The organism is Polynucleobacter sp. MWH-Svant-W18 (genome assembly GCF_018687495.1).
Classification (GTDB): domain Bacteria; phylum Pseudomonadota; class Gammaproteobacteria; order Burkholderiales; family Burkholderiaceae; genus Polynucleobacter.
Map to the genome: position 1 here is coordinate 1,720,167 of NZ_CP061293.1, position 50,290 is coordinate 1,770,456.

A 50,290-nucleotide genomic window follows, 5' to 3' on the forward strand; every position below is an offset into this window, starting at 1 on the left:
AAGCCATAACTACTCTAGATGAGTGAAGCCCGACCTCTCTACCCATGCCACTAATACATTCAAACTTACAAGAACCACAAATAAATTTATATCTAGCCATAAATCTATCGCACTAATTCTTCTTAGGTTGAAGTGCCAGTTTCTTCATATGGGCATCTTGAGTGAGTAGTTGCCTTTCTTGATTGGCAACGCCAATAGTGATCTTTTTGGCGATAAGATCGGCATAGACGCCATCAATTTTTTTAAAGAAATCCTCATAGACCGCTTTCTTTTCGGGGCTTAAACCCTCTAAAGCAATTGGCCGACACGAATTAGCTTCAGCCAAATAATTCTTCAATGCCACAGCTTGCTGATCCGTCAATTTATCTGGCGAACTAAAGAGGGCTTTAGCATGAGGATTATTTCTTGTAACAGCGATAATTTGACTGTCTACCAACAATGCATCAGCATTTTGATTGCTACGGATGATGCAATCATTAAGTCGTTTAGCTACAGATCCCGAGTGATCAGGAGCCGGAGCTGTCATTGGCGACGGAACTTTAGCAACTTGCACTGGGTTATTGGGTGCAACGTTTGTCGCGCATCCACTTAGGAAAGCAATCCCCATCAAACTGAGTTTGAATATGTTTTTCATTGAGTAGCCTTGGATGTTTAGCGATATACAAAATCAGCGCGGCGGTTTTCTTTAAATGCCGCTTCTGTCTGAGCTGGGTCAGCTGGCTTTTCTTTTCCAAAGCTCACCGCCTCCAACTGAGATTCGCTAACACCTTGTGCAACTAGAGCTTTCTTAACAGCTTCGGATCGCTTTTGACCTAAGGCTAGGTTGTACTCTGCAGTTCCACGATCGTCGGTATTGCCTTGAATGATCACGGAGGCTTTTTGCTTTTGAAACGATTTTAAGTAAGAGGCATGAGCAGAGATAGTTGAAACATATTTTGGATCTACGGTGTAGCTATCAAACTCAAAATAGATTGAACGCTTTCCATACACACTAGACTTGGGATCGCTAATGGGATCGTAAGTCATTGAGCCGCCAGCATTAACTTCAGCCACACCATTGGCGTCATCTAACTTAACGCTACTACACGCGGATACAAATAAAACTAATAATGCCAATGGCAATATTTTTACAAATTTAAACATGATGATATTTCCCAAATATAGCTACACATCGGTAGCCAAAAAACAAAGGGGCATGCCTTTAGAGCACGTCCCGCCCAAGAAGATTAGGCTGTAACTTTGGGTGGCTTAAAGGCTGAGTCGGGGAAGTTTTGCGAAAACAAAACTTCATTTGCAATAGAAAACGTATCAACTGAAATCGGTGGAGAAAAAACAGTAATCCCAATTTCGGCAATGTTTGCAGTTACATGACTCATGAGGTACATGGTGTGAACCGGCTCTTTGTCATCTGCTGATTCTGCAATGTTCTGTACTTGCATCACTATTGAACCGTTGGCGTAACTATAAGCAAGCTCTGCCCGCTCAATTGCGGCTTGAATAAAAATACTTCCAGCGGCCGCCTTGAATGCAATCATGAAAAAGCATATGAATAAAACCAGCGTTTTTTTGCGGAGCAACATGGTTCAGATTCTATACCCGATTACCAAATTTGTCGTTTTAAACGACACGCTACCCAACCTATGCAAATAAAAAACCACCCTAAGGTGGTTAGTGTCTCCTCCAACCGATAACGATCTTGAATTGGCTTTTGCTATGACAATTCAATTTAGCTCTAAGTAGGGCGGAATATAGCTAGGACTAACCCTTGGGCGTAATTAGAAATGTCGTTTTAAACGACATCGACTGGCGCAGGGATGTCTACTTGATTTGTCCTTTTAAAGGACATTATTGAGACTTAATCGAAAAAAACCACCCCGGAGGGTGGTTTTGATTACCAAAATTAAGTAGATTACTTAGTATCAACCTGTGACCAGACACTCTTACGAATGAAGTTGGTAGTAGCATCGGGCATTGGCACATAGTCCAAATCTGAAGCCATTTTCTTGCCATCTTTAAAGCCAAAATCAAAAAACTTGATGGTTTCTGATGCGGTAGCTTTGTTTTCAGGTTTTTTGTAAATCACCACAAACGTAGCGCCAGTAATTGGCCAAGCGTTGGCGCCAGGCGCATTAGTAATGAAAGTATTCATGCCTGGAAACTTAGACCAGTCAGTTCCTGCAGAAGCCGCCGCGAAAGAGGCCGCTGTTGGCTCTACAAACTTCTCTTCAGCATTCTTCATTTGTGTGTAACTCATATTGTTCTTCTTAGCGTATGCATACTCTACATAGCCGATTGAATTCTTAATACGAGCTATGTTTGCCGATACCCCTTCGTTGCCCTTACCGCTGACAGTTGACGGAGCTGGCCACTTCACAGAAGCACCAAAACCAACTGCATCTTTCCAGCCTTTGTTTACCTTAGAAAGATAATTAGTAAAGATCGCTGTTGTACCAGAACCATCAGCACGAGTAACAACTGTAATCTCACCGGCAGGAATTTGAAGGCCAGGGTTAAGCAACTTAATACGCTTGTCGTTCCAGTTTGCGATTGTTCCTTGGAAAATATCAGACAGCACATCACTTGATAGCTTCAGTTGACCTGGCTTTATGCCTTCAATATTAACAACAGGTACTACGCCACCAATAATTGCTGGGAACTGAACCATCCCACTCGCCTCTAATTCTTCAAAACTCATAGGAGCGTCAGTAGCACCAAAATCAACTGTCTTAGCTTTAATTTGTTTGATACCACCACCGGATCCAATTGACTGGTAGTTCAAGTTATTACCTGTTTTCGCTTTAAAAGCTTCAGACCATTTAGAGAGTACTGGATAGATAAAAGAGGAGCCTGCGCCAGTGATATCTGTTGCCTGAGCAACCTGTACAAACACAGATGAGCAAGCAATGAACATGCCCGCAGTGATAACTTTCTTAAACTGTTGTTTCATAAAAAATCCTTATTAAATTAAAAAATACATAACATTGCGCCCCAAAGTGGAATCCCTTGGGGTTTAAAAATTGAAAACGTGATTTAGGCTATGGACCGAGGTGGTCTAAAGATTCGACTAGAAATTATCTTCAAGTGGGGATTTGAGTACTCGGCAATATTTGTGATGATAGCTTTAGTATTTCTCAATTCTGGCTTAGGATCAGATTCAAGATATCCCAGCACATGAGATGAAAACTGAAAATAGTTGGCGTTTTTAATATCTTGATTAGATGATTTTGAAAGGCAAAAGTTCTTTGATGCTACGCCGTTAATCTTGTGAACTTGCCCTAATCCATTTTGAACAAAAGCCGCCGCAGAAGTGCATTTAAAGGCAACAATAAAAATACAGATTAGAGTTACCAGCAGTTTTGATGAGCTACGCATTTGCTGACACTCTAGTTTGGATAAATGACAGTTATATGACAATAGATGCCAATTTAGCTACACCTCTAACCATCCAAAGCAAAATATCGGGATTTTTTAATTCATACATCAGAACCGTCCTTTAAAAGGACGGTTCTTAAATACCCATTCCTACCAGCCTCCTAATCGATGCTGAGCCCCTATGTGGTTTCCGGTTGCTCGCATATGATTTTTGCAATAAGGACAAGTGATACCGTCCCATGGCTCCAAATAATCCCCTGAACCACAAGCTCTACATAAGGGCTTAAAGGGAAGCTCAGCACTAATGCTCTCTGAATTGGGAACGGTATAGGTATCGATCAAGGCGCATGAGCTACAAGTCATGGCTACCTCAGAGGAGCGAGGACCAAGCTCGGTACCAATACCACTAATGCATTCATATTTACAAGATTTACATAAAAATTTGTACTTGGTCGCCATAGATTAACTCCCTTGATAGTCTTTCATGACCTCAGTCCACTTGTCGTTGGTGTAATGCAACCGCATTTGTCGCTCTTGATTGGCAACGCCAATGGTAATTTTTTTATTGACTAGGTCGCTATAAACATCGTCTACTTTAGAGTAGTAATACTCAAAAACTGCGACCATTTCTGGCTTTGGAAATTCCTTAGCAATGCCACGACATTGCATTGTTTCTTCCTTAAATTGTTTGAGTTCCATAGCCTGCTGATCAGTAATGAATTCTGTTGAACTCAATAACTTTTTTGCATTGGGATTATTGGGCAAAATAATGATGATGTTGGCATTCACATCTTTCGCATCATCCTTAGCATTTACTTGGGCAATACAACTAATCATTTTTTTTCGAACCGTCTCTACTTGTTTTTGTATTGCGTCTTTACTCTCAATGGTTGCCATAGTATTACTAGATTTATTGCTGGCACAACCGGCTAACATCAGGGTCAAAAGACAAATTCCTCTAAATAACTTTTTCATAATCATTTCCTAATAATGGGTCGTCTGAAGGTTTAGTGATAAACAATGTCAGCACGATAGTTTTCTTTAAATACCGCTTCTGTCTAAGATAGGTTGGCTGGCTTTTCTTTTCCATAGCTCACGGCTTTAAGCTGAGCATGGTGGGGTTTCCCAAACATAGCTAAACGTTAGTAGCTATATGGCAAATGAAAACGCCACTATGACAAACCGAACCTAAAAATATTAGGCTGTAGCTTTGGGTGGTTTAAACGCTGAGTCAGGAAAGTTTTGCGAAAACAAAACTTTATTTGCTATAGCAAATTGAATTGGGGTCTTGGGTAGGGAAAAAACGGTTATTCCAGCCTCGCTAATGTTTGCAGTCACATGACTCATTAGATGCATGGTGTGAACCTGATGCTTATCGGTGAATGACCCAGCACTCTCATACGACTGCTGTGAGATTGGTACATTGGCATAAGAGCTATCAATCTGCGCTCGCTCTATTGCGGCTTGAATAAAAATACTTCCAGCGGCCACCTTAAATGCGATCATGAAGAGGCAAATGAATAAAACGAGTGTTTTACTACGAGGCAACATGGTTCAAATTCTATACCTGATTACCAAATTTGTCCTTTTAAAGGACGTTTCAGTGAGCGCCTATTTAATCGACGCTTAGGTTAAGGGATGGCGAGAGCCAACTTCAGAGCTCTCGCATACCTTCAAAGTCCTTTTTTCTCAAACCAGCGAAACATACCAAGAGTAATCAACGCGAATACTACGGCAACAACCCATTGATTAACGCCAAGAGTCTCGGGTAATCCAATCTTTCCTAAGTCGGCCCAAGCAAGCACCGTTGATTTAAAGAATGGATACATTTGGGCATAAATTCCTGCGCCAACTACCATGCCAATAACTCCAAAGATTGCAGTCCAGCGACCTTCACCAACTGCGCCTACTGAGGTGCCAGGACAATAGCCCAAGACTGCCCAACCCACACCAAACAATGCGCCGCCCACCAAAATGCCACCGACATTCATTGCTTTAAGGCTCAATGTAATAAGCCCCATCTCATGCAAAGCTAAAACACCAAACATACCCACAACAATGGCTGAGAGCATGAACTTAAATATTGTCATGTCTTTTAATAGCAATGCGGCAACTTGCTTGTCATAGCGTAGAACACGCCCTTTTTGTAATAAGAAACCAAAGATAACGCCAGTTGCTAATCCTAATAGTTGATCTATAGACATGATTAGCTTGCCTTTCTGTACATGAAGCTTGCGACGATGACGCCAAAACCAAAGAACATGGCTAATGCGACAAAAGAACTTACTGATAACTGCATCATGCCGCTCAGTCCATGTCCACTAGGACAGCCATCGGCTAAGCGAGCGCCAATCATTGCCACGATGCCGCCAACAAAAGCAAATACAGCACGCTTTGGAACTGAAGAGCCAAAACGTTTTTCCCATAATGGTGGCAAGCTTTCTAACTTAAAACTGCCATCCATTTTTGAGGAAAGCAATGCGCCAAAGAAGATGCCAATCACCATGAGAAATTGCCAATCAATGACAACCTTTTCTTTTGCGTAATAAACATTTTGTGCAACATAGCTAGGGTCTACCACTTGAACTGCTAGACCTGCCGCGCGAACAAAAGTAGTTGATGCTCCTAAGTAGGTGGACTTGCCCATATAAACGGTAGTCAGATAGACAGAAACAATAGCCAGTACTCCAACTAAGGCTCCTGCCAAATAGGGGCTCCACCCTTTAGAGCTAGATGCTCTAGTTTGTTCTGGATTGATCATCGTAAATCCTTATCATTGATTTGCTTGTTAGCTGTTGGCAAAAGATTACTTAGAACAACTGCCATTGCCACGGCCAGCGCCACAAGAATTGATTCCCAAGATTGGATACATTGGGCAGAACTTAAATAAGCCAGTTGCCAAAGGAATAATGCCAATCCAGCCCCATACGCCAACCACATTGCTTGCGGCTAAACCAACTAAGACCAGTCCAACAGAGATGCGTAGTACGCGATCGATACGGCCAACATTACATTTCATATAACCCCCATTAATTATTATTTTTGCTTTGTTAAGACTATGCTCATAAGCACCAAGCCATTTGATCTATATCAATAACTTGTCTGCATTGAGCGGTGTTACCACCCGAAGGTGGCTTCTACCCACGCTCAACTGATTTATCCGCAGTTTCTGCCTGACATCATTTGCGGACCATGTCCTGCAGGCAAAGTAATGCCTTTTTCTTTGGCGCGCTTTTCCATCTCTGTATGCGTAGCTGTCATGATTGCTTGACGCTCTTCTACTGTTTTGGCATCCATCATCTTGTCCATCATGGCAAGTCTTTCGGCTGGCGTCATTAACTCGCGCATGATTTTCATGTTGGCGTTTTGCTCCATCATCTGACCTTGCATCATTTGGCCGCGCATCATGCCTGGGCCTATGCCATTACCCATTGGACCTGGCTGAGCATAGGCTACAGCCAATCCAAGACCCATGACAGTGGCAACGCTAATTGCAATTTTGTTTACAGTTTTCATTTTGAATTTCCTATTCATTTAGTTAGTTACAGCAACAACTTGTGCCACTCTTACAAGAACCACTCTTAGCCTTTGCTTGAGGCGATGCATCAGAACTGATCTTTGCGGGATAACCATCCTCTTCTAATGCCGCAATAATCTCTTTTACCTGTTGCGAGATATTGCCTTCAACCTTGACTGCGCCAGAGGCAAGATCTACCTCAACCTTTTGCACCCCAGCAATTGAATTAATGGCTTTTTCAACATGCTTTACGCAAGCACCACAAGTCATTCCACTTACCGTTAAATTGATTGTTTCCATACCAACCTCCTTTGTATGAATTGATTATTCGCTCAATCATCCAAAGAGCGTATGATTTAAATCATATGGACATCTATATTCCTGAACTGCTAAAGGAGCTCCTGCCCAAAGGACTATTGGGGCAATGTCATGCCCATCACTTTGAAAAAGGTGATTACCTTTTCCATCAGGGCAAAAAACCTGAATACATGTTCTTTATTGTTTCGGGCGAAGCTGTTCTTACGAGAATCAGTAGCCATGGAGAGCCCACTACATTACAAAGATGTAAGGGTGGCTTTGTCAGTGAAGCCAGTTTGTTAGTAGATGCTTATCACTGTGATGCTATTGCGACTCACAATGGACAAGCGATCACGCTACCCATTAAATCTTTAAGAGAAGCACTCGCCGATAGCAAGTTCTCAATGAAATGGGTGCAGTTGCTAAGCAAAGAGATCATGCGCCTTCGAACACAATCTGAACGATTGGGACTCAAAGACATTCGCAGTAAATTAATTCATCTGATTGAGACCGAAGGCAAACAAGGCGTATTGACACTTCAGTCTGATTTCAAGTCCATGGCTTCAGAGATTGGGGTGACGCATGAGGCCTTATATAGGGCTATCGCCACATTAGAAAAAGAAGGTCTACTAGAAAAACATCCTGATTCCTTGGAATTGCTGAAGAAAAAATGATCCGTACTTTTAAAGGACATTTCTGGATCATGCCCTCCAATAGAAGGGCTAAATTCCCTTTTCAGAGAAGTTACGTAATGTGTCGATATTGGGAATTTGTACGGAAAGACGGGTAATGTTGCTAATTAAGCCTTGATCAGCCATAGATGCCAAAGCCCTGCTAATCGTCTCAAATTTGACATCCATCATCAAACCCATGTCTTCGCGCTTAAACAGCGGCGCAATGGCAAAGGATCCCGATTGTTTGGCTAACTTTAAAAGGAAGCGGGCAAGACGCACCTCGATTCTTCCGGTATTAATCTCCGAGAACCATGATTCTGATTGGGATAATGCTTCACCCCATTTCTTAACAATTTGACGATGAAGTCTTGGAGACTCCTCGCCTAAAGAAGAAATAATTGATTTAGGGATTTTGCATAAATGAATATTTGTAAGGGCAACTGCAGAATGCTCATAACGCTCACCCAATAAAGCCTCCATGCCAAATAGATTTCCTGGCATTACTACCCTAATAATTCTGCTAGAGCCATCTGGGTTGACATGCAGTAATTTGATATAACCCTCTCGAAGGGTATATAGATCTTGTGCGGTATCTCCTTGGGCATAAATGCTCGAATAAGCCTCAAAGCTCAAATCATCTATTGGACTATGGATCTTTGAAAAGTCTTCTTCATTGAGTTCAGCAAATAATGCAGAACTCCTAATAGAGCATGCCTCACAATTACTCTTGCCCTTCCATGCACTTTTGATTTCTATGGTCTTCATTGGCTTTATTAAGTGGGCATTTAGACTCGAATGTTAAGAGCCTATTTTACAGTTTTGTCGTTTTAAACGACATTGACTGACACAGGGATGTTTAATTGACATGTCCTTTTAAGGGACGGTTCTAGATGGGGATATCCAAGACTAATGGTGGCTAACCCTGCCAAGCCATAAAAGAAAATAGCCCAACAAGTGGGCTATTGTGATTCTTGGTGGCCCGGGGCGGAATCGAACCACCGACACAAGGATTTTCAACTCTGTCCCCCAGACTAAACTCCCGCTAGATCTCAAAAGGTTCACCCCACCATAGGCTAACTTTGTGCACAAAACTTTCTTGGGTGTTTGTATGGGGTTGATTTGGTTGAGTTATTTTGACCCACGCAAGGAGTGAGAGAAAGTTTGGTGGCGTAGTGGGGATTTGACTGACGCAAGGATGTGATGTCCTTGTCGTGATCGGTGTACCCCGTGCATGAACCGTCCTTTTAAAGGACAGGTTATTTAATTAGCGCCTCTACAAGACGCTCAAACATGTCATCTTCATTCATACCCGCATAATCGCCAATTAGATGTTTAGTGATTGAACTTTCTATTTCATCCTTATCAGGCGTATTAAATAACGCTTCAACTTCATCCTCGTCATCAGCTACAACATAGTGCCCAAGATTAAAGTCATAGATCTCCCCTTCGAATTCAACTTTTGAAGTAATGATCATTTCATCCCTTCCTTCGCGCAGGCCTGCTTTATTCCAGTAGAGAATTAAATTCTCATAAAAGTCATCTACTGAATTAACTTCAAATGAACCAAAGTAGCTGTCATTATTAAAATTTCTTGAGGCATGCAAATCAAATTTTTTCATAGCAATTTTCTCCAAATATTTTTCTTATTCTATCTCCGCTAGATATCAATACTAGCTATACCTCTCATCCCGATAGTCACAAAAATCAATTTAGTTCAAAAGATTACTAAAAATTCCCTGAATTCATACCAAATCGCCTGATTTTCAAAATAAGAATTATTACGAATACGAGGTGGGGTTAGATTAGATCACCAGGGGCCGAGATCTCCACTGGCGTTGAAAATTGCGCGGTAAATTTTTAGGGCTTGCTACTGATCGGCTTAATAGCCTGTTGGTGATGCTGGCGATCTTTCTCGAGCTTTAATTGTTGTTTTGCTGAATCTACATTACGCCTAAGAGAGGTAACTCTTGCCTGCTTGAGATTCATTGTCTTAATAGGCTTAATCATTTTGATAGCTTCATCTACAGTAAGCGCATCTTCATCCTCAGACAAGCTGGGGGCAGATGCCAAACTATTCATACCAAATTGATATTGCAGAATCAGCCGCGCATGGATCTGACTATCGGCAAATACTGCTGTTTTAACTTGATGACCATTGATACGGACAAGGGCTTGATATTTGTTCATACAAATATTTATAGTCTCGGCGCCCCTCGGGTCTTTTAAATCATGTCGCATTCGGCTCTTTGCCAGCTGGCTCGCCTCTGCGATGGGGGCTTCAGCCCACCCATCTTTTCCAAAACGTGCACCACGTGGTGCTGGAAAATGATGGTCTTCTCTGTCCTAAGCGCACCAGCTGGTGCAGGACATTCGTCTTAGGCTTCGCTGGATCGGTGGCGACAGCTATCGCCACCTATGGGGCTACCTTGCGGTGCGCCCCATATATAAATGTCCTTTAAAAGGACAAACATCAACGGCCAAAGCCCGCACGTACAGCGCCGCTTGCGGCTTCAATTTGAGTATCAAGCTCACCCGCTTCTACGGCGACCTTAATAATCTCTAGGGCTTTAATAAGCTCCTCTGCTGAGTTGACTTCTACAGCAGTCTTACCTTTAGCAAACTCAATGATCTTGGCACCATAGCGGATGTTTAAGCAAACCTTGCCATCCATAGCAACGAACCACCATTGACGAATACGCTTTTCATGTTCAATGGTTTTACGTGCGCCAGTAATGTCTTTAACTGTTTTGAATTTCTTAACAGTAAATGTACCCCCTTCTTTACTGGCTTTAGCTAACTGGATCTGCTCCCAGACTTTGTTGGCTAATTTATTACGACGATGCAGTACTGGTGGAATAGCTGTTGGCTTTTTTGAATTAACCATTTTCAAACTGTTTAATGTGCTCATCTTTTTCTCCTATAAGTTAATGGGCACACTTAATTTATGGTCAGAGTTTTTGGATGGACAACCTCTTTTTGCCAAAAGCCACAAAGATCTAATGATTTGACCCAGATCTGCTCTCCTTTTATTAGGTTTCACTAAATAACTTTGACGACAAGGCGGAAGAACGCTTTGTATGCCATCACTTATTACTACTGAAACAAGGGCAGTGACACCCAGTCGTTATGTCACCCTAAAGCTGGACTTAGAGTCACAGTCATGGAAATTCTGGGCAGTAGCAGAGACTTGCAGTCACTAACCAATTGGATGCCGTTGGATGTTGCTACCCAACTGACTCAAGAATGTAATTCAGCACAAAGATCGTAGAACGTAGCTCTATGGATCACGAGAAAGCCCTGCTTACACAGCAACTTTCAAACAAGACAAAGGTAGCCACTTATTGCTTTTGTCATTGTTGCGTTTTAAGCCGCACGTAAAAGGAGATAGCGAAACCGCCCTTACCAATTTGGTTGTGCTTATAGTGGTGTAGTAAAGAACTCAGCGAAAGTCCTTTTCTATTACTGAGCCTGTTGCCTAAGGCTCAGTGTAGATTGAATCTAGCGAAAATCAATCAAAAGAAAGAAATTGTGATGAGCGACAAGCGAAATCACTGGCGAATGTAGTTCGCCATAATATTCATCGAACTTCTTCTACAAACCCTCTCCAGCAAAAGGAATACCAATCCTTATGTTCATTTTCTTTCTTTGTTATTGCTTTTGCTTCGGATAACAGCGGGTATTCAGAAGACCAATACTTACCATTCCATGAGGCATATCCGCAGAATAATGGGGCCTCATAGCTTTCTGATGAGACCTCATATATGCCAACTCTAGCAGGTGGTACATCCTCCGGAAACCAAACAGTTCGTTTCACATTTGCATACTTTTGTTGAGCTTCAAGATCGATATCTACTCTTATTTCTTCCCTATAGCGGTCAATATTTCTCATGCTGACAATTTGCTCAACAGTACTTTCTTCATCAGCAACTAGATAAGCTTCATTAAAGAAGCAGGCATACATAACATTTTTAAAGTCTTCGATAAACTGTTCTTTATCTACATCATCAACATAAGGCCACAGCTCAATTACATCAGGGGCCGCCAATGCCCAGTCATCTTCACTTGAAATTTCATTTGCATCTTCGTATGCATTGGTTTCATCTGGATATAACGAAGACATTAGAGTGTTAATGGGCTGATAAAAATCTTGATTAAGAATTCCAAAGCGCTCCATTTCAAAAAGAATTTTGTATAAGTCGTTTAAATTCTTTTGTGGACTATTTGAGTAATATGCCATTTTCTTGCTCACAAGTAATATCTTCAAATTATTCTATCAGTCAAAGAAGTCTTATAAGCACTGATCTCATAATGTCGCTGGCTTGGGTAGCCGAACCGAAATTTAAAACGCTTGTAGGTCGTTTTAAACGGCCATCAAATATCGTGGCGAAAATGCCACGATAAATATAAGAGAACAGTACTACTCTTATATTTTTGCCTAACTCATTGATAAAAAAGCGTTTCTTTTTCAGCCATTTTCGGTTGCCCAAACCGAATCTAAGAAAACATACTGTAACTCTGTATTTAATACATTTCAGGGAGATACATATGTCACAAGCTAGAGTTTTAAACCCACAAGAACTACGCAGAGTTTTAGATCATGTTGCTACACGCAGGCATTCAGCACGTAATCGCGCTATGTTGCTACTTACGCACTACGCGGGCATGCGAGTAGCTGAAGTAGCCGCGCTACGCATAAACGACGTTTTAAGCGGCGACAGCACTATTAAGGGCGAAGTACGCTTGATGCCCGATCAAACCAAGGGCAAACACGCTCGTACTGTTTACTTAAATGAACGGATGCAAAAGGAATTGGCTCAGTACATCAAGGCTATCAAAATCAAAGATGTCACTAAGCCCTTGTTTTACACGCAGAAGCAAGCAGGGTTCTCGGCCAACTCTCTTACCCAGTACTTCTTTTATCTATACCGCTCTGTTGGTTTAGAAGGTGCCAGTAGCCATAGTGGTAGACGCACATTCTTAACTGGACTTGCCAATAAAGGCACAGCGATTCATATATTGAAGAGCTTAGCTGGGCACCGCAACATCAGCACCACCGCCACCTATCTCTACAGCAGTCCCGATCAACTTAAGGCCGCTGTTGAGTTAATCTAACTTCTTGGAGAAGTCACTAAACACTTCTCCAGTGTAGTTGTCATTAACCCTTGCTGTCTTTAAGTTGACAGTAAAAGCCAATCCTCTTGTGGCAAGTCGATGACCAAACCACTTACACAGAACCTCAACTCTAGTTGCATTGTTCTTTCCATCAAGAATAAGTACTTGATCACCAAGCAAGAAAGTGCCACTAAATGTTGAACGCCTATATTTCGCATCGGTAACATCAATTACACGAGCATTCTTAACCTTTATAGGCTTTATAGGTTTAGCTAACTTTGTCGTATGAGGAATATCACTTTCCTCTTCCCACACTGGTGCTTTGTAGTAAAAATCCATATAACCCTCATATTTGCTTACAAGTTGTTATTAGGATATCAAATTTGTCCTTTTAAAGGACATTTACTGTGCGGGGAATTTACCTAGAACCACATTCTCAATTATTAGCTCGGCACTACTTAGATACCTTTTTACGCTTGAGCCCATGGTATTCCTCCTTGCGGCATTCATAGCTGGAAAGAGCTTTGGAGAAGTCATTGCTTTGGGGATTAAGGTTAAGCTCTCACCTATCTTCCAATTGGGCACTTTTGGCTTCTTTCCTTTGTGCTTAATGTATTCGTCATATACATCTAAGGTTTTCTCTAAATTTTGTACTGTGTAATTTCTAGCCAATTGATACTTGGCATTACTTTTAGTTGATCCCTTAGTTGGTCTACCACGTCCTGCCGTATGGCGCTCTTTTAATAGTTGTGCAAAACGACTTTGTAAATACCTTTTACTAGACGTTAGTGGTACAGCAAGAATCATCACCTCATCTTTGCTCCAACCATCTTGCCACTGTGACTTATCTTCCAGCTCTGTTAATTTCATTGCCCCATAGTTTTCGGCGAATAAATTCGGTCCTCGCTCGTCCTTAGTCCACCACTTGTGAAAGTCATCATCTCTCACATCTCCAAAGTCTTTATATAGCTCGGCATGTTTTCCTTTGCCGCCACGCTCACAACACTCTAAATATTCTTGATTACGGCGTAAGAACTGCCACCACCAGTAATAAGGACTGCGCTTTTGATAACCAAGTGGCAGTCTTTTGTTTTTTGTACCAAATATAGGGTACGGAGCGAGGAATCTTCTTGGCATTTTCTTGGCATGTAAATTGCAGGAATTTCTAATAGTATCAGAAATATACCCGTTCTGCATTCTAATTTAATTATGGCTAAGCGGTTAAATTTCTTAACAAGCAGTCATATTTCTTAATACAGAAAGAGAGTTAAAAATGAATGCATTATTAAACGCAGTAGATACAACCCCTGTTACAACAAACGTCCTTTTAAAGGACACAACGAAAGTAGCTAACGTTGCTGTTGGTACTACCGTTGCCCTTACTAATATGGAAGCAAATCGTATTAGCTGGGAACAAGGTGCCTATAGAACAAGTAATCAAGCCTTATATGCAGTATTGGGCGATTGCTTGGCTTTTTGTGGTGACCTGACACTTCCAGAAGCTAAACAACGTAGCGAATCTTTAGAGTCTTTCTATAAAGATCGTGGCTACACATATAAAAAGGATCTCCCATTAGCGACACGTGTAGTGCGTGCTGTTTTTGGATCTAGAGATCGCCGCCGTATCAGCACCTACTCTTTGGTTATTCGTCAGGCAATGAAAGAGAAAGTTTTGATAACTGACTTTTCAGCATGGGTGGAAGAGCGTGGCGGCGTTCAAGAGATCAGTCTTGGTAAGAGCGCCACTTACATCAAGCCTGCGGCCAAAGCTGAGATTGCAAAAAACAATCTAAAAGGCAAAACACCGATTGGCTATGCCAAGTCCGAATTGCTCTCACATGTTGCTGATGCTCAGTACCTAGGTGATATGTGCGTACTTTTAGCGGAGCAACAGGCTGACGGCAGTTTTGGTGTCTATGCAGTTTTGCGTCAAGACGGACTGGTTAAGTCTGCCTTTACCTCTTTGTATGCAGTTGGCAAAGAGCTTGAAGATAAAGCTAGGGCAGAGGTCAAAGCGGCAAATGATGCAGATGGCGCGGTTGCTAAATCTGCTTAATTAATCAAGGGGAATGTTATGAGCGTTCCCCATTCTTATTTGAAAGGAATACAAATGTTTACGAAAGGAAATAATCATGAGCCTAAAACAATTGATGACATCATCTTTGGAAATAATGAATCTAAATTGCGGATTGAAGATATTGTCTCGGGTGCCGAAGAATTACCTTACAGCGGCAAATCAGCGATTCTTTTATACGGAGTCTTTGGGACAGGCAAAACCACACTGGCCAAAATGCTACCTAACCACATTGAATATGGCAAAACTAAAGAAGAGTTAGTTTGGGATCCAGTGTTTATAGGCTGTCAGCAGGGCTTTAATGGGCCACAGCTAATGACTAAGATTGATGCAATCATGACAACAATGTCGCTAAACGTCAGCGGCCTTCATTACTTCATCCTTGATGAGGTGGATAACTTAACCAAGCTGGCGCAACAAAGTTTGAAAACGGCCTTGAATACGACATTAGGTGTATTTGTGCTCACAACAAACAATGTGTCGCAACTAGACAAAGGCATGTTAGATCGTTGCATCTTAGTTGAGATGAATGCGGCAAATCCGAATGCTTATTTGGATATTGCCAAATCCATTGCCAATGAAGCAGGCATTTCGTTATCTAGTGATGAGCTGTTGCCTACTATTCAAGGGGCTAATGGGTCATTCAGAAACCTGTTTCATAACGTTGACAGGCTGGCGCGCCGCAAAAAAACTTCATCAATTTGCACTCCTTAATTTGTGGAAATGGCCCGCGAACCCATAGCGGGCCATTCATTCTTATATGAAAAAAATATTTGAGCCAAAAAGTCAACTATTCCTATTTTCAAATACTCTTGATTCAAGAATTGAAGATTGGTTTGAAGGAAGCATCATATTTGAGAATTCTATTTTGAATAAAAATAATCATTGTGCTGAACTCTCAAAGCTTGAGTGCTTAATTAAAACTTTAAATATTGGACAGTTTAATTACGTAACAAATGTAATTAATTTCAAGCCTAATAATCTTCTCTTCGTAAAAATTTCTGGCACGTATCCTTTGATTTGTTCATTCACTTGTAAGTCTGATTATTTGTTACTTAATAACTTAGCAAATGCCGCAAGGAGCTGGTCAGCTCGAAATAGGATCATGAAATCCTTTGTAAACATTGAACATGACTTATTGCGTCACTTAAAAAATGGGTGTTTATTAGACAGTGAGTTCTACAACAATCAAACGGAGGCCATAAATCATTTAATGCTAAGTGATAAAGAGATTCAAGACTCATTAATACAAAAATTTCATTCAGATTTAGTAATTTAGTCACCTTGTTCTAGTAGGTTCTCAAGCCAACCTATCCGCCGCCATTGTTGCCGTCAACTTGCTGTAATGACGATCAATCATGGCGGCACTATTTCCCATCTGCTTAGACAGCGTATGAATATCTGTCTTGTTCTCTAGTAGCTCCAAAGTAGCGTAGGTATGACGCAAGGAATACAAAGTACGCATCTGTCCATCGTGACTTAATCCCAAACCACTATCTCGCATTAGTCGCTTAAATGCGCCATCAATCCGCATGGGCTGATGACCATTGGCAAATACAAAGATCCGCTCTGGGCAACGAGTCTCAAACAGCCGATCAAAGGGAATATCCCACACGGCACGTTGCCTACTGTGTAATCGTTTGAGCACATCTACTGCCTTATGTTTGGCAATTAGCCAACGCCCACCCGTCTTGCCATCCACCCAAATACGTAGGTATTTCTTATCTCCCTGCGTGTGCCACTCAATATTGTTCCAGCATATATTCAGTGCCTCAGTGCCATGCCTCATGCCTGTGTATAAAAGCATTTCAATATAGTCGCGCAGTAGAGGGCGAGTCTCATGCTCAATCTCTAATCTGCCTTGCTTGATCCATGGCTCCATAAACTCTAATAAGCGATCAATCTCTTCACGAGTGAATGCTGGACGGGTTTTACCTTTCTGCCCTCTGGCTGTGAGTTTGGGAATAGCTACTCGTTCGCTGATCCAGCCTTTGCTAATAGCTACCAGTTGTAACTTAGTCCAAGCACTGGCAAAGTTCATTAAGGTGCTGGCTCTAGGCACCTTGTTCATCTGCCTATTTCGCCAAACCTCAAACTCATGCACGTCTGTGTAGGTTATCTCTTCTAGTCTTTTGTCCTGAAAGTAAGGTAGAAAGTATTTCTCAATACAGGTGATGTAGCTACCGTACACACTCTTGCCTATACCCACATCCAAGTCTTGCCGCATTGAGTAGAGAGTGGCGTGTGCAATTTCTGCAAACGTGGGTGACTTTTGTGCAAGCCCTAGTCTTTGGCGAAATCTGGTTTCATCGTAAAGATCGCAAGCCATTCGTACAGCGTGCTCAATGCTGGCTTGACGGGTAGTCTGACGATGCCACGAGCCATCTTGTAATCTAAAGCGGCAATGCCAAAGTGGACTTCCGGGTCTGCGATGAATAACGACTTCGCCATCACGCAGATAGAGCTCGGTGGGCTCAGCATATTTGAGCTGGCTTAGGGCTGTGGGTTGGGATTCCGGCCGGGGTGAGGAGATTACTTCTAGGTGACTTTCAGGTACTTTGATTACCTTAGTCACTTTTTGGGTGGGTTACTGTTGTCATACAGCTATTTTATTTTCTAAAAAATACTTGGACAACCGATAAGCGTTGACTTAAGCCACGCTCACTAACTAATATGCAAGCGTCCTTATAAAGGACACTTCATGCGTGGGGTGCCCCGACCATGACCACTTGAATAGCAGAAACGGTAGGACAGGATTAAACATCCTGATCATTAGATTAGAAGCTCTAAGCAACGACATAAGACGCTAGAACTAAGGTGGGTACACCATTGCTTAACTTAGACACAAATAGCTAGGGTAGAAATGAAGAGAGAGCTAAAAGCTCTCTTTTTGAATCTTGGTGGCCCGGGGCGGAATCGACCAGGGCCTAGGATGACTGATCCAATCCTTACATTGAAAACAATAATCCCACTGAAAGCCCGATTACCCTCTCGGCACCACCACTCATGCCGTAGGTATAACTAGGACTTAGATACCACCCGACTTTCTTTGTTGTCCAAAACATAAAATCTGCGACGAAGGAAACTCCTGATTGAAGGCCACTACTGGGGGAGCTTGTTTTCCTCCAGATAGCAGGCCCTAAGCCTACGCCAAGCTCAATATCGGATGCCAACTCAAATGGTTTTTTAAAGATGATTTGGGCGCCGAGCTCTTTTGGATTGGATGTACTCAGATACTGCGTTTCCACCTCAATTTCTAATTGATGTTCAATCGCCGTAAATTCAACAGCCAATGAAGTGCCATAGGCTTTTGAACCATCTACTGTATTTTTCTCCATTGCGGGACCTACCAACAAAATCAGTGTACGGTCATCAATAGACTCTTCCGCATTTACTACTGCGCTATAAATACTGGAGACTAAAGCCAAGGCAAACAAAACAACTTTGATCGCTTTCATATAAAACCCTAAACAAATGTGTGATGCTCAATCGCAATAGATTGAGTACGGAGCTATTTGTTTAAGCGCTTCTGGGCGGATACTCGATGAAAGCAGGAAAAGATTGAATCAGAAAAATTGGCTCAGAAAAAATATGGCCAGAGGAGTGAATTACCACTTGCCCGCCCTCGAAGCTCACCATCCCTATTACTGAAATATGATGACATTGATGGTCACTAGAGTGCTCATCCAAATCACTAGAGCCCGCTTGAACCTGATGATCATCGTGGGCTATTTGAAATAAGCCATTGCTAGATTGATCATCATTCCAAGCAATTTGGACCACACCTTCCTGAGCTTGATGTGATTGCTCGTGAGCCATCCCGAACACAGGCATAAAAGCTGTATTGAATAAAAAGATGAGGGTGGCAATAGACATCAAACGCATAGCTTGATTCTAAGTGAATCTAATTAGTCGAACCGCAAATGAAAAAACCACCCGAGGGTGGTTTTGGTGTTTCTTGGTGGCCCGGGGCGGAATCGACCAGGGCCGAGGATGTCTGACTCTAGTTAAGAATTAGGCCTTGGTATGAATCTCTTTTAAGCTCATTGAGTCCAGCTTTTCTAACGGCATAGACGCTAAAAGCTCGATACGCTTTTTCAAACCAATCATGACATCTTTGAAGGCTCGCTTCTTATCTTCGTCTGTCCCTTGAACTTGTGATGGATCAGGAAAGCCCCAATGAGCTGTCGCTGGGTTACCGGGCCATACTGGACAGACTTCACCGGCGGCATTGTCACAAACAGTCACAATGAAATCCATCTTGGGGGCATCGGGCAGGCCATACTCATCCCAACTCTTACTTCTCAACTTGCTTTGATCGTATCCCATTTCTTTAGTCAATTCAGCCGCAAATGGGTTGACTGAAGTGCCAGGAGTTGATCCTGCGGAATAACCAACAAATAATCCACTTTGATGTGTAGATGCCAAAGCCTCTCCCAATACTGAGCGAGCGGAGTTGTGGGTACATAGAAAGAGAATGTTGTATTGCTTCATTTGGCTTAGATCCTACTTTTTGTTGTTTGATATTTGATTGTACGGAATCTATTTTGCTAATCTATGACAGTTTTATTACAGCCAGTTACTCATTACACTCTACCTATGACCGACCTTCCTAATATCGACAAAGCACTATTTCAAAATCCTTACCTTGAACAGCTTCAAGCTGGCGCTCCGTTAAATCATCCTCCTAAGATATTGCTGTTGTATGGCTCATTGAGAGAAAGATCGTTTAGTCGCCTTTTAGCAGAAGAAGCGGAACGCATATTAAAGGCGATGGGCTGTGAGACTAAGTTTTTTAATCCTCATGGATTGCCGCAAGTAGATGACGCTCCCGAAACACATCCCAAAGTAGTAGAACTCAGAGGACTTGTAGAGTGGTCAGAGGGAATGATTTGGAGTAGTCCAGAGCGCCATGGCGCTATGACAGGGCTGATGAAATCTCAAATCGATTGGATACCACTTAGCGTTGGCGCTGTCAGACCCTCTCAAGGCAAAACTTTAGCTTTATTACAAGTGAGCGGTGGTTCGCAATCTTTTAATGCGCTCAATCAAATGCGAATTCTAGGTAGATGGATGAGGATGATCACAATTCCCAATCAATCGTCAGTGCCCAAAGCATTTCTAGAGTTTGAGGATAACAATCGCATGAAACCTTCGGCCAATTACGATCGAGTAGTTGATGTCATGGAAGAGCTTGTTAAATTTACCTTATTGACTCGCTCAGTTTCAACTTATTTGACCGATCGCTACAGTGAGCGAAAAGAGTCGGCCGAGGAATTATCAAAGCGGGTTAATCAAAGAGCTATTTGATTGAATTGTCGTTTTAAACGACATCTACTGACACAGGGATGTCTAATTGCTTCGTCCTTTAAAAGGACAGTTCATGATGGGGATATCCGGCTCTTATGGTGGCTAATCCAGCCCGCCCAAAAGAAAATGCCCCGCATGAGCAGGGCATTATTTGAATTTGGTGGCCCGGGGCGGAATCGAACCACCGACACAAGGATTTTCAATCCTCTGCTCTACCGACTGAGCTACCAGGCCAAGACTTGGAATTATAGCGGAACTGTTTTTAAGCTGTCTAAATGTGTCCACTGTGGTTAACTCTTCTAAAAAGCTATTGATCCTGCGGCTTGGTGGGGATTTTCTATCCTGTCTGCGGTAAGCGTTGCGTAGAGGATAACTAATCCTCTATCTATCGAGGCTTGATATGAGCGGCCGCTAACGACCCAAAGCAGCCGTTAAAGACTTAAAACTTAAACCTTAATTCAGCGCCACCACCGTATTCATGACCATATGTGTTGTATGAGGCAACAACACCTATGCGTGCAGAAATTTCTTTCGTAATTCCGCCTTGAATACCCAAGCCCACCATATTAGAAACTGGTCCCATGTTAGCGCCGACTTGAGCAAATGATTGGGTATTGCCGTTAAAGGAAGTGGTTGCTGTCACTGTATGAGCTGAAGCGCTGTTGGCATACCAGTCATAACCAAACTTATAAAACCCAATTAAAGACAGTGGGTCATTTGTACCCTTTAGTAGCGGGTAAATAAAATCTGCTCCAGCAAATGTCACTGCAGTGTAAGCGGTTGCTGAATTAATACCGTAGTTAAAGGTATTACCACCCTGCTCACTTGCGCCACCCATCCAGAGCTGCGAGTAAGAAGCTCCTAGAAATGGTGACACAGTAAAGTTTTGAGCTTGATATGCTTTAGCCAGCTTTGCAGCTGCATATACTCCATTAGATTTAAATGAGCTAGTTGCATTACCGCCGACTAAATCTCCCACATTGGGAGCGCTTCTATTGGCATTGGTGCTGCCATACATATATCCCAAAGCTCCAGAGAGCTTTACTTGCTCAGCAAAATTGAGCGCACCATATAAGCCAGCATAAAAGTTCGTTGTGTTGAAATTTTGAGTAACCTGCTGACTCTCAGTCATCGATGTACTACCGGTGCCTGCAAAAACGCCGAATCCGCCATCCTTAGAGCGCTTAATGTCACCACCAAAAATAACGTCATACAAGTTATATCCAAAGCCAGCAAGGTTGTTGTAATTATTTACTGTTCCCTTAACTGCCGCAGCATCAGCCCAGATATAGCGACCTTCGTCATCTTGATAAACCTTGGTGGATGGTGATGCACTCATTGGTGCATGGATGCGGTCCATTACAGTATTGGTAATGTGCGCCATTTGCTCAAGTCCAATAGTCATATTAGATGAGTAACCTTCAGCGTGAACGTTTTGCAACTGATTTACTTGAGCTTGCGTTAAACCACTGACCGCTGAACCTATTGTTACCCCATTGGATTGCACAGTGGCATTGGCTGCTTGGCCAGCAAATACATACGCTAAATTTGTACCGGCACTACTTCCAGCAACTACTGGCGATGCGGCGACTGTCTTAGTTGTTTGTAAATCCCAAGTAGTTCCTGATGAATTATTTAAAACCCATGAAGTAGTAACCAGGCCGCCGACAAAAGCGCCAGTAGTGGTGGCTGTATTGATATTTAAAGCAGAAAATCCATTCAAAACTGAACCATAGGTAGTTGTATTGAGTGGAATAGTTGATTGTGAAGCGATCCCAAAATCCATTGTCCCAGAACCCGATTGAAGACGTATCTGACCATAATCAGTTGGACTATTAATGATTACATTGTATGTACCCGGAAGTTTCCCGTTATAAAAAAGGGAGCCATTTGAATTGTTAATTACCCCAATTGTTCCTCCATTCTGGATTCCTTCTACTCCACCACTGATTCTCCCTGTATTGGTGATAGTGTTGATTGTCCCTGCGTTGGCGATACCATAAGTGGAACCAGATCCAATTACTCCCGAATTGATGATCGATCCAATATAACCCCCCGCTTGGTTTTGAATAGCATTGCCCCCAGTTGGCGTTATGGATCCAGCATTAGTTAGGGTCGTAATTGAGCCAGATGGCCCGACGGTAACACCACCGGAACCAGTAAAGCTGCCAATCGTCCCGTTATTCACAAAATTCCCTACTGGAGTACCAATAGCAACTGAAGCAGTAGAGCCAGAATTAATTGTTCCATTATTAATAAATGATGAAAATGTTCCGCCAGTCGTAACCCTCACGGAGTAGATCCCCGTTGAACTAATGGCAAAATCATTAACAAGCACACCTGCATTTGAATTGATTACCAAGTTTGTGCAGTTAGCAGTTGGGCTTGTATTGTCAGTACAAGATACCGCTAAGCTGATATTGGCGTAGCCAACTCCAAAGGCAATCAATGCTGCTTGTATTAGGGACAGTAATTTTATTTTCATTATATTTACTCGTTTTTATAAACATTAACTATGCCACCACAAGCGGCAAAACATTGCCTGTAGGATTCATCACAATTCCAATAGTTTGGATTGACTGAACAATACTGTGGATTAGGATTACATTTTTTTACGTCATCATGACTTTGCGCACGGTTTACGCAAGCCTGATAGCTGAAGCTATTTTGCTGATGGCAGGTATTTACATTTGCTTGCGCTTGGGCTTGAGCACCGTTATAGCAAACATTCTTAGTATTCATGCACTGGACCGCACAAGTCTTTCCAGACTCACTGTGCGGAGCAATATATTCGTAGCGATAGGTAGTACAGGAACCAAGCAATAAGACTGCTAAACAGGATGCTGTAAGTAGCTTAATATTCATGCAGATAGATCATTATTAGAATTGAAGGTATTTTATATGTTTAGAGTCCTATTCGCCCTACATTTGTGCATATCCTTACCTGTTTTAGCGCTAGAAAAGGCTCAGGGTGTTGTTTACTGTCATGGCAAAACTGTTCTAGAGTACCGACCAGTCAACCCTGAGAAGGATGGAACTGCGTCTGATGTTGATTTGACCGTTAATGGCAAGACCTTTCGCTTCATGACAGCCTACTCTTGGTTCGGGGCTAATCAAGCAGCTCCCAAGGGATTCAAGTTCGCAATTCTTGGTGAAAAGCAATTTGATCCGTTGCTAGTATTTGATGGCTACCTTGTAGATGCCAATAAGAATAAATACATTAAGTGCAATTAATGTCTGTCTCTTATTGGCCGATAGCTGCCATTGAGCGTCCCATAACTAGACGCCGAATAAATATGTTCCATTTAGAACAGGTAATTAACTATCCTCTATCTAACGAGGCTTGACAGGATGAGGGTAGCCTGAATTATTTAATTGCCATATCAATAAGTTGCTTGGTATCGCTATCTATTGCTCGCGCCTTTTTAATCCAGCTTTGGCTACTCAGACAAGCATCAAGCATTCGCTTTACGGCAGCAGGATGGCTAGCACAATCTGCAAATCTAAGCCAAACTCCACTATCAGCTTGATACTCAATTATTGCTGTTGTACTCATATGAATCCTTCTTCAGCAGTGGAACATTAATGCTCAGAGCCTATAGAGGATATCTCTCGCCTATTTCTGCTTGCAAAATTCCAGCTTCAGTTAATCTGAATTTATTTTTTAGCCCAATTAAATAGTCCGAATTAAATTCCTTCATTTCTCTCGGTATTGTCTTGGGATCTTTCGCAATCTTGATTAAGGCATAGGCTGGAGTGCCAGATTTAATCAAATCAATATGTCTGATTCTTTCATTTCTAGCGGTTGACGCTTCACTCACTCCACTCCAAAGTTTTTCATCCCATAAAACATCCACCCAAGTTGGGGACTTTGGGTCCTTAGGGTCATCCCGCTTGATCTCATCTTGCCAAATGGACAAATAAACAGCGGATCCATCTGACTTGACTGCACCCCAGCTCCAACGATTATTGACCATAGGAGCTTCTAATTTATTTTCAAAAAACTCGGTGAGACTCAGTATTGATGCCATGCTTCATATCCAATCTTAGAAATTTAACAAGTTAAGATTTATATAGGGCAAATACATCAAACGCCACCTTATATTTGTCTAAATCTTTTTTGCCTTCATTCTGAAATTGAGCAATCTCTTTTCCAACAAGCTCCATCAATTGTTGAATCTCTGAGCTCGTAATTTCATCTGGCGGCATATATCCCTCAGGATTCATTACATAAAAATTTTCTCTGTAAAAATCATCCTTTTCATGGCGAATTGAGCATCTAATTAAAGTGGGTACATTTGGGTCTGGCTCATAATTTGCAAATCCATCGATCATCGCTTGAGATAAGTCTAGAATGATTTTCTCATTAATATTAGAGCCTAAATTAAATTCGCACTCCAGAGCAATTTCGTTATTGTCAACCGCCTTACTCATTCTTTTAGACAACTTGGTTACTAATTCTGCGTCGCTATAGCCACTCATAAATATCCCTTCTTACTTTTTTAGTTAATTTTTTCTACTTAACGCTATGAATGTGTCATATGCCGATGGAACTCAAAACAGGGAATTTTATTTAAATTAATCAAAGAAAATATCGTCTTTATCCTGCCGCATTCCAGCCATAAAAGCGCCAGCAAATTTCTCTAAGGTAGTAACAAATGCTTTTGTATCAATACCAAACTGGGTAGATAAAAAGTATCTGCCGTAAAGGTAGAAACCATCAGATTCTGATCCAGCTGCAAAAAACTGAGGGCGAGCAATTGTAGAATTCAGTAAATTGATAAAGCTATACATATCTACCTCGCTCACGCCTGGCTTAACGCCAGCATAAGTATGAAATTGAAGTAGGTTTGTATCGGCATCAAATGTCATGAAAGTACCAAATTCAATATGATCATTTGAGACATATAGATCTTGATCATCATCTAATGATGGCGCAAAACCAGCATCATCTAATACCTTTTTCAAAGCCTCAATACAAATATCGCCTGAATTAATAAAATTTTCATTTTTCATATTTTCTTTTCCTTTTTCTAGAATTTTTATAGCGCCCTCATAATCTATTTCACCATTTGCAATGCCAACTATTGATGGAGCCAGAAACTCAATGTATTCACTCATTTCATCCAACATCTTATTGAGCTCGCTACCAATATCCTCAACACCCTTCTCCAAAGCCTCAATAGATCGTGCATGAATATAATTTAAAACTCCTGATTTAGAAAAATATAAATTTCCTTCATCTTTCCTAAAGTGGAGACAAAGATCGATAATTTCTTGTGTTGCCTTTTCAGGAATACTAAATCTAACTGTGCCAACCAATGTCAACATTCCCTCCTCATCCCCATCTGCCTCATCTGCGATTAACAAGCAGTCAAGACCATACTCGCCTCCTGCAGCATATCCAAAGGATAGACTGGAGCCTTTTCCATCCTCCCTTTCCTCTGGCCTCTCCTCCCATCCAATAGCTTCAAGCCACTTAATTATTTCTTTTTTTATTACTTTCCTAGCCATATACTCCCCAATCATAGAAAACTATTATTAATAAATTCTCTTCTCTTTCGGTAGCCATTTAACAGATTCATCAAGCCAATCTGATACAGCACTTGACCTAAGAATGGACTCTCTAACCCAATCGCGCATTAGATAATTACCTGTATCTGCATATTTTTTTAATACATTAGGGCATATTGAATCAAGAGAAATTAAATAATGTAATTTTGATTTCTCTAGCCACTCAGAGAGATTTTTTTGATCTTCAACGCTAGATATTTTTAATTTAACTTGAACACTAATATCTTCACCCGTAGGTTTTGCCATTCCATCCATATTGAAATCAGGTGGAACTCTTGCAAAGAAATCAATGTCCTTAAAAAAGCCGCCCTTATATGCTGGCACAAAGCATTTTTTATCTTCAAATAATTTTGCAAGTAAAGTCTCAAACTCAACGCTTGAGAGGCAATCAAGCGGATCAACTCTAAAACCATCTTGCCATTTCTTGGTCAAAAATTGAATTGCAGCAATGTTTCCAGAATACTTTTCATTCTTTCCAATCTCCGCAAATGTACGTCGGGAAAAAGCTGGGTTTGCCTTCATACTCGCAAGGATATATGGGACCTTTGAAACCGGCATTGGCTCAGAAAGCAATTCAATATCAAAGTATTTGGGCCAATCTATCCGATCGACCATGGCGCCCTTGTGTTTTTTAAATTTTATTTTTTCACATTCCTTTGGCTTCCCTATCATCCTATAAACCCAAACCATTCCAGAATCTATGGTGACTATATGAACTTCATATTTTTTTTCCTCTAAGTCTTCATTGATTTTAAGAAATCTTAAAACTTCATTTTTTTGTTGGGTCTTTAATTTTTCTGAAAAATTGCCACTTAGAGTTTGCTCAACACTATCGCCTCCAAAAAAAATTGGAGCTCTTTTGCTAGCCAACCAAAATTCTGCAGGGCTCTGTCCATTAATGTTATAGCCTTCATAGGGATGCTTGATATTTAAATTAAAAAATTTTATTTTCTTATTCATTATTTTTTATAACTCTTAACTATCTCAACCATTGCCCACGTATCTTGTTCACAATATTTCAATAGATTTTTTCTAATTTCCTGCTTTTCTTTTTCTGCCATTTCATCAGAAACCAGCTGCTTGTAGGCTTCTTGTGCCATTCCACCGTTTTGCACCGCTAAATCTTTGTAACTTAGATTTGTGACAGTTGGTAGCAATTTCTTAATCGACCAAGATCCTTTCATATCCGGGTGGTAGTAATGCTCCTTAGAGAGTTTGTATAAGTCAAAAAGTCTCTCTTCAATCTCTTTTAGCTTTGGCTGTAAATCAGGGAATAGTCGACCCATCTCCCTAATCCTCGATTGCTCAAAACTACTATAGACAAATATCGTCCCAGAACCACCCAACACATTAATCAATGATTCGGTAAATTTACGTCTAGTATCCAGGCTCTCGGTATCTAAGAATTCTTTATGCTCAATGGCGGCTTCATCACTCTCAACGTGACATGACCACTGAAAGGGTATTTGTGCAAAAGGACGAGTATTAGGAATTTTAGGAATGGCATAGCTTATGGTTTCAAAGTCTAAGTAAAAACGGGGATAAGCCAAGGCATCAATAGTTAACTTAGCGGCTGGATCTAGCTCTGCAATCCCTGACTTTGTAACTCTATGAACTCGAAGATGCCTTTCTTTTTCCAATAAACCATCTGGCACTTCTCGCAGATCTTTATAGCCTGCAATTTTTAATTGCTCAACCACCTTAGCCGCATAAGGCAATATCTCAATGGGGTATTCCGTTTTTTCCTCAAAAGAAGAGCAATGCTCATAAAACGGACAGTCAAAAGGCTTGGTGCATTGATCTCCCGTTTTAATCTCTACTGGCTCATTTTTTAATGCTACTGTGCTCTTGGCATCGCTTAGCCACTCTGGGACCAGATCAACGAGGCTCTTTACTTCATCGGTGAGATTAACCTCTTCTAAAAATCCATCGTAATTATTGTCTCCGCCATACACAAATTGACTATTAATATGAGCTAGGTAGCTCATTACAGGCTTAGGCTGTGCATTTCTCAGTACCCACGTTTGAATTGCTACGTCCTGAAATTGATAGGGCTTAACCGACGTAGAAGATTTAACTTCAACTAGCTTGTAATGTTTATCCTGCGGGAATAGCAAATCTACCCTAACCAGTAAGTCATCAGTAATAAACGCGGGCTCAAATAGGGGAAGGTTTGGAGATTTACGTATCACCGCATCGGTTAAATCCAACGCCTCCTTAGAAGACTTGGTGCTAATAAACTCACCCTCTGGTGATAGCTCTCTTGCTAAAGCGCCCACTTCATCCCCAGCAGCTATTCGCATCAAACTATCTGAATCCTGCTTAGCAAGCTCATGACGATACGTAGCTAACCAAAGCCTGCGTGGGCATTGAAGGTTTAAAAGAAGCTTTGACTTGGTTAGCAAAATAGCGTTGTTTAATTTATGCACTCATCATTCTGACTATTTCACTAATACCCTTTTGTAGTTGTGCGTCAGACATGGCGACAAAGCTTGCAATTGCCTCAGACTTTCCAACGGATATACCTTTAAGGCACAAACTTGATTTATAGCGAACTGTTCCACTTCCGTCTTCATCGACATTCATCTCGAAGTTACCAAGAATCATGTCATTTAGATTTACCTCTCCAATGTAAGTGGCCATGTTTTCTGTCTCATCATCACTTAAGCCAGATAGCCCTGCTGGATAACAATAAAAGACTATCAAAGGATGGTTTGGATAGTATTGCTCGGTTACCTCAATAAAAACTGGAGCCTCCCTGGAAACGACCTCGGCAACATCATCATCCAAATCATTAAGGTTTAAGGTATAAGCAAGCGTTGCATTTTCTGAGTCTTCAGAAATATCAATCGTATCCTCATTACCGAGAATCCCTTTCCACCAGCCCATAAGAGAGTAGGTTCCAACTTTAACTTCACGAGTTTTTGTCTCAATTTCACCAGTCTCTTCATTTTCAATTGTTTCTGATTGAATAAACTTAATACCGTGAAATTCATCCTCTTTTGGTAAGTCTTTTAATGAAGTCATGTGGTTCCTTTTTTGTTAATTAAATAGGCTTTTTATCATTCCAAGATTGATAATAATTAAACTTTAAATTAATAATTTACTTTTTAATGGGTCAATTGGGCTGATTGCGCAATCTTTTTGGAATATGTACTTTCCTTGTTGGAGAAGCCCATTTCCCTGAAGTCTTGATGTGTTAGTAACTTCTTATTTAATAGCTCGTTAACTATGAGCTCCAAGCTATCGCGATGCTCTGTAAGCAAAAACCTTACAGCCTCGTATTGCTTTTCCAGCAAAGTGCGAGCTTGATTTGAATAATAATCATTAGTCTTGCTCGCTTCTCGGTCTGGGATGAAAAGATTGGAGCCTAAAAGCTCTTTCTCCCCGTGCACACAATCAAATCCGCCCTTAGTTACTAAATCAAATGCAATTCGTGATGCACGCCTTAGATCGTCTTGCGCCAAGTGAACATCGACTTCAAGTTGTCCACAAATTAATTCTTCAGCTGCTCTGCCAGCTATTGCGATCCGAATTTTGGTGCAAGCCGCCTTAAATGAAAGAGGTCCTTCAGTCTCGTAGGCACGCTGATAGTCCTCTACAACTATGCCAACATACCCTTTACCAGGGAGAATAGTTGCAATCTCAGGAATATTTTTATTTCCCGATTCTAAAATCGTGACGAGTGCATGTCCCGCTTCGTGAACGGCAATCTGTAAATCGTGTTTATTTCTAGTGGACTCATATCCATCCCCAGTTCCACTTGTAACGAGGCGGTAAATATCTTGCCACTGTATTTGCCTGTTTTGAAAATGGGCAATACGCTTTAAGGCTGATGCCAGCATACCAATCCTTCTGAAAACTGGAAAATCAGAACATAGAATGCACCCCAGCCTATTCATTGAATTCAATATCGAGATATCAAACTTTTCAGTACCAACCAAGTCTATTAGGTCTTGCCCGATGAATTCTGGCGTTGGCTCCATCCACTGCAGATGGCGATCGAAGATCCCTTGATACCTAAAGCAAGTCGCAATATCTGCATAACTGTCAGAAACTAAAACACAAACAATGGGTTTACCAACCAAATTTTTAAGAAATTCAGTGGTTTTTTTTTGCTTTTGGAGTGATTCGTCATCATTACTAGAAGATTGAATCCAATCACCAGATTCTATGAATACTATCTTTGGATAAGAAAAGTTTTTACCAACCAGATCTTCGATATCAAATATCTGCGTGGAATTTAAATATTGAAACCCAATATTTAATTGCTCACTTATCAATCTGATGGATTGTTCACAATCATCAGCGTCTTCTCCCTCTACGACTAAGCCGTGTCCAAGAAGCTCCCATCTGTCTTCAGGAAAAGATGCTCCAATAGTTTGCTTGAGCTCTTGTGTCCATTTCCACAAATATGTTTGCCTGTCTTTAGTCTTATCTAATACTAGTTTCGTTGCAGGATAAATGGACGACATTTTTTTCCTTTTCTTAGCGCAGTTTTTTTCAAGAATGGAAAACTGCCTCTTAATGCTTAACCTCTATTTTAAGAATTTAGCGAATTAAAGTAAAACTGATTTTTATTTAACAAATAAAAGAAGCGAGAAAAATATATGGAATTAAAGTCAAGTATTTTTTATATCTATGGCTTTAAATTTTGTGGGGGCTTGTTTCTTAATTCAAGCGTCTCGTAACTAGACGCTTAACTTTTTTATTCTAACTAGAACACAAAATACCACGCCAACTCAACGCTGCGGATGCCATTTGGGAAATATTTGAAACCGCTGCGAGCCACGAGATTCGGTGCTTGTAGGGCGGTTGGTCGCAACCAGCTTAGACCTAATGTGCAGAACTGTTTTAGTCCTCTATCCTACGTTTTCAATCCTCTGCTCTACCGACTGAGCTACCAGGCCAAGACTTGGGATTATAAATGAAACTGCGCTTTGACCTAAAAAAGGGTCTAAGCAGCATTTGTTTGATTCTTGGAGCGGGCGATATGCAATTTTCTGTAACTGTCGATTAAACGATGGTGTCTATCAAGCCCTTCCAGCCCTAAGCTAGTTGGGGTCAGGCCATAAAAGCGCACATCGCCACTTACTGAGCCGATGACAGCATCCATCCGCTCATTACCAAACATTCGTCGGAAGTTCGCTTCATAGTCATCCAGATCTAAATCTTCACTTAGGAGAACTTCAAGCACCCCATCTAATGCCTGATAAAACAATCTACGCTCTACGGCATTATCGTTATATTGCAAGAATGCGCCCACCAATTCATGGGCCTCATCGAACTGCTTTAATGCAAGATGAATAAGAAGTTTTAACTCTAAAACTGTTAATTGCCCCCAAGGGGTATTCTCATCAAACTCGATGCCAATTAATGTTGCAATATCTCCGTACTCATCTAACTCGTTGTTCTCTAAACGCTCAAGTAGCGCAATGAGTTGTGCATCATCGAGGTCATGCAGATTCAAGATATCTTCTCGAAATAGCAAGGCCTTATTGGTGTTGTCCCAAATCAGATCCTCGACTGGATACACCTCGGAATAGCCAGGCACTAAGATTCGGCATGCAATAGCGCCCAGCTGATCATGTACTGCGACATAGACTTCTTTACCCATATCTTTGAGAATGCCAAATAATTTTTCAGCTTCCCCTACATTGGAATTTTCAGTCTTGCTCGTGAAATCCCACTCAACAAATTCGTAATCAGACTTCGCACTGAAAAAACGCCATGACACGATGCCGCTGGAATCAATAAAGTGCTCAACAAAGTTATTAGGCTCAGTTACCGCTTCACTTGCAAAAGTCGGTGGTGGCAAATCATTAAGGCCCTCTAAGCTGCGGCCCTGAAGTAGCTCGGTCAAACTTCTTTCTAGCGCCACCTCAAAGCTTGGGTGCGCGCCAAAAGAGGCGAAGACACCGCCCGTCCGTGGGTTCATTAAAGTAACGCACATCACTGGATAGATTCCGCCCAGCGATGCGTCCTTTACTAGAACTGGAAAGCCTTGCTCTTCAAGCCCTCGAATGCCAGCAAGAATACTGGGGTACTTCTCAAGCACTTCATGAGGCACATCTGGGAGTGCAATTTCCCCTTCCAGAATTTCACGTTTGACTGCTCGCTCAAAAATCTCTGAAAGACATTGCACCTGGGCTTCGGCCAATGTATTTCCAGCGCTCATACCATTACTGACATACAGGTTTTCAACAAGATTTGTTGGGAAATATATCGTCTTACCATCCGACTGCCGCACAAAAGGTAAAGAACAAATGCCGCGCTGCGCATTACCTGAGTTGGTATCGATTAAGTGCGAAGCGCGCAACTCACCATCTGGATTAAAGATTTTTAAGCAGTACTCATCAAGAATTTCTGCTGGTATTGCATCCTTGCTACCCGGCTTAAACCATTGTTCATTTGGGTAATGCACAAATTCACTATTGGCGATGTCCTCACCCCAGAATGTGCCCGCATAAAAATGGTTATTGCTGAGCCGCTCAATATATTCGCCTAGCGCCGAGGCTAGGGCACTCTCTTTTGTTGCCCCTTTGCCGTTGGTAAAACACATAGGCGAGTGTGCATCCCGGATATGCAAAGACCAAACGTTAGGAATGATGTTTCGCCAAGAGGCAATTTCTATCTTGATTCCCAGATTTGCCAATAGGCCGGACATATTGGCAATCGTTTGCTCCAGCGGCAGGTCCTTGCCTACGATATGCGTATTCGCATTTACGTCAGGCCTTAGGGTCAATAAAGTTTGAGCATCTGCATCGAGGTTTTTTACTTCTTCGATGACGAACTCTGGGCCCTCTTGCACCACTTTTTTAACCGTACAACGCTCGATGGAACGCAAAATCCCTTGGCGATCATGAGCGGAAATATCTTCGGGCAGTTCAACCTGAATCTTAAAAATTTGCTTGTAGCGATTTTCGGGATCAACAATATTGTTTTGGGAAAGGCGGATATGTTCAGTAGAAATATTGCGAGTGTCGCAATACAACTTGACAAAATATGCTGCGCATAAAGCCGATGACGCAAGGAAGTAGTCAAAAGGGCCTGGAGCAGAGCCATCCCCCTTATAACGTATAGGCTGGTCCGCAATCACCGTGAAGTCGTCAAACTTGGCTTCTAAACGGAACTTGTCGAGAAAGTTGACCTTAATTTCCATGGGAATAATTTCAAAAAATAAAGAGCAAGGCCTGATGGGGCATCAATTTATGTAGTCAGGCTTCACAAAAGAATCATCACCATATTCAGGATGATTCGCTGGTGACTTTATTGTTCGCCCTTATTGCGTGAAGTATCGATCCCCAATGCTTTGAGCTTGCGGTACAAATGGGTTCTCTCAAGACCGGTGTATTCCGAAATCTTGGTCATGCTGCCACCCATGATTTGCATTTGATGCTCGAAATAGGCTTTCTCAAAAAGATCTCTGGCCTCTCTCAAGGGTAGATCGAAATAGGTTTTGGCAATTCCACTAATGAACTCACCCTCAAGCGGTGCCGCATGAGATTCATTGCTCACAGGTTTTGGAGTGGGCGCTACGTTAGCATTAGATTGAACTGCCCTTTCTGCTTGGGGCTCAACATATTTTGGTGAGATTTCAAGCGCCTTGCTCACCGTCTTTAAAAGCTTCTGTAAGGCAATCGGCTTTTCTAAGAAATTGAGAGCGCCAATGCGGGTAGCTTCAACCGCAGTATCAATCGTGGCATGACCGGACATCATCACTACTGGCATGGTGAGCTGTCCTGTTTTCGACCACTCTTTTAATAAAGTGATGCCATCGGTATCTGGCATCCAAATATCTAGCAAAACCAAGTCTGGTCGCATTTGCTCTCGAATGGTGCGAGCCTGCACAGCGCTTTCAGCGGCATATACAGTATGGCCCTCATCCGTCAGAATCTCATTGAGAAGCTCACGTATTCCCATCTCGTCATCAACAACCAAAATACTAGCCATTCTTAGGCCGCCTCTTTTGCTAGATTCATAAACAATATTGACACTTGTGCACCTACCACTTCTGTTCCCCGCATACGATTGCGTATTTCAATTTTGGCAGAGTGGTCGTCAATGATTTTTTTAACAACCGCCAAACCTAATCCAGTACCTTTAGTCTTCGTTGTGACGTAGGGTTCAAATGCTCTTGCCAATATCTTAGCCGTAAATCCAACTCCAGAATCACTTATTGTTAAACGCACTGCTTTTTGCTCTATGCCATTGTGCTCCCCATAAGGAACCAACTCGGTTTTTACCTCAACTGGCTCTCCAGGATGGGACCCCTCGAGCGTGGCATCTTGTGCATTTTGCAAAAGATTATGAATAACCTGTCTTAATTGAGTTGGGTCTCCCATGATGTCAGGACAATGTGCATCTAACTGCGTGCGCAGAGGGCTGCCCTCATAGAGACCTAAAATTTCTGTAGTGAGCGCATTGATAGAAACCGGCCTTAATTGTGGGGTTGGTGTTTTCGCAAAATCCCTAAAGTCATTCACCATTTCTTTCATGGCCTGCACCTGACCAATGATGGTTTCGGTGCTGCGGTTCATCATTTCTTCCTGCTCAGGACTTAACTTACCAGCCAACTTATGCTGAAGCCGCTCAGCTGATAGCTGAATCGGTGTAAGCGGATTTTTAATCTCATGCGCCAAACGTCTAGCAACTTCGCTCCAAGCTATTGAGCGCTGTGCACTCACCACATCGGTAATGTCATCAAATACGACCATCCGCAACTCAGATGTCAGCTCAGTGCCCCTCACGAATAAAGTAACCCCAAGCTCGTTTTCAAATTCATTCGTAGTGTGCAGCTGAATTTGTTTTTGCCAAACGGGGACTTTTTGGTGGCTGATTTGTGTAGTGTCCTGAGTCTCTCCACTTGTAACCGCTAACTTCATTGTTGCAAAGCCCTCTTTGACGGCTTCCTCAAACTCCATCAAGCCAGCACAACTACTTAAGGGCTTACCATCTAAATAAGTCAGGTCTTGTCCAAAAATGCGGTCGGCGCCAGCATTACTCGACACCACATTGTATTTTTTATCAAAGATACAAACCCCTGCAGTCAAACTACCCAGCACTTTTTCCAAGAACGCCTTTGATTCTTGCAAAGAGCTACGGGTATCAGCGAGCTGTCTTGTCATGACGTTGAATTGGCGCGTGAGCATTCCTAGCTCATCCCCCGTATCCAACTCGGGTTTAGGTGACAAATCACCCTGGGCAACTGCTTGTGTTCCTTTTAACAACATCAGAAGTGGGCGCGCCAGCTGGCGGCCCAATAGCAGCGCTAAAGTAATTGCAACAAACACTGCAAAAAATAGTGTGAGCGTCAAAGTACCCACAAACATTTTGCGTAAACCCGTGCGCCCCAAAGACTTCTCTTGGTACTCGCTATAAGCAGACTCCACTGCAAAAATATTCTTCGCCAATGGAACTGGAATATAGCGGACCAATTGCAAAAAATATTTATCTTCCGCGTCTTTGTTAGAGTCAAATTTACCTTGAGCGGATTTTTTGCGCACGATCGGCACAATCGCCCTCACTCGATAGCCGCGCTGCCCCCCTTGCAGCTCAATTGGATCTAAAAAAGTAATGCCCTTCTTTTTAAATGCCTCTGCTACCACGTCTGGAGTAGGGGGTGGCACGTAATTTTTAAGCTTTGTTTCACTAGTTAAGATTACGTTACGCTGCATATTAAAGAGGCTAACCTCTTGAATGCCAAACTGATTGCGAGTCTTCATCACCATTGCACCGACTTGTTCCGCGCTGGTGCCGGAGGGAACCTGGGTGATTTGCTCAGCAATAAAGTTTCCTTCAGCCAAAATCTCTTCTTGGGCAACCTGTAAAGTTACACGCCCTAACTCGAGGCCAGAGTTCAGTGCTGACTCAATCTTGACGTCAAACCAAGTTTCAATACTCTTGGAGACGAACTGAAGAGAAACGCCATACAAAATTAAGCCCGGCACGATGCCTACTAAGGCAAAAATCATGGCTAGCTTTGCTATTAAGCGCGTTCCAAAGTGACCCCGATACCAGCGAACTGCAATAACTGCAGCCAGGATCACAATGACGAGGATGAGACAAGCCCCAATGATCATATTGGCTGCATAGAGCCAAATGTAGTAGTTATCAAAAAATTCTGTATTAGAAGATGCGATCGATAACAGCACTAAAAGCAATAGAGCAAATATACCAATGACCCCAATTGCAATTGAGGTTGCCCTCTTGCGCAAAAGCTTTAAGGTAAATGGGGGCTTCATTGCTTAACGATGTTGGGGCCAGTTGGCGAAAAGGGGAAACGCAGCCATTCGCTGGAAACATTCCAATCACGATTATTCAACGCATTCACCTGGAAAGGCTTCGGCAACTTGCTCAAGTCAAGAGTCATGCGTAAGCCAGCCGTATAAGACTTGCTTGTATCTAATTGATTGTTATCTATTACTCGCCAACCACCAATAATTCCAACCGCTTGCAAGGCCTCAGCAATGGTTTTTGCTGAAAAGGTAAAACCTTCGGATGAAATTCGGTATTGCTGAGTAATAGGCTGATAAGACAAGCGGGTCTGTCTTTGAGCAAGGGCCGACTTCTCTTCAAACCAGTACCAACGCGAGCGCGTTAACTCAAACTCCGTTTGAAAATACAAGACCACACCCTTTTTAACTGCGTCTTCTAGTCCCGGTGAAAGCTCAATCTGAAGAGCGGCATTCAAAAGCCAATCATTCTCAACTCTCTCTAACTCAAGAGATTTAATTTTGATTCCCTCTGCGCTAGCGCTGCCTGCAAAAACACTGAGCGCCATCAAGCATAGAAAGATGAATTGTTTAATTCTTTGGCTCATTGCCCATTTTTCTTAAACAAAGCATAGAAGAAACCATCGCTAATATTCGTTGGCAGAATCTGTCCTGGAGCGCTTAATCGTACAGCATTGCTGTGCTCGGCAGCAAACCAATTGGCCTGCGCCTCTCCCTCTTCCGGAAATACCGAACAAGTGACATAAAGCAGCAAACCTTCGGGCTTGAGCATTTTCCATGCCTGCTCCAAAATCCCGCGCTGCTTTTCCTGCAGAGCCCGAATATCTGCCTCGCGCCTTAAAAATGGAATGTCTGGATGCCTTGCAACAATGCCTGAAGCAGAACAAGGCGCATCGAGCAAAATTTTGTCGAAAAGTGCCCCATCCCACCAAGCCGTTTTTGAGGCATCGCCTCGAACTACTTTTATTTTTGGAGAATTTAAGCGCAAGCGGTCTAGATTGCCCCCAATTTTGCCAAGACGCTCACCATCGAGCTCTAGAGCCACCATCTCACAATCGGCTAGCTCAAGCAAATGCGCCGTTTTTCCACCAGGCGCAGCACAGGCGTCTAACACTCGGTCCGTTGACTGTGGATTAAGTAAACCCGCTGCAATTTGGGCGCCAGCGTCTTGAACTGATACTGCGCCACCATAAAAACCAGGCAACTCTGAAACAGGTACGGGGTTTGGCAACAGAAGCGCTGATGACAAATTGACTCCCGCAACGGAATCAATTGGACTTGCTAAGATTCCAGCCTCATTCAATAGTGCCTGATATTGCTCTCGGGAATATTGTCTTTGATTTACGCGCAATATCAATGGTGCACGTTTTGCCTGAGTGAATAAAATCGATTGCCAAGACTTCGAATAATTGCGCTTTAAATTAGCCCGCCACCAAGGGGGAACGAACATGGGGATAGGGTCGGGAGGGTAGCGCCTTTCCCCTGCTGGCGGCTCCACCAATAGGCCAACCTTGCGTAGGACCGCATTCACCAAGCCCTTGGCATACATGGTTTGATCGTATTCACCACAAGCTCTCACTGCTTGATCAACAATGGTGTGGGCCGCATATCCTTTGCCTTCAGCGTTCTCGTTTAAAAACAGCGCAATCGCAACGCTCAATAAATGCTCTACCTCTGGTGGTGGCGTCTTCGGTATAAATTGTTTAATCAACTCGTGTGAGCGCACCCATTTACGCAAGGCATCAAAGCTAAGGCTCTGCACTATGGGCCGCTCATGAGGCTCAAGCTCATCCAATACCTCAGTAAGCGATCGGCCAGTCATTACCTCGCCAATAGCCTGCGCAGCAATAGTCATTGCTTCAGATAGAGGTAGCGATGTTTTGTTATCAGCCAAACTATTTAGACTTTTCTGCAAAAGAAAATTTGGCCATCTGGGCTGTGCAGTGTTTGCAAACACGTTTTTGCACTGGTTTTTTTGCCGCCTGGTTTTTGCATTTCCAATGCCTCTAAAACGCCTTCACCACACTGAATGTAGGCACCTTCGTCGCCAAAGCCCAAAACAGCTCCTGGAACCGCAGCCTTAGTGAGATCAAAGGCCCTAGGAATGCGGGAGTTCCAAAATTTCATTGTCGTATCGCCGGCATGGCTAGTAGCGCCAGGAAAGGGATTGAAGGCACGGATACGACGATCAATTTCGACAGCACTCAAACTCCAATCGATCTCTGCTTCACTCTTGAGTATTTTTTCGGCATAGGTAACTCCTTCAATTTCTTGAGGGGTGCATATTACATTTTCGCCGGCTTCCAAATGATTCAGCACAGCAACAATCGATCTTGCTCCCAATGTGGCTAAACGATCGTGCAAGGTGCTGCTGTTTTCATCGGGAGAAATTTCTAGGGCATTTATGAGCACGGTATCGCCGGTATCCAGCCCAGCATCCATTTGCATAATGCACACCCCCGTTTTGCTATCGCCAGATTCAATTGCTCGCTGAATAGGCGCTGCACCGCGCCAACGGGGCAATAAAGATGCATGAATATTAAAGCTTCCATGTCTGCCAACGCCATGGGCAATATCTAAGATTTCCTGCGGCAAGATCAAGCCATAAGCAACTACAACCATGGCGTCAAAATCTATTTTTAATAGCTCTTGATATGCTGCTTGTGCCTGCGCTTGTTTTTCTGGATCAGCGCTGTTGCGCTTTAGTGTTTCTGGCTGAAGCACAGGAATAGCATGCTCTAGCGCAAATTCTTTAACCGGGCTAGCTTGCAGGTGCATACCCCTACCAGCACGGCGGTCCGGCTGAGTCAAGGCTAAGACGATTTCATGACCTGCAGCATGAATTGCACGCATTGCTTGTGCAGCAAACTCGGGAGTTCCAGCAAAGACAATTTTCATTGGGCGCTTAGCGCTGACCTACTAATTCTTTTGCGCGCTTTTTCATCTTTAATGAAATTCGATTTCTCTTCAGAATCGATAAGTACTCGACGAATACTTTTCCTTGCAGGTGATCTAACTCGTGTTGTATACACACAGCCAATAGCCCATCCGCTTCAAGTTCAAACTCTTTACCATCTATGCCTATAGCCTTAACTCGAACTTGAGCTGGCCTTTCAACCTCATCGTAATACTCGGGCACTGACAGGCAGCCCTCACGCCAAGATTTTTTCTCTGAACTTGACCAAACAATTTCGGGGTTAATAAAAACCATTAACTCATTTTGATCATCAGACACGTCGATCACCACGATTCGCTCATGAATATCTACTTGGGTCGCAGCTAAGCCGACGCCAGGGGCTTCATACATTGTCTCGGCCATATCAGCGACAATTTTTTTGATGCGAGCATCTACCTGCGCAACGGGTTTTGCAACCTTATGTAAGCGTGGGTCTGGATAACAAAGGACATTTAACAAGGCCATATAGGAATTATCCAACAGAGCAATCAGTCTGTCCCAATTGCACCCATTGAACCAAGGCTGAAAATCATATGATGCGCACAAATCTGGCACCAAACTCTCGTTTCCGAATTGACCGTAGGGACAAATGCTACCCGCTACGCCTGACTGATTTATGTGACCCGCCACAACACCTCTATATTGATGGGGATCGTGATTTACTCAAAATGCCCATGGTTGCGGTCGTTGGATCTCGCAATGCCAGCCCGGAAGGCTTGGGCAACGCGAGGTATTTTGCCCAAGCGCTTTCCCATGCAGGGCTATTAGTTATCTCCGGCCTTGCAAGAGGGATCGATGGTGCGGCACATCATGCAACCCTTAGCCTGGGACCCAATCACTGCACCATGGCCGTCTGTGGGACGGGGGTTGACGTCATTTACCCCCGCGAACATCTCCGTTTGGCTAGAACCATCGCAAAGCAAGGCCTTTTGCTCTCCGAATTGCCGCCCGGAACGCCGCCTAGAGCGTTCCACTTTCCAAAGCGGAACCGCATCATTGCTGCACTCTCGCTTGGGGTTATCGTGATTGAGGCGGCAGAACGTTCTGGCTCCTTAATTACTGCCCGCCTGGCAGCAGAGCTAGGACGGGAGGTTTTTGCCGTCCCGGGATCTATTTGGGGCCCCCATTCGGTTGGGTGCAATCTGCTGATTCAGCAAGGGGCAAAGCTCATAAAAACCCCCAAAGATGTGCTGGAAGAGCTTATTTTTTAAGAGAATTGTCCTAAAACCCTATATATACAGGCGGTTTTGGTTAATCTTTGCCTGATAAATAGTAGCTTTTATGGTGAAAAAACAGGCTTTTTGGACTTTTCCCAATTTATCGGTTAATAATAAAAAAGGAGTAAGCAATCGACCAAAGCCTGATTTGGTTTAAATTGCTCATCTTTTTTCCTATTAAAAACATCATTTCAGGCTCAAATTTAGGCAAACGCGTGGCTAAAGCATCTACCAAAAGCAGCTCCAAGACCTCTTCCGTGGATCACCCGAAAGCACTCATCATTGCCGAAAAACCATCGGTAGCAAATGACATTGCCAAGGCCTTGGGCGGCTTTACCAAACACGAGGACTATTTTGAGAGCGAGAACTTTGTGATCTCCTCTGCTGTTGGCCACCTATTAGAGATTGCAGCTCCCGAAGAGTATGACGTAAAGCGAGGCAAATGGTCATTTGCTAATTTGCCGGTTGTGCCGCCTTATTTTGATTTGCGCCCCATTGCTAAAACTGAATCACGTCTTAAGGTTTTACAAAAACTCATTAAGCGTAAAGACATCAATTCTCTAATTAACGCGTGTGACGCGGGACGCGAAGGCGAGCTTATTTTCCGCTTGATCGCACAGCATGCAAAAGCATCCCAGACGATTCAGCGCTTGTGGCTTCAGTCTATGACGCCGGCTGCGATACGTGATGGCTTCGCAAGTTTGCGCTCCGATGAAGACATGCAACCGTTGGCTGACGCAGCGCGCTGTCGCTCTGAAGCAGACTGGCTGGTGGGCATTAACGGTACTCGTGCAATGACTGCTTTTAATAGCAAGAGCGGGGGCTTCTTTTTAACTACTGTTGGGCGCGTTCAAACACCTACACTCTCGATCGTAGTTGAGCGCGAAGAGCTGATTCGTAAGTTCGTTTCTAAAGACTACTGGGAAGTCAAAGCTGAATTTATTGCGGCGGGTGGCGTTTATGAAGGCCGCTGGTTTGATCCTAAATTCAAGAAAGATGTTACTGAACCCGATGCACGCGAGAATCGCCTTTGGAGCGAAGCTGCTGCACAAAGTATTGTTGCTGCTTGCCGCGATAAAAAAGCGGCTGTCACCGAAGAGGCCAAACCTGCAACACAGCTTGCCCCTCAGCTATTTGACCTTACCAGTTTGCAGCGGGAGGCAAATGCGCGCTTTGGTTTTTCTGCAAAAAATACACTTGGTATTGCACAGGCGCTTTATGAGCGTCACAAGGTTTTAACCTATCCCCGTACGGATGCAAAAGCACTGCCAGAGGACTACCTGGACACCGTCAAGCAAACCATGGAAATCTTGGCAGAGAACTCACAAGACTATCGTGCATTTGCAAAACAAATCTTGCAGGGCGACCCTAAAGATCCCAAAGCAAAAGGGGGGTATGGTTGGATTAAGCCAAATAAACGCATCTTTGATAACTCAAAGATTTCTGATCACTTTGCGATCATTCCAACCCTAGAAACGCCTAAGAACTTAAGCGAGCCTGAAGCAAAGTTGTACGACCTAGTAGTTCGTCGCTTCTTGGCAGTCTTTTACCCTGCTGCTGAGTTCCGCGTCACCACCCGCATTACTGAAGTCTCTGGTCATCACTTCAAAACCGAAGGTCGTGTCTTGGTTAATCCAGGCTGGCTCACTGTGTATGGCAAATCAAATCAGGCTGATGATGAGCTTGTGCCCGTTCAAGAGGGTGAATCGGTACAAACAGATTCAATAGCGGCTGTCCCCTTAAAGACCAAGCCTCCTGCGCGCTACACCGAAGCAACCTTATTGTCTGCAATGGAAAGCGCTGGCAAATGGGTTGATGATGATGAGATGCGCGAAGCCATGGCAGAAAAGGGTTTAGGTACACCAGCCACTCGAGCCGCGATCATCGAAGGTTTGCTTGCTGAAAAATATATCGTGCGTGAAGCGCGTGAACTCATCCCAACCGCAAAGGCGTTTCAGTTAATGACTTTGTTGCGCGGGCTCGATGTTGAAGAATTAACACGACCAAATTTGACTGGTAACTGGGAAAACAAGCTCTCGCTCATTGAGCAGGGCAAGATGAATCGCGACACCTTTATGCAAGAAATTGCGCAGATGACTCAGCGCATTGTGAAACGCGCCAAAGAATACGACAGCGACACCATTCCGGGCGATTACGCCACCATGAGCACGCCTTGTCCTCATTGCAAGGGCCCCGTTAAAGAAAACTATCGCCGCTTTGCTTGTGAGAAGTGTGGATTCACTATCAGTAAAACTCCCGGTGGACGTGCCTTTGAATATCCTGAGGTTGAAGAATTGCTGCGCGAGAAAACCATTGGACCCTTGCAGGGATTCCGTAGCAAAATGGGGCGCCCATTTGCAGCCATTATCAAATTAAGTGAAATCCCAGAGGATGATGCAGACTATCCAAATGCAGGTTTCAAACTAGAGTTTGACTTTGGCAATACTCAAGATGAAGAAACTGAGGCCGTAGATTTCACCGGTCGCCAAGCTTTAGGAGTTTGCCCAAAATGTTCTGGCGCAGTCTATGAAGATGGCATGCGCTATGTTTGTGAGAACAATACCGGCCCAAGTAAAACCTGCGATTTCAAAACAGGCAAAGTGGTTTTACAACAAGAAATTGCAGTCGAGCAGGTTCAAAAATTACTTAAAGAAGGTAAAACTGACTTGTTGACCAACTTCAAATCCAATAGAACAGGTCGTGGATTTAAGGCCTATTTAGCCCTGGGTGCAGATGGCAAAATTGGTTTCGAGTTTGAGGCTAAGGCTCCAGGTGCAGCTAAGGCTCCCGCAAAGAAACGGGCGGGCGCTAGCGCTGCCACTAAGTCAGCCGCAAAACCCAAGCGCGCCAGTAAAGCAAAGTCATCCTCTAGTAGCTGAGCGGTAATCAGCTTGGCTGCTAAGGCTGACCACAAGATTCCTCTGGATCCTAAAGCAGTCGCCAAGAAAATTCCTGGGCGCTGAGTAAGCGTGCCAATCATCGGCAAGCGATCACCGGCAACGCAGCGTACACCGACAAAATCTCCGGCCTTACTGAGATCCTGAGGATTACCATCGAGATAATCAACTAGGCCTTGAGCTTGCTCGCGATTAAAATCATCGCTAGCGCCTCTGGGTATAAGGTCATCCTCGCCTTCATCAAAACTAGAGCCAACCATCCAGGCATAACTGCCGTCTTCAAGTCGCTCAGCGGGTAGGCAATAGCCATCGCCTGATATCCCAACTCGAGGCAATTTACTAATCCAGGGACTGCTTTCTGTAATTGAAAAAATGCTGAGTTGACCTCGAACGGGTTTCAGCGGCAGACGAATACCAATGGTATTCATTAGGTCCTTACATCCCATTGCATTTGCTACCACCACCTTGTCGGCAGAAAGAATGGTTTTATTGGCATCATTGAACAACTGCCACTTTTCGTCAATCTGCTCTAGTCTTGCGACACGCGTATTCCAAATGCAGGTTAAGCGCTCTTGGGAACGCAATAGGGCATTGCTTGCCTCCAATAAATTAAGCGAGGCTCCCCGAGAAATCCATACTCCACTTTGTTTAATGCCGCATATTTGCTCTGCTTCATCAACGTCAAGTGCAATCGCGATATCGTCTTTTAAGTCGAGGGCGGCCAAATGTGCAGAGACTTCTGCGCGATTAAATTCTCTATCTTTTTTTGTGGGCTGAAAAATACCATGTACCCGCCAATCCTTGCCCCACCTGGCCTCGGCCAATAAAAACGCTAAGCGCGTTAGGCGCAATAAACGGGGGGAGCCTTTTCCAATATGAGGATGCGCAATCGCATAGGCATGACTTGAACAAGCGGTGGCTGGGGAGTTCGCAAGATCAATAACGCAGACAGATTTGCCACGCTCTAGCAATTCACTTGCAATGCTTGCACCACAAATGCCCGCCCCAATCACCACGATTTCATGGTGTTGGGGTTTGGTCATTTATCTAGTCTGGGTAAAGCGTAAATGGTGACTATGTGCTTTAGAGATTAAGCGTTTAAGCGCTGTTCGATCTTTGCTCGAGTCTCTTTCAACTCTTTGGGCAATCGCTCACCTAGGTGATCGAACAACTCTGTATGCAATTTCAGCTCATTTTTCCAGTCGTCAACTGCAACAGTGATTGCTTTAGCGAATTTCTCAGTAGAGTAATCAAGGCCGCCCCAATGCATATCGCTATATTCGGGAGTAATGCCAAACGGGGTTTCCTTGCCTTTTGCTTTGCCTTCGGCGCGCTCCAAAATCCAAGAGAGGACGCGCATATTTTCACCAAAGCCTGGCCAAACAAACTTGCCATTTTCATCTTTGCGGAACCAGTTGACGCAGTAGATCTTCGGCAATACAGCACCTTCGGCCTCTAGCTTCTTGCCAATATTGAGCCAATGCTGGAAGTAATCGCTCATGTTGTAACCAGCGAATGCGATCATTGCAAATGGATCACGTCTGACAACGCCGATTTGGCCGGTGATCGCTGCAGTAGTTTCTGACCCAAGAGTGGCCGCCATATAAACGCCCTCCACCCAATCCCGCGCTTCGCTCACCAAAGGAACAGTATTGGAGCGGCGACCGCCAAATAAGAATGCATCGATTGGAACGCCCTCTGGATCATCCCACTTTGGATCAACTGCCGGGTTATTGGTTGCAGCAACCGTAAAGCGAGAATTTGGGTGGGCAGCCTTACGACCAGCAGCCCCATCAGCTGGCGTCCAGTCTTTGCCTTGCCAATCAATCAAATGTGCAGGTGGAGTTTCTGTCAAACCCTCCCACCAAACATCACCATCATCAGTCAAGCCCACGTTGGTGAAAATCACGTCTTGATTTAGAGAGTCAATGCAGTTCTGATTGGTTTGACGGTTTGTGCCAGGAGCAACGCCAAAGTAACCGGACTCTGGATTAATTGCAAATAAACGGGTCTTGCCAGTGACTGGGTCTTTGCGCGGTTTGATCCATGCAATGTCATCACCAATGGTGGTGACTTTCCAACCATCAAATCCCTTGGGCGGAATCATCATGGAGAAGTTGGTCTTGCCGCAAGCGGAAGGGAACGCGGCCGCAATGTGATACTTCTTGCCTTCAGGTGAGGTCACGCCCAAAATCAACATATGTTCTGCTAGCCAGCCTTGCTCACGGCCCATATTGGAGGCGATGCGTAGAGCAAAACATTTTTTACCCAGCAATGCGTTGCCACCATAACCAGATCCAAACGACCAAATCTCACGTGTTTCTGGGAAGTGCACAATGTATTTATTCTTATTATTCGGCCATGCCACGTCTTTTTCACCAGCAGCCAAAGGTTTGCCAACCGTATGAATACAAGGCACAAACTCGCCATTCGTACCCAATTGGTCGATCACAGCCCTACCCATGCGGGTCATTAGGCGCATATTGATTGCAACATAAGGGCTATCAGATAGTTCAACACCGATATGAGCAATTGGTGAGCCAATGGGGCCCATTGAGAATGGCACTACATACATTGTTCTACCGCGCATGCAGCCATCAAACAGCGGGTTTAATGTTGCGCGCATTTCGCCTGGCTCCACCCAGTTATTGGTTGGGCCGGCATCTTCTTTTTTTGCTGAACAAATAAAGGTGCGGTCTTCGACACGAGCCACATCTTCTGGGTCGGAAAGGGCTAAAAATGAGTTTTTACGTTTAGCTGGGTTTAGGCGCTTAAATACACCCGCCTTTACCAACAATTCACAAAGTTCGTCGTATTCAGCTTGGGAGCCGTCGCACCAATGAATGGCATCTGGCTTGGTAAGGGCAGCAACTTCAGCAACCCAATCTACTAGGCGCTCGTTTTTTACATAAGCAGGCGCATTAACGTTTACTTGGCCGCTGGTGGCTGTGGTCATATGGTTTTCCTAGGAAGATTTAATTTTTATGATCCGGTGATTTTAACATTTTGGTCATATTTGGTGTGTAGACCCAGCACAGAGAAAACCCTCTATTTGCCAATACAAAATTGGCTAAAGATTTTCCCCAAAAGATCGTCCGGAAGGAGCTTTCCAGTGATTTGCCCTAGGTGATTTTGAGCTAAAAATAGCTCTTCTGCGAATAATTCAAGCGAATTGTTGCCATTTGCCGCGAATTGTTCTGATTGCGCAATATGCTCAGAGGCTCTCTCCAGGCAATCTAAATGCCTTCTGCGCGCCACAATGGCGCCTTCTTGGGAGCCGTTCCAACCCACGATTTCTAGCACTTTTTGTTTCAGAACCTCAATACCTTCACCAGTCTTGGCAGAAATCAAAATCGCGCCATTTGGCGGATCAGCGCGATTGGGCGCAATCAGATCTGTCTTGTTAATGACCTCTAAAACTGGGCATTTTGAGGGAATCTGCTCAAGAATGCGTTGCTTTAGGCCGTCTTCACCAGAGTTGGGGTCGGTTAAGAAAATTACCAGATCAGCCATGCGAATGGAATCCCAAGATCTTTCAATCCCCATCGCCTCAACTACATCCGCGGTTTCACGTAAGCCAGCGGTATCAATGACGTGCATCGGGACGCCCTCAATACTGACACTTTCTTTAACGCGATCACGGGTGGTGCCCGCAACCGGCGTTACGATAGCCACCTCTTCACCCGCTAGCCTATTGAGTAAAGAACTCTTTCCCACATTCGGCGCTCCAGCTAATACAAGCTGAATACCATCGCGCAAAATTTTTCCTTGCTTAGCGCCATCGCGCAAAGATTGGAGTTTTGTTTTTACCGCCAAGAGTCGGTGGCGTGCTTGCGCATTTTCTAAAAACTCAATCTCCTCCTCAGGAAAGTCTAAGGTTGACTCTACCAAGATGCGTAGTTGAGTAATTTCTTCTATCAAATCATTAATGTCTTCGGAGAATGCGCCCTGCAGGGAGCGAGCAGCCCCTCGAACAGCAGCTTCACTTTGCGCGTCGATCAAATCGGCAATGGCCTCGGCCTGTGCCAAATCAATCTTGTTGTTGAGATATGCACGCAGAGTAAATTCACCGGGCTCCGCAATCACCAAGCCCTCGTTTTTTCCCAATTCGAGGCAGCGCTTCATCACCAACTCAAGGAGCTGGGGACCGCCATGGCATTGAAGTTCTAAAACATCCTCACCGGTAAATGATGCTGGGGCGACAAAATAAATCGCAATCAGTTGATCAATGGTTTGTCCGCCTGCATCACGCAGAGCAAGCAATGTTGCTTGGCGCGGAAACAGCGCCTTCTGAAAAAGTGCATTTGCAATGTTTTGTAGGTTTTGCCCGCTAATACGAACAATGCCCACACCGGCCCTGCCCGGAGCGGTGGCTACTGCAATGATGGGCAGCTTTCTGGTCATCATTGCAGTATGTCTTCCATTCAATACTTATGCCATCAACAAACTACTTGGCTTCTTTTTTTCCAAACATTTGGTTGATTTGCCACTGCTGCGCAATCGATAGAAGGTTATTGGTAACCCAATACAAAACCAAGCCGGCCGGGAAGAAGAAGAACATGATCGAAAACACGATAGGCATGTACATCATCACCTTTGCCTGAATAGGATCTGGCGGGGTTGGGTTCAGTTTGGTTTGTACAAACATCGACACCGCCATGATCACAGGCAAGATGTAATAAGGGTCTGGGATCGACAGATCTTGAATCCACAAAATCCAAGGTGCGCCGCGCATCTCTACTGAAGATAGCAATACCCAATACAAAGAAATAAACACAGGAATCTGAATCACCACAGGTAAACAACCACCCAGAGGATTGATCTTCTCTTTGCGATACATCTCCATCATGGCTTGATTGAGTTTTTGTGGCTCGCCCTTGTATTGCTCCTTCATGGCCGCTAAGCGAGGCTGCACTTCTTTCATGCGGGCCATCGATTTATAACTTGCAGCGGAGAGCGGGAAAAATGCCAACTTAATTAAAACCGTTAGCAGAATGATTGACCAACCCCAATTACCAACATAAGCATGTATTTTTTCTAACAACCAAAAAATTGGTTTTGCCAGAATGGTTAGGTAGCCATAGTCTTTGAGCAATTCGAAGCCTGGGGCAATCTTTTCTAAAACACTTTCTTCTTGTGGGCCAACAAACAATTGGGCTTTTTCTACGACAGTAGAACCTTGAGCTACAACACCAAGTGGTGTTTGCATACCAATGCGATAGAGGCCGTTATCAATTTTTCCTGCGTAAATATCGCGTGCAAACTTATCGCCTGGAATCCATGCGCTGGCGAAGTAATGTTGCACCATCGCAATCCACGCTGGGGTTCCTGCTGGAGCCTCTGTTGGAATAGTAATTTTATTTTTATCAATGGCCGTAAATTCCAGCTTATTGAATTTTTCTTTATCGGTATAAGCAGCCGGGCCAGTAAAAGTACTAGCAGAGAAAGCGCCACCAAATGGTCCAATTTTTTGCTCTTGGCTAGGATCGCGAACGATTTCTGTGTACAGCACTAATGGAGCATTGTTGGCGCTGGACTGCGTCACGCGATGGCCAACATCAACAACATAGCTACCTGGGTTGAGAATAAATGTTTTCTCAAGCTTTACTCCATTACGCTCACTCATTAGGGTGAGAAATGGTCTGCCTGCGCTATCCTTACCGGACTGAACTAATTTAAAAGTACTGGTGTGGTTTGGAAGATCATTATTGTTTAAGGTGATTAAGCCCGAACGCGCGAAATATTTATGATTGGCCGTGTACTGAAACAATTCAACAGGCTTCTTCTCGGCTGTGAGATGTTTCAACAATTTGGCATCAATCACATTGCCACCATTGGCGCTAACTTCTAACACCAATACATCGTTTTGCAATACAAACTTTTCAGAGCTCTCGATAGCTGGTGCGCTTACTGCAGGAGTAGGGGCGACCGCAGGCGCACCTGAAATTTGTGCAGGGACATCGACCTTATTGCCAACAACTGCTTTATCTGATGCGGCTGGTACGCTTGCTGGTGCACCCCCAAAAAAGGATGGCTTACCTTCATGGACCTGCCAATTGTTGTAGAGCATGAGACCCGACATCGAGAATACTGCCCAAAGAATTGTTTTTTTAAAGTCCATGTGTGTTTACTTAAGTTATTGAGATGTTTGTTTTACAGCAGGATCATAACCGCCTCGTGACAACGGGTTGCAACGCAAAATGCGCCACAACATGAGGCGGATGCTTTTAAGAAATCCGTAATGATTAAAGCAGTCGCAAGCATATTGCGAGCAGCTCGGCACATACTTGCAATGCATACCCACATAAGGGCTAAGAGCAAGTTGATACATTTTGACTAGCTTAATTGCCGCCTTATTCAAGGTGCGCACTTTAAATTAACCCAGACATTTGAGAGCGCAAAAGTTCTTTTTCTTTTTTTCTAAGCCTGCCGCGGGTTTCCCGCCCAATGGGCTTTTTAAGCTTTACAACGACGTCCTTATTGAGTGCGCTGGCCTGTGCAGCCCGAACCAGCTCTCGAATCATGCGCTTAAGACGATTTCGATCAACAGCTCTTTTTGCTAATTTTTTGGCCACCGCAACACCGAGCTCAGGTCTGCCATCCGCTTGAATGGGCGCAACATACATACCCCAATACAAACTTGTCTTAGGGCGTGTTTTTAATAACTCAGAAATCCTTGCGCTGTTCAATGACTAAATTAAACAGCCAAACGTTTGCGGCCTTTTGCACGACGAGCATTTAATACAGCACGTCCACTCTTGGTTTTCATGCGAATACGAAAGCCGTGGGTGCGCTTACGACGTGTTACTGATGGTTGGTAAGTTCTTTTCATGATAGATCCTGGGGAAAACCGATTATTTTCCTTGTTGCCGGGCAAAAGGTCAATCTATCCCGAGGAATATATAGGTATTTTTCTCTATTTTTGTGTGGTTTTTATCTAAACCACTAATTTAAAAGCGTTTTTTACTTTTATACACAAGTTATCCACAGGTTTTCCACGATTTTCTGACTTGTGGATAACTTTGCAGCGTCGGTACAATGGATCCTCTAAAAAT

General features: G+C 43.4%; 57 protein-coding genes, 1 tRNA gene and 1 pseudogene (1 of these 59 running past the window's edge). 9 read left to right on the forward strand and 50 right to left on the reverse strand.

Annotated elements, in window-relative coordinates; genetic code table 11:
- From C2757_RS08705 to C2757_RS08765, 13 genes are all read right to left on the reverse strand, one after another.
- A protein-coding gene (locus tag C2757_RS08705; RefSeq protein ID WP_215374470.1) for a hypothetical protein crosses the window boundary here: on the reverse strand, positions 1-7 show its start. The gene continues 209 nt to the left of window position 1, outside the view; 7 of the gene's 216 nt are visible here — the first part of the coding sequence; it begins with the start codon at positions 5-7; its stop codon lies beyond the left edge, outside the window.
- A 105-nt stretch (positions 8-112) separates the two neighbouring features.
- Positions 113-634 carry a hypothetical protein gene (locus C2757_RS08710; RefSeq protein ID WP_215374473.1) on the reverse strand — a complete coding sequence of 174 codons (522 nt, stop codon included), beginning with the start codon at positions 632-634 and terminating at the stop codon, positions 113-115.
- Positions 635-651: 17 nt separating this feature from the next.
- Positions 652-1,143 (reverse strand): peptidoglycan-associated lipoprotein Pal, encoded by a 492-nt coding sequence (pal, locus tag C2757_RS08715; protein ID WP_215374476.1) that lies wholly within the window; start codon positions 1,141-1,143, stop codon positions 652-654.
- Positions 1,144-1,226: 83 nt separating this feature from the next.
- Positions 1,227-1,580: a hypothetical protein gene (locus C2757_RS08720; RefSeq protein WP_215374479.1), complete on the reverse strand. Its 354-nt coding sequence runs from the start codon at positions 1,578-1,580 to the stop codon at positions 1,227-1,229.
- Positions 1,581-1,909: 329 nt separating this feature from the next.
- Positions 1,910-2,947, reverse strand: a complete 1,038-nt coding sequence (gene pstS / locus C2757_RS08725) for a phosphate ABC transporter substrate-binding protein PstS (protein WP_215374482.1) — start codon at positions 2,945-2,947, stop codon at positions 1,910-1,912.
- Between the two features lie 83 nt (positions 2,948-3,030).
- Positions 3,031-3,372: a hypothetical protein gene (locus C2757_RS08730; protein WP_215296040.1), complete on the reverse strand. Its 342-nt coding sequence runs from the start codon at positions 3,370-3,372 to the stop codon at positions 3,031-3,033.
- Between the two features lie 462 nt (positions 3,373-3,834).
- A complete protein-coding gene (locus C2757_RS08735; protein WP_215374485.1) occupies positions 3,835-4,347 on the reverse strand; it encodes a hypothetical protein in 513 nt (170 codons plus the stop codon).
- A 222-nt stretch (positions 4,348-4,569) separates the two neighbouring features.
- The gene (locus C2757_RS08740) at positions 4,570-4,923 is read right to left on the reverse strand and encodes a hypothetical protein (protein ID WP_215374488.1); all 354 of its coding nucleotides are present in this window, start codon (positions 4,921-4,923) and stop codon (positions 4,570-4,572) included.
- 122 nt (positions 4,924-5,045) lie between these two features.
- Entirely contained in the window at positions 5,046-5,576 is a 531-nt protein-coding gene (locus tag C2757_RS08745) for a YeeE/YedE thiosulfate transporter family protein (RefSeq protein ID WP_215293392.1), read from the reverse strand.
- Between the two features lie 2 nt (positions 5,577-5,578).
- Entirely contained in the window at positions 5,579-6,133 is a 555-nt protein-coding gene (locus C2757_RS08750; protein WP_215282143.1) for a YeeE/YedE thiosulfate transporter family protein, read from the reverse strand.
- A gap of 45 nt (positions 6,134-6,178) precedes the next feature.
- Positions 6,179-6,391 (reverse strand): DUF2892 domain-containing protein, encoded by a 213-nt coding sequence (locus C2757_RS08755; RefSeq protein WP_096673115.1) that lies wholly within the window; start codon positions 6,389-6,391, stop codon positions 6,179-6,181.
- A 137-nt stretch (positions 6,392-6,528) separates the two neighbouring features.
- Complete coding sequence (locus C2757_RS08760) at positions 6,529-6,888, reverse strand: hypothetical protein (RefSeq protein WP_215273606.1); 360 nt, start codon at positions 6,886-6,888, stop codon at positions 6,529-6,531.
- A gap of 22 nt (positions 6,889-6,910) precedes the next feature.
- Positions 6,911-7,189: a heavy-metal-associated domain-containing protein gene (locus C2757_RS08765; protein WP_096673119.1), complete on the reverse strand. Its 279-nt coding sequence runs from the start codon at positions 7,187-7,189 to the stop codon at positions 6,911-6,913.
- A 65-nt stretch (positions 7,190-7,254) separates the two neighbouring features.
- Between C2757_RS08765 and C2757_RS08770 the strand changes: the two genes are divergently transcribed.
- Complete coding sequence (locus tag C2757_RS08770) at positions 7,255-7,860, forward strand: Crp/Fnr family transcriptional regulator (protein ID WP_215307312.1); 606 nt, start codon at positions 7,255-7,257, stop codon at positions 7,858-7,860.
- 48 nt (positions 7,861-7,908) lie between these two features.
- On the opposite strand, the gene C2757_RS08775 is transcribed toward C2757_RS08770, so the two are convergent.
- The 5 genes from C2757_RS08775 to C2757_RS08795 all read right to left on the reverse strand — a co-directional run bounded on the left by C2757_RS08775 (position 7,909) and on the right by C2757_RS08795 (position 12,124).
- Positions 7,909-8,625, reverse strand: coding sequence for a Crp/Fnr family transcriptional regulator (locus C2757_RS08775; RefSeq protein WP_215374491.1), 717 nt, complete (start codon positions 8,623-8,625; stop codon positions 7,909-7,911).
- Between the two features lie 491 nt (positions 8,626-9,116).
- Positions 9,117-9,479 carry a hypothetical protein gene (locus tag C2757_RS08780; RefSeq protein WP_215306617.1) on the reverse strand — a complete coding sequence of 121 codons (363 nt, stop codon included), beginning with the start codon at positions 9,477-9,479 and terminating at the stop codon, positions 9,117-9,119.
- Between the two features lie 238 nt (positions 9,480-9,717).
- Positions 9,718-10,047, reverse strand: a complete 330-nt coding sequence (locus C2757_RS08785; protein WP_112295090.1) for a hypothetical protein — start codon at positions 10,045-10,047, stop codon at positions 9,718-9,720.
- 283 nt (positions 10,048-10,330) lie between these two features.
- Positions 10,331-10,768: a DUF6641 family protein gene (locus tag C2757_RS08790; RefSeq protein WP_112295091.1), complete on the reverse strand. Its 438-nt coding sequence runs from the start codon at positions 10,766-10,768 to the stop codon at positions 10,331-10,333.
- A gap of 669 nt (positions 10,769-11,437) precedes the next feature.
- Complete coding sequence (locus tag C2757_RS08795; protein ID WP_215272792.1) at positions 11,438-12,124, reverse strand: hypothetical protein; 687 nt, start codon at positions 12,122-12,124, stop codon at positions 11,438-11,440.
- Positions 12,125-12,405: 281 nt separating this feature from the next.
- Between C2757_RS08795 and C2757_RS08800 the strand changes: the two genes are divergently transcribed.
- The gene (locus C2757_RS08800) at positions 12,406-12,972 is read left to right on the forward strand and encodes a site-specific integrase (protein ID WP_215374494.1); all 567 of its coding nucleotides are present in this window, start codon (positions 12,406-12,408) and stop codon (positions 12,970-12,972) included.
- On the opposite strand, the gene C2757_RS08805 is transcribed toward C2757_RS08800, so the two are convergent.
- Both C2757_RS08805 and C2757_RS08810 read right to left on the reverse strand, forming a co-directional pair.
- Positions 12,964-13,311 (reverse strand): hypothetical protein, encoded by a 348-nt coding sequence (locus C2757_RS08805; RefSeq protein WP_215374497.1) that lies wholly within the window; start codon positions 13,309-13,311, stop codon positions 12,964-12,966. The two genes, C2757_RS08800 and C2757_RS08805, sit on opposite strands and share 9 nt — an antisense overlap.
- 63 nt (positions 13,312-13,374) lie before the next feature.
- Positions 13,375-14,169, reverse strand: coding sequence for a hypothetical protein (locus C2757_RS08810; protein WP_215374500.1), 795 nt, complete (start codon positions 14,167-14,169; stop codon positions 13,375-13,377).
- A 76-nt stretch (positions 14,170-14,245) separates the two neighbouring features.
- On the opposite strand from C2757_RS08810, the gene C2757_RS08815 reads away from it, so the two are divergent.
- Genes C2757_RS08815 through C2757_RS08825 form a run of 3 tightly spaced genes read left to right on the forward strand, consistent with a single transcriptional unit; the run spans position 14,246 to position 16,325 of the window.
- Entirely contained in the window at positions 14,246-15,028 is a 783-nt protein-coding gene (locus C2757_RS08815) for a hypothetical protein (RefSeq protein ID WP_215374503.1), read from the forward strand.
- 18 nt (positions 15,029-15,046) lie between these two features.
- Positions 15,047-15,760, forward strand: coding sequence for an AAA family ATPase (locus C2757_RS08820; protein ID WP_215374506.1), 714 nt, complete (start codon positions 15,047-15,049; stop codon positions 15,758-15,760).
- Between the two features lie 46 nt (positions 15,761-15,806).
- The gene (locus C2757_RS08825) at positions 15,807-16,325 is read left to right on the forward strand and encodes a hypothetical protein (protein ID WP_215306607.1); all 519 of its coding nucleotides are present in this window, start codon (positions 15,807-15,809) and stop codon (positions 16,323-16,325) included.
- Positions 16,326-16,346: 21 nt separating this feature from the next.
- Here C2757_RS08825 and C2757_RS08830 read toward each other — a convergent pair whose 3' ends face one another.
- The 5 genes from C2757_RS08830 to C2757_RS08845 all read right to left on the reverse strand — a co-directional run bounded on the left by C2757_RS08830 (position 16,347) and on the right by C2757_RS08845 (position 19,540).
- On the reverse strand, positions 16,347-17,273 hold the full coding sequence (locus C2757_RS08830; RefSeq protein ID WP_251366745.1) for a tyrosine-type recombinase/integrase: 927 nt from the start codon (positions 17,271-17,273) through the stop codon (positions 16,347-16,349).
- 56 nt (positions 17,274-17,329) lie between these two features.
- Positions 17,330-17,527, reverse strand: a complete 198-nt coding sequence (locus C2757_RS09025; RefSeq protein WP_251366746.1) for a hypothetical protein — start codon at positions 17,525-17,527, stop codon at positions 17,330-17,332.
- 467 nt (positions 17,528-17,994) lie between these two features.
- Positions 17,995-18,504 (reverse strand): hypothetical protein, encoded by a 510-nt coding sequence (locus C2757_RS08835; RefSeq protein ID WP_215374511.1) that lies wholly within the window; start codon positions 18,502-18,504, stop codon positions 17,995-17,997.
- 61 nt (positions 18,505-18,565) lie between these two features.
- A complete protein-coding gene (locus tag C2757_RS08840) occupies positions 18,566-18,931 on the reverse strand; it encodes a hypothetical protein (RefSeq protein WP_071467002.1) in 366 nt (121 codons plus the stop codon).
- Positions 18,932-19,060: 129 nt separating this feature from the next.
- Entirely contained in the window at positions 19,061-19,540 is a 480-nt protein-coding gene (locus C2757_RS08845) for an arsenate reductase ArsC (protein ID WP_215374515.1), read from the reverse strand.
- Between the two features lie 105 nt (positions 19,541-19,645).
- Here C2757_RS08845 and arsH point away from each other — a divergent pair, with 105 nt between their 5' ends.
- Positions 19,646-20,356: an arsenical resistance protein ArsH gene (gene arsH / locus C2757_RS08850; RefSeq protein WP_215377076.1), complete on the forward strand. Its 711-nt coding sequence runs from the start codon at positions 19,646-19,648 to the stop codon at positions 20,354-20,356.
- A 158-nt stretch (positions 20,357-20,514) separates the two neighbouring features.
- Here the strand turns inward: arsH and C2757_RS08855 are convergent.
- The 3 genes from C2757_RS08855 to C2757_RS08865 form a co-directional block, all read right to left on the reverse strand.
- Positions 20,515-20,590, reverse strand: a tRNA-Phe gene (locus C2757_RS08855).
- A gap of 205 nt (positions 20,591-20,795) precedes the next feature.
- Positions 20,796-22,841, reverse strand: a complete 2,046-nt coding sequence (locus C2757_RS08860) for an autotransporter domain-containing protein (protein WP_215374518.1) — start codon at positions 22,839-22,841, stop codon at positions 20,796-20,798.
- 5 nt (positions 22,842-22,846) lie between these two features.
- On the reverse strand, positions 22,847-23,221 hold the full coding sequence (locus C2757_RS08865; protein WP_215374521.1) for a hypothetical protein: 375 nt from the start codon (positions 23,219-23,221) through the stop codon (positions 22,847-22,849).
- 36 nt (positions 23,222-23,257) lie between these two features.
- Here C2757_RS08865 and C2757_RS08870 point away from each other — a divergent pair, with 36 nt between their 5' ends.
- Entirely contained in the window at positions 23,258-23,590 is a 333-nt protein-coding gene (locus C2757_RS08870) for a hypothetical protein (RefSeq protein ID WP_215374524.1), read from the forward strand.
- A gap of 133 nt (positions 23,591-23,723) precedes the next feature.
- Here the strand turns inward: C2757_RS08870 and C2757_RS08875 are convergent, their stop codons facing one another.
- From C2757_RS08875 to def, 15 genes are all read right to left on the reverse strand, one after another.
- Entirely contained in the window at positions 23,724-23,912 is a 189-nt protein-coding gene (locus C2757_RS08875) for a hypothetical protein (protein ID WP_215374527.1), read from the reverse strand.
- Between the two features lie 40 nt (positions 23,913-23,952).
- On the reverse strand, positions 23,953-24,387 hold the full coding sequence (locus C2757_RS08880) for a hypothetical protein (RefSeq protein ID WP_215374530.1): 435 nt from the start codon (positions 24,385-24,387) through the stop codon (positions 23,953-23,955).
- A gap of 31 nt (positions 24,388-24,418) precedes the next feature.
- Positions 24,419-24,838, reverse strand: a complete 420-nt coding sequence (locus C2757_RS08885; protein WP_215374533.1) for a hypothetical protein — start codon at positions 24,836-24,838, stop codon at positions 24,419-24,421.
- A gap of 96 nt (positions 24,839-24,934) precedes the next feature.
- Entirely contained in the window at positions 24,935-25,870 is a 936-nt protein-coding gene (locus tag C2757_RS08890) for a hypothetical protein (RefSeq protein WP_215374536.1), read from the reverse strand.
- A 27-nt stretch (positions 25,871-25,897) separates the two neighbouring features.
- A complete protein-coding gene (locus C2757_RS08895; RefSeq protein ID WP_215374539.1) occupies positions 25,898-26,890 on the reverse strand; it encodes a hypothetical protein in 993 nt (330 codons plus the stop codon).
- Positions 26,890-28,359: a DUF2779 domain-containing protein gene (locus C2757_RS08900; protein ID WP_215374542.1), complete on the reverse strand. Its 1,470-nt coding sequence runs from the start codon at positions 28,357-28,359 to the stop codon at positions 26,890-26,892. Before C2757_RS08900 ends, C2757_RS08895 begins: the two co-directional genes overlap by 1 nt.
- Complete coding sequence (locus C2757_RS08905) at positions 28,352-28,957, reverse strand: hypothetical protein (RefSeq protein WP_215374545.1); 606 nt, start codon at positions 28,955-28,957, stop codon at positions 28,352-28,354. Before C2757_RS08905 ends, C2757_RS08900 begins: the two co-directional genes overlap by 8 nt.
- An 83-nt stretch (positions 28,958-29,040) precedes the next feature.
- Positions 29,041-30,405: a hypothetical protein gene (locus C2757_RS08910; RefSeq protein ID WP_215374548.1), complete on the reverse strand. Its 1,365-nt coding sequence runs from the start codon at positions 30,403-30,405 to the stop codon at positions 29,041-29,043.
- 482 nt (positions 30,406-30,887) lie between these two features.
- On the reverse strand, positions 30,888-33,092 hold the full coding sequence (locus C2757_RS08915; protein WP_215374550.1) for an OsmC domain/YcaO domain-containing protein: 2,205 nt from the start codon (positions 33,090-33,092) through the stop codon (positions 30,888-30,890).
- Positions 33,093-33,199: 107 nt separating this feature from the next.
- Positions 33,200-33,883 (reverse strand): response regulator, encoded by a 684-nt coding sequence (locus tag C2757_RS08920; protein WP_215374553.1) that lies wholly within the window; start codon positions 33,881-33,883, stop codon positions 33,200-33,202.
- A gap of 2 nt (positions 33,884-33,885) precedes the next feature.
- Positions 33,886-36,174: an ATP-binding protein gene (locus C2757_RS08925; protein ID WP_215374555.1), complete on the reverse strand. Its 2,289-nt coding sequence runs from the start codon at positions 36,172-36,174 to the stop codon at positions 33,886-33,888.
- Positions 36,171-36,752 (reverse strand): DUF4390 domain-containing protein, encoded by a 582-nt coding sequence (locus C2757_RS08930; RefSeq protein ID WP_215374558.1) that lies wholly within the window; start codon positions 36,750-36,752, stop codon positions 36,171-36,173. The genes C2757_RS08925 and C2757_RS08930 overlap by 4 nt, the downstream gene beginning before the upstream one ends.
- Positions 36,749-38,080: a 16S rRNA (cytosine(967)-C(5))-methyltransferase RsmB gene (rsmB, locus tag C2757_RS08935; protein ID WP_251366748.1), complete on the reverse strand. Its 1,332-nt coding sequence runs from the start codon at positions 38,078-38,080 to the stop codon at positions 36,749-36,751. Before rsmB ends, C2757_RS08930 begins: the two co-directional genes overlap by 4 nt.
- Complete coding sequence (fmt, locus tag C2757_RS08940; protein WP_215374561.1) at positions 38,065-39,063, reverse strand: methionyl-tRNA formyltransferase; 999 nt, start codon at positions 39,061-39,063, stop codon at positions 38,065-38,067. The genes rsmB and fmt overlap by 16 nt, the downstream gene beginning before the upstream one ends.
- Before the next feature lie 7 nt (positions 39,064-39,070).
- A complete protein-coding gene (def, locus tag C2757_RS08945; protein WP_215374563.1) occupies positions 39,071-39,586 on the reverse strand; it encodes a peptide deformylase in 516 nt (171 codons plus the stop codon).
- A 68-nt stretch (positions 39,587-39,654) separates the two neighbouring features.
- Between def and dprA the strand changes: the two genes are divergently transcribed.
- Together dprA and C2757_RS08955 are read left to right on the forward strand one after the other, a co-directional pair.
- Positions 39,655-40,332, forward strand: a complete 678-nt coding sequence (gene dprA / locus C2757_RS08950) for a DNA-processing protein DprA (protein WP_251366749.1) — start codon at positions 39,655-39,657, stop codon at positions 40,330-40,332.
- Positions 40,333-40,553: 221 nt separating this feature from the next.
- Positions 40,554-43,217, forward strand: coding sequence for a DNA topoisomerase III (locus tag C2757_RS08955; protein ID WP_251366750.1), 2,664 nt, complete (start codon positions 40,554-40,556; stop codon positions 43,215-43,217).
- Between the two features lie 59 nt (positions 43,218-43,276).
- On the opposite strand, the pseudogene mnmC reads toward C2757_RS08955, so the two are convergent.
- The 7 genes and pseudogenes from mnmC to rpmH all read right to left on the reverse strand — a co-directional run.
- A pseudogene (gene mnmC / locus C2757_RS09030) lies at positions 43,277-44,278 on the reverse strand (FAD-dependent 5-carboxymethylaminomethyl-2-thiouridine(34) oxidoreductase MnmC); the annotation flags it as partial.
- Positions 44,279-44,325: 47 nt separating this feature from the next.
- Entirely contained in the window at positions 44,326-46,191 is a 1,866-nt protein-coding gene (locus C2757_RS08960) for a phosphoenolpyruvate carboxykinase (GTP) (protein WP_215374566.1), read from the reverse strand.
- A 92-nt stretch (positions 46,192-46,283) separates the two neighbouring features.
- Complete coding sequence (gene mnmE, locus C2757_RS08965; RefSeq protein ID WP_251366751.1) at positions 46,284-47,642, reverse strand: tRNA uridine-5-carboxymethylaminomethyl(34) synthesis GTPase MnmE; 1,359 nt, start codon at positions 47,640-47,642, stop codon at positions 46,284-46,286.
- A 40-nt stretch (positions 47,643-47,682) separates the two neighbouring features.
- Positions 47,683-49,356, reverse strand: coding sequence for a membrane protein insertase YidC (gene yidC, locus C2757_RS08970; RefSeq protein WP_215374568.1), 1,674 nt, complete (start codon positions 49,354-49,356; stop codon positions 47,683-47,685).
- 15 nt (positions 49,357-49,371) lie between these two features.
- Positions 49,372-49,605 (reverse strand): membrane protein insertion efficiency factor YidD, encoded by a 234-nt coding sequence (yidD, locus tag C2757_RS08975; RefSeq protein ID WP_215374570.1) that lies wholly within the window; start codon positions 49,603-49,605, stop codon positions 49,372-49,374.
- A 1-nt stretch (position 49,606) separates the two neighbouring features.
- The gene (gene rnpA / locus C2757_RS08980) at positions 49,607-49,924 is read right to left on the reverse strand and encodes a ribonuclease P protein component (RefSeq protein WP_251366752.1); all 318 of its coding nucleotides are present in this window, start codon (positions 49,922-49,924) and stop codon (positions 49,607-49,609) included.
- Positions 49,925-49,932: 8 nt separating this feature from the next.
- Positions 49,933-50,067: a 50S ribosomal protein L34 gene (rpmH, locus tag C2757_RS08985; protein WP_011903922.1), complete on the reverse strand. Its 135-nt coding sequence runs from the start codon at positions 50,065-50,067 to the stop codon at positions 49,933-49,935.
- Positions 50,068-50,290: the final 223 nt, after the last annotated feature.

What these genes read in the sequence shown, in the direction of transcription:
- fmt (WP_215374561.1), bottom strand. Translation starts at nt 39,063, where the DNA reads ATGAAAATTGTCTTTGCTGGAACTCCCGAGTTTGCTGCACAAGCAATG.
- rpmH (WP_011903922.1), bottom strand. Translation starts at nt 50,067, where the DNA reads ATGAAAAGAACTTACCAACCATCAGTAACACGTCGTAAGCGCACCCAC.
- C2757_RS08730 (WP_215296040.1), bottom strand. Translation starts at nt 3,372, where the DNA reads ATGCGTAGCTCATCAAAACTGCTGGTAACTCTAATCTGTATTTTTATT.
- C2757_RS08835 (WP_215374511.1), bottom strand. Translation starts at nt 18,504, where the DNA reads ATGAAAGCGATCAAAGTTGTTTTGTTTGCCTTGGCTTTAGTCTCCAGT.
- C2757_RS08915 (WP_215374550.1), bottom strand. Translation starts at nt 33,092, where the DNA reads ATGGAAATTAAGGTCAACTTTCTCGACAAGTTCCGTTTAGAAGCCAAG.
- C2757_RS08825 (WP_215306607.1), top strand. Translation starts at nt 15,807, where the DNA reads ATGAAAAAAATATTTGAGCCAAAAAGTCAACTATTCCTATTTTCAAAT.
- C2757_RS08735 (WP_215374485.1), bottom strand. Translation starts at nt 4,347, where the DNA reads ATGAAAAAGTTATTTAGAGGAATTTGTCTTTTGACCCTGATGTTAGCC.
- C2757_RS08865 (WP_215374521.1), bottom strand. Translation starts at nt 23,221, where the DNA reads ATGAATATTAAGCTACTTACAGCATCCTGTTTAGCAGTCTTATTGCTT.
- C2757_RS08800 (WP_215374494.1), top strand. Translation starts at nt 12,406, where the DNA reads ATGTCACAAGCTAGAGTTTTAAACCCACAAGAACTACGCAGAGTTTTA.
- C2757_RS08905 (WP_215374545.1), bottom strand. Translation starts at nt 28,957, where the DNA reads ATGACTTCATTAAAAGACTTACCAAAAGAGGATGAATTTCACGGTATT.
- C2757_RS08875 (WP_215374527.1), bottom strand. Translation starts at nt 23,912, where the DNA reads ATGAGTACAACAGCAATAATTGAGTATCAAGCTGATAGTGGAGTTTGG.
- C2757_RS08810 (WP_215374500.1), bottom strand. Translation starts at nt 14,169, where the DNA reads ATGCAGAACGGGTATATTTCTGATACTATTAGAAATTCCTGCAATTTA.
- mnmE (WP_251366751.1), bottom strand. Translation starts at nt 47,642, where the DNA reads ATGATGACCAGAAAGCTGCCCATCATTGCAGTAGCCACCGCTCCGGGC.
- C2757_RS08765 (WP_096673119.1), bottom strand. Translation starts at nt 7,189, where the DNA reads ATGGAAACAATCAATTTAACGGTAAGTGGAATGACTTGTGGTGCTTGC.
- C2757_RS08890 (WP_215374536.1), bottom strand. Translation starts at nt 25,870, where the DNA reads ATGGCTAGGAAAGTAATAAAAAAAGAAATAATTAAGTGGCTTGAAGCT.
- C2757_RS08820 (WP_215374506.1), top strand. Translation starts at nt 15,047, where the DNA reads ATGAGCGTTCCCCATTCTTATTTGAAAGGAATACAAATGTTTACGAAA.
- C2757_RS08840 (WP_071467002.1), bottom strand. Translation starts at nt 18,931, where the DNA reads ATGCGTTTGATGTCTATTGCCACCCTCATCTTTTTATTCAATACAGCT.
- C2757_RS08920 (WP_215374553.1), bottom strand. Translation starts at nt 33,883, where the DNA reads ATGGCTAGTATTTTGGTTGTTGATGACGAGATGGGAATACGTGAGCTT.
- dprA (WP_251366749.1), top strand. Translation starts at nt 39,655, where the DNA reads ATGATGCGCACAAATCTGGCACCAAACTCTCGTTTCCGAATTGACCGT.
- C2757_RS08930 (WP_215374558.1), bottom strand. Translation starts at nt 36,752, where the DNA reads ATGAGCCAAAGAATTAAACAATTCATCTTTCTATGCTTGATGGCGCTC.
- C2757_RS08760 (WP_215273606.1), bottom strand. Translation starts at nt 6,888, where the DNA reads ATGAAAACTGTAAACAAAATTGCAATTAGCGTTGCCACTGTCATGGGT.
- C2757_RS08755 (WP_096673115.1), bottom strand. Translation starts at nt 6,391, where the DNA reads ATGAAATGTAATGTTGGCCGTATCGATCGCGTACTACGCATCTCTGTT.
- pal (WP_215374476.1), bottom strand. Translation starts at nt 1,143, where the DNA reads ATGTTTAAATTTGTAAAAATATTGCCATTGGCATTATTAGTTTTATTT.
- C2757_RS08885 (WP_215374533.1), bottom strand. Translation starts at nt 24,838, where the DNA reads ATGAGTGGCTATAGCGACGCAGAATTAGTAACCAAGTTGTCTAAAAGA.
- C2757_RS08710 (WP_215374473.1), bottom strand. Translation starts at nt 634, where the DNA reads ATGAAAAACATATTCAAACTCAGTTTGATGGGGATTGCTTTCCTAAGT.
- C2757_RS08805 (WP_215374497.1), bottom strand. Translation starts at nt 13,311, where the DNA reads ATGGATTTTTACTACAAAGCACCAGTGTGGGAAGAGGAAAGTGATATT.
- C2757_RS08860 (WP_215374518.1), bottom strand. Translation starts at nt 22,841, where the DNA reads ATGAAAATAAAATTACTGTCCCTAATACAAGCAGCATTGATTGCCTTT.
- C2757_RS08880 (WP_215374530.1), bottom strand. Translation starts at nt 24,387, where the DNA reads ATGGCATCAATACTGAGTCTCACCGAGTTTTTTGAAAATAAATTAGAA.
- C2757_RS08720 (WP_215374479.1), bottom strand. Translation starts at nt 1,580, where the DNA reads ATGTTGCTCCGCAAAAAAACGCTGGTTTTATTCATATGCTTTTTCATG.
- C2757_RS08830 (WP_251366745.1), bottom strand. Translation starts at nt 17,273, where the DNA reads ATGCGGCAAGACTTGGATGTGGGTATAGGCAAGAGTGTGTACGGTAGC.
- def (WP_215374563.1), bottom strand. Translation starts at nt 39,586, where the DNA reads ATGGCCTTGTTAAATGTCCTTTGTTATCCAGACCCACGCTTACATAAG.
- pstS (WP_215374482.1), bottom strand. Translation starts at nt 2,947, where the DNA reads ATGAAACAACAGTTTAAGAAAGTTATCACTGCGGGCATGTTCATTGCT.
- C2757_RS08745 (WP_215293392.1), bottom strand. Translation starts at nt 5,576, where the DNA reads ATGTCTATAGATCAACTATTAGGATTAGCAACTGGCGTTATCTTTGGT.
- C2757_RS08785 (WP_112295090.1), bottom strand. Translation starts at nt 10,047, where the DNA reads ATGAACAAATATCAAGCCCTTGTCCGTATCAATGGTCATCAAGTTAAA.
- C2757_RS08770 (WP_215307312.1), top strand. Translation starts at nt 7,255, where the DNA reads ATGGACATCTATATTCCTGAACTGCTAAAGGAGCTCCTGCCCAAAGGA.
- C2757_RS08925 (WP_215374555.1), bottom strand. Translation starts at nt 36,174, where the DNA reads ATGAAGCCCCCATTTACCTTAAAGCTTTTGCGCAAGAGGGCAACCTCA.
- C2757_RS08895 (WP_215374539.1), bottom strand. Translation starts at nt 26,890, where the DNA reads ATGAATAAGAAAATAAAATTTTTTAATTTAAATATCAAGCATCCCTAT.
- C2757_RS08910 (WP_215374548.1), bottom strand. Translation starts at nt 30,405, where the DNA reads ATGTCGTCCATTTATCCTGCAACGAAACTAGTATTAGATAAGACTAAA.
- C2757_RS08870 (WP_215374524.1), top strand. Translation starts at nt 23,258, where the DNA reads ATGTTTAGAGTCCTATTCGCCCTACATTTGTGCATATCCTTACCTGTT.
- C2757_RS08845 (WP_215374515.1), bottom strand. Translation starts at nt 19,540, where the DNA reads ATGAAGCAATACAACATTCTCTTTCTATGTACCCACAACTCCGCTCGC.
- C2757_RS08775 (WP_215374491.1), bottom strand. Translation starts at nt 8,625, where the DNA reads ATGAAGACCATAGAAATCAAAAGTGCATGGAAGGGCAAGAGTAATTGT.
- C2757_RS08815 (WP_215374503.1), top strand. Translation starts at nt 14,246, where the DNA reads ATGAATGCATTATTAAACGCAGTAGATACAACCCCTGTTACAACAAAC.
- C2757_RS08960 (WP_215374566.1), bottom strand. Translation starts at nt 46,191, where the DNA reads ATGACCACAGCCACCAGCGGCCAAGTAAACGTTAATGCGCCTGCTTAT.
- yidC (WP_215374568.1), bottom strand. Translation starts at nt 49,356, where the DNA reads ATGGACTTTAAAAAAACAATTCTTTGGGCAGTATTCTCGATGTCGGGT.
- C2757_RS09025 (WP_251366746.1), bottom strand. Translation starts at nt 17,527, where the DNA reads ATGCTGAGCCCACCGAGCTCTATCTGCGTGATGGCGAAGTCGTTATTC.
- arsH (WP_215377076.1), top strand. Translation starts at nt 19,646, where the DNA reads ATGACCGACCTTCCTAATATCGACAAAGCACTATTTCAAAATCCTTAC.
- C2757_RS08780 (WP_215306617.1), bottom strand. Translation starts at nt 9,479, where the DNA reads ATGAAAAAATTTGATTTGCATGCCTCAAGAAATTTTAATAATGACAGC.
- C2757_RS08790 (WP_112295091.1), bottom strand. Translation starts at nt 10,768, where the DNA reads ATGAGCACATTAAACAGTTTGAAAATGGTTAATTCAAAAAAGCCAACA.
- C2757_RS08750 (WP_215282143.1), bottom strand. Translation starts at nt 6,133, where the DNA reads ATGATCAATCCAGAACAAACTAGAGCATCTAGCTCTAAAGGGTGGAGC.
- C2757_RS08740 (WP_215374488.1), bottom strand. Translation starts at nt 4,923, where the DNA reads ATGTTGCCTCGTAGTAAAACACTCGTTTTATTCATTTGCCTCTTCATG.